The sequence below is a fragment of the Gilliamella sp. W8136 genome, assembly GCF_016101285.1.
Classification (GTDB): Bacteria; Pseudomonadota; Gammaproteobacteria; order Enterobacterales; family Orbaceae; genus Gilliamella; species Gilliamella apicola_N.
In genome coordinates, this window is record NZ_JACFQU010000002.1 from 173,015 (window position 1) to 230,685 (window position 57,671).

Genomic DNA, 57,671 nt, shown 5'->3' on the forward strand with positions numbered 1-57,671 from the left:
TGGCAATAATTAAACGAGGATTCATTAACACATATGGGAAATAAATTTCGTGAATACCACCAAAGAAGTGAATGATTGCCGCGCCACTTGCTGAACCTTTTGCCGCACCTTTACCAAAAAACATATAGGCAAGTAATAATCCCAAGCCTGGTCCAGGATTCGCTTCAATTAAAAAGAAAATGGATTGTGCATGCTCGGCTGCTTGTTGAATACCAAGTGGTGAAAATATACCATGGTTAATGGCATTATTTAAAAACAAGATTTTTGCTGGTTCAACAATAATAGAGGTAAGTGGTAATAAATTATGTTGTACCATAAAGTCAACGCCACTCGCCAGTACACTAGATGCAACAACTACTGAAGGTCCAATGGCAAAGAATGATAGTAAAGCAAGGAGCATACCGATAATACCTGCTGAAAAATTATTTACTAACATTTCAAAGCCACTTTTGATTTTACCGTCTACGGCTTTATCAAATTGTTTAATCATCCAGCCACCTAATGGACCAACAATCATTGCGCCTAAGAACATTGGAATTGATGCACCAACAACCACCCCCATGGTCGTTATGGCACCAACAACGCCCCCGCGTTCGCCATGAACTAATTTACCCCCACTGTATCCAATTAATAATGGTAATAAATACGTAATCATTGGGGCAACAAGTTTGGCAACATTTTCATTAGGATACCAACCTGTTGGAATAAAAATTGCGGTAATAAATCCCCAAGCAATAAAAGCCCCGATATTAGGCATCACCATATTACTTAAGAATCGCCCAAAGTTTTGGACCTTTAATTTAATGTTTGATGTTGTCATAAAATTAATCTTTCCTTGTTGATTGATATAATCATGATGCTGTTATTGTAGAGGCATTTATTAACCAGATTCATCTGAAAAAATTAGTAAATGTGACCTTTATCACACTTCAAAAGGTGGGGTATTTTCTGATTTTGTGATTTAGATCACACTTATAAAGCAGTTAAATGCTTTTAGGGAAGTTTGGTATAAATTTTATACTAATGATTTTAGATGTTTGTTTGATTTTAATGGATGATTACCCATAATAATTAAGCCATTATGGGCTTAACTATCATGGGTTTGGTTTTACTCAACCGTTACCGATTTTGCTAGATTTCTTGGTTGGTCGACGTCTGTGCCTTTGATTAATGCAACATGGTAAGCCAGTAATTGGGTTGGCACCGTGTAGTAGATTGGCGCAGTGATCTGTTCAATATAAGGTAAATTGATGATATGCATGGTGTCGTCGCTGACAAAGCCTGCATCTTGCTCAGCAAATACATAAAGTTGACCGCCGCGGGCACGAACTTCTTCAATGTTGGATTTTAGTTTTTCTAACATTTCATTAGTGGGTGCCATAACGATTACTGGCATATCTGCATCAATTAATGCTAAAGGGCCGTGCTTGAGTTCACCAGCAGCATAGGCTTCGGCATGAATGTATGAGATTTCTTTTAGTTTTAGTGATGCTTCCATGGCGATTGGGTATTGATCGCCTCGTCCTAAGAATAAGGTGTGATGCTTATTAACAAATTGGCTTGCTAGTTTTTTAATTTGCGGTTCACACATTAATACTTGTTCAATACGATTTGGTAAGGTCTGTAAGGCATGTATAATGGCTTGCTCGGTGCTTTCTGCCATGTCATTTAGGCGCCCTAACTTAGCAACTAATAATAGCAATACCGTTAATTGAGTCGTAAATGCTTTTGTGGATGCAACGCCTATTTCTACCCCAGCTTTAGTTAATAGTACCAATTCAGCTTCACGTACAAGGGTTGAGGCTGCCACATTACAAACTGCGAGTGTACTTAGGTAGTTGTTTTCTTTTGCTAGCCTTAGCGCAGCTAAAGTGTCAGCAGTTTCGCCTGATTGCGATAACGTGATAAATAAGCTATTTTTTCGCCGTGCTGGGTTGCGATAGCGGAATTCTGAAGCTATTTCAACATCACAAGGAATACCTGCTAATGCCTCAAACCAATAGCGAGCAACCATACCCGCATTATAGGCGGTGCCACATGCGACAATTTGTATATGTTCAACTTGTTTTAAAATATTTTCGGCATGTTCTCCGAGTTCTGATAAATCCACTTTACCGTGTGCCATACGACCTTCAAGGGTATTTTTTATGGCATTAGGTTGTTCGTAGATCTCTTTTTGCATATAGTGGTTGTAACCAGCTTTGCTACCCGCATCGTATCTGGCATCGGATTCAATACGAGGACGGGTGACTTGCTGATAATTTTTATCTAAAATTGTAATTGTATTATGACTAATGAGGGCAATATCACCTTCTTCTAAAAAGATAAATTGACGTGTAACCGGTAGTAATGCAAGTTGATCTGAGGCAATGAAATTTTCGCCTATACCACAACCAATGACTAATGGGCTGCCTGAACGCGCAGCGACTAATATATCAGGATTACGAGTGTCCATTATCACCGTACCATAAGCTCCACGCAATTGTGGTATGGCTTTTTGTACAGCTTCGAATAATGAGCAATCTTCAGTGGCAATGATGTCATGAATTAGATGAGCAATAACTTCAGTATCGGTTTCAGAACGGAACTGGTAACCTTTAGCAATAAGTTGTTCTCGTAATGTTTCGAAGTTTTCAATAATACCGTTATGCACAACAGTAATAAATCCAGAAACATGTGGATGGGCATTATGTTCAGCTGGTTCACCATGTGTTGCCCAGCGGGTGTGAGCAATACCGATTGAACCTTTCAGTGGGTGCACTTCAACAGCATCTTTCAGAGCTTGAACTTTGCCAACACGACGAATGCGTTGCAGTTCACCTTTTGGAGAAATAATAGCAAGTCCCGCAGAATCATAACCTCGATACTCTAATCGTTTTAAACCTTCTAATAATATTTCTGCTACATCACGCTTGGCGATAGCGCCCACAATACCACACATAGTTTATCCCTCGTTTTTTATTTTGGTTGGACGTTTCCAACCACTAAATTGCTTTTGTCTAACTCGGCTTACGACTAATTCGTTATCATTAACATTGTTGGTGACAGTGGTGCCTGCTGCGATGGTTGCACCTTTACCAACTTTAACAGGGGCAATGAGCTGGGTATCTGAACCCACAAATACATCATCTTCAATAATCGTTTTAAATTTATTGGCACCATCGTAATTACAGGTAATAGTGCCGGCCCCAATATTGACATTGCTACCGATTTCACTATCGCCAAGATAACTTAAGTGTCCTGCTTTGGTTGCTTTACCTAAGTGCGCTTTTTTAAGTTCAACAAAATTGCCAACGTGTACTTGTTCATCAAGCTCTGAACCCGGTCTTAATCGTGCGAAAGGTCCGATGGTACATTGCTGTGCAATGGTTGAATGTTCAATTATGCTGTATGGGCTGATAATTGAATCATCATCAATACGACAATCTTTTAAGATACAGCCCGCGCCAATAATAACGTTATTGCCCAGTTTTACATCACCTTCAATAATGACGTTACAATCAATTACCACATCTTTGCCATGGGTTAGTGTGCCACGTAAATCAAAACGGTTAGGATCAAGCAGTGTGACGCCAGCAAGTAATAAGTTTTGTATTTGTTGATGTTGATAGTGTCGTTCTAATGTGGCTAACTGTAATCGATTATTCACACCTTCAACTTCAAATTGCTTTATTGGATGAGAGGTCAATATCTCGTACCCGTCCTGATAAGCAAAAGCAATAACATCAGTCAAATAATACTCTTTTTGTGCGTTATCATTGGTTAAGCGCGCTAGCCAGTTTTTTAACAGTTTGCCCGTCACCAACATAATGCCAGTATTAACTTCATTAATTTTTTGCTGCTCTGGTGAAGCATCTTTTTGCTCAACAATCGCAACAACCTTGCCATCTTTTCGCTCAATACGCCCATAACCAGTAGGGTCATCAAGTATAACGGTCAGTAACGCAATACCTTGTTTGGGTTTACTCGAAATTAAATTTTGTAGGGTAGGTAGTGATATAAGTGGAGTATCACCATATAAAATTAAGATATCTTCGTCATCTTCAATATAGGGAATAGCTTGTTGTACTGCATGCCCAGTACCAAGCTGTTGAGCTTGATAGACCAACTGTACAGGCTGATCTTTAAGCGCATTTTCAAGCTGTTGTTTACCATGACCGTAAACAATATTGATACGATTGGTGTTAAGTTGTTCAACTGTATCAATTACATGTTGAAGCATCGGTTTAGCGCCGATTTTATGTAAAACTTTAGGAAGGTTGGAATACATCCGAGTGCCTTTTCCTGCCGCCAAAATAATTACACTAAGTTTTGGGGTTGAAATTGCCATATTTATTTCCGCTCAGGTTAAATTAGCATAATACTATAATCAAAGTTTTTTATTAAATCATCCACACTTTATTAATTTTTATCATAAAAAAAGTTAGATGTAGTTTTATTATCTTTCTTAATTGTGAAATTAGGTTCAAAAAAATATTATCAATATAGATTCAAGAGTAATAAGTCGATATTTCAATTTCTATAAAAAATAGAAGCAATATTTAGATGACTAGTAAAAAAGCAATAGAGGTTGTTTCCATTAAGATCTATCCAAAGTTATATAAAAAACGATAAACACGATAAAAAAGTTATTATGATTTATCTAAAATGCTTGGTTAACACTCAAACAGCCGATAACCTCAATCCATGTATCAATTGAAAATTGTTCCGATCTATATTCTACTTTTTAAACAAAAAAGATAATAAATTCCCAAAAAAGAGAATTAAGGTAGTCGTACTTACTGAGTTGTGATGATATAACTACAGATAAAATACTGATTAATTTTCAATGTTTATATATAATAGTTTACGCTTGCAATCCTTATAATCAGTTAACTACTATCAAATGAAATAAAAAGATGCAGGTATAAACCCTTTAATAGGAAATTTAAAAAATGAAAGTTTTATTACTCTATACTACTCACGAAAAGCAAACATTTAAAATTATGCAGCGCATCGAAAATCAACTAACCAGTAAATGTGATTGTGATGTGATTGAGCTTTTACCTAGTACTAATATCGATCTTACCAAGTACCAAGCCGTTTTGTTGGGTTGTTCTATTCGTTATGGATTTTATAGTAAAGTAATGAAAAAATTTATTGATGATAATTATCAGCAATTAAATAAAATGAGATCGGGCTTTTTTGGTGTGAATGTTGTAGCCAGAAAGTCGCATAAAAATACCCCTGAAACGAATTCATATACAAGAAAATTCTTAGCTAAAATTGCATGGCAACCAACCATTAAAGCCGTTTTTGCTGGTGCGCTTTATTATCCAAAATATAATTGGTTTGACCGTAATATGGTTCGTTTCATAATGTGGTTGGGTAAAGGCGATACAGATGTGACTAAACCTATCATTGAATATACTGATTGGGCTAAAGTCGATCAATTTGCAGCACTATTTTATACTCAAACGTGTAGTTAACCTGAAACTTCTTGTCAAAATAGATTAGTATTTTTCTGACTTTATCAAATGATAATGTTCTTTTAAAGAAACTTTGTGATATAGATCAACATTTGGGCTAAAAAGGTGTACAATATCGCGCCTAAAGAATCTATCTCCTAATTGGGATTTTAATTGTGATTGAAAATTTAAGAAATATTGCCATTATTGCGCACGTTGACCATGGTAAAACAACTTTGGTTGATAAATTATTAAAACAGTCAGGTACGCTAGATAATCTGCGTGGTGACGATAACGAACGTATAATGGATTCTAATGCGCTTGAAAAAGAGCGTGGTATTACTATCTTAGCTAAAAATACAGCGATTGACTGGAATGATTATCGCATCAATATCGTTGATACCCCAGGCCATGCTGATTTTGGTGGTGAAGTTGAACGTGTTATGTCAATGGTCGACTCAGTATTACTGTTAGTTGATGCGATGGACGGACCAATGCCTCAAACCCGTTTTGTAACGCAAAAAGCGTTTGCTTATGGTTTAAAACCAATTGTGGTTATTAATAAAGTTGACCGTCCGGGTGCTCGTCCTGATTGGGTTGTTGATCAAGTATTCGATCTGTTTGTAAATTTAGGTGCAACGGACGAACAGCTTGATTTCCCTATTGTTTATGCTTCTGCATTAATGGGGATCGCTGGTTTAGATCATGAAGATATGGCTGAAGATATGACGCCATTATTTGAAGCAATCGTTAAACATGTTGAGCCACCAAAAGTTGATTTAGATGGACCATTCCAAATGCAAATTTCTCAACTTGATTACAATAATTATGTTGGGGTAATTGGTATTGGTCGAATCAAACGTGGTCGCGTAAAACCAAATCAACAAGTAACTATTGTTGATAGTGAAGGTAATAAACGTACTGGTAAAGTTGGGCAAGTACTAGGTCATTTAGGCTTACAACGTTATGAAGCAGAAGTTGCCGAAGCGGGCGATATTATTGCGTTAACTGGTCTTGGTGAGTTAGGTATTTCTGACACGATTTGTGATAACAGTTGCGTTGAAGCGCTACCGCCATTAACCGTTGATGAACCAACTGTTACAATGTTCTTTAATGTTAATAGCTCACCGTTTGCGGGTAAAGAAGGTAAATTTGTAACTTCTCGCCAAATCCTTGAGCGCTTGAAGAAAGAGCTTGTACATAATGTGGCACTTCGAGTTGAAGAAACGCCAGATCCTGACGCATTTAGAGTGTCTGGTCGTGGTGAGTTACACTTATCTGTATTAATTGAAAATATGCGCCGTGAAGGTTATGAACTTGGGGTTTCTCGACCTAAAGTAATCTTCAAAGAGATCGACGGTAAAAGACAAGAACCATTTGAACAAGTAACTCTTGATATTGAAGAGCAACATCAAGGTTCAGTGATGGAAGCACTTGGTTTACGTAAAGGTGATCTAACTAATATGTTACCGGATGGTAAAGGTCGTGTGCGTTTAGATTATGTTATTCCAAGCCGTGGTCTTATCGGTTTTAGAACTGAATTTATGACGATGACATCCGGTACAGGTTTGCTTTATTCTACATTTAGTCATTATGACGATGTACGTCCAGGCGAAATTGGTCAACGAATTAATGGTGTCATGATTTCAAACGGTACTGGTAAAGCACTAGCTTATGCGCTTTATAGCTTGCAAGATCGTGGTAAATTATTCTTAGGTCATGGTGCTGAAGTTTATGAAGGTCAAATTATTGGTATTCATACACGTTCAAATGATTTAACCGTTAACTGTTTAACTGGTAAAAAATTAACTAATATGCGTGCATCAGGTACTGATGAAGCAACGACACTTTCACCACCAGTTAAAATGTCATTGGAACAAGCGTTAGAATTTATTGATGATGATGAATTAGTGGAAGTAACGCCACTATCTATCCGTTTACGTAAGCGTCATTTAACTGAGAATGACCGTAAACGTGCGTTTAGAAATAATAATAAAGACTAACCTGGGTGAATAATCTGTAATAGATTAATTACAGGTTATAACTACTGAATAAAAGACCTCGCTATTTAGCGAGGTTTTTTTTGGCTTTAACTCTGGCAATCGCATCAGCAATAGATTGTTTACGATCTTGTTGACTCGTTTGGTTACTGTGATTAACAGCCATTGTGCGCGGAAATAGTATGGTTGGCGGCACAAGTTGATTGTAATTTAATCGTTGCTGTTTTTTCTCAGTGAGTTGTAATTCTTCATTTTCACTTAGTGCTGTACCTAATGTACTTAATGTAATACAGTCTGTTGGACAAGTATTAATGCAATTACTGCACGAAGTACATAACTGCGGTAATATGGTGTGTAATACTTGTTTACTGCCGACAATGGCATCGGTCGGGCAAACGCGAATACATTTGCCACAGCCAATACAATTTTCTTCATCAATAAAAGCTTTATATTGTTGTTTGGTTTGCATAATAACTTCTTGCATTAACTTAAACCTACAATATTACCATCTTTGTCAATATCTATTTGTCGATAAGCTGGATTAGTACCAAGTCCTGGCATCGTCATAACATTACCAGCATAAACGCGAATAAATCCAGCACCAGCAGAAATCGCTAAATGACTGATATCAACATCAAAATCAGTTGGTACATTTTTTAAATTCGCATCAGCACTGATTGACATAGGTGTTTTGGCAATACAAAGAGGTAGATGATCCAGTTTTAATGCTTCAATCTCTTTGATATTTTCGAGCGCCTTTTCAGAAAGATTCGCTTTTATGGCACCATATTTTTTTACCATTGTTTGAATTTTGTCGATTAAAGGCATGTTATCTGGATAAGGTAGCTTAATTTCACTTGGCATATCACACGCTTTAATAACATGGTGTGCCAGTTTTTCAGCACCTTTACCACCTTGGGTAAATACTTCACTAACTTCACAAGCAAACGCACCATGTTCAATGGCATATTTTTGTAAGAAAGCAAGTTCTTCATCACTATCATGAGGAAAACGGTTGATAGCAACAATCACCTGTAAACCATAACTTTTCGCATTGTTAATATGCCATGCTAAGTTAGCGGCACCAATTTCGAGTAGTTCAACATTCGATTCTGATATCTCTTTTGGAATGGCTTGTCCTGGTTTAATGTTATATTTACCACTGTTTGATTTAAGGCTGCGTACGGTTGCAACTAACACCACACAAGATGCTTTGATACCTGCTTGACGATATTTGATATTGAAGAATTTTTCCATGCCCATATCCGATCCAAATCCAGCTTCAGTAATCACATAATCAGCAAGTTGCAAAGCAATGCGATCAGCAATCACAGAAGAGTTACCATGGGCAATATTAGCAAAAGGTCCAGCATGAATTAATACAGGGGTATGTTCGACAGTTTGCATTAAATTCGGATTGATGGCATTTTTTAATAGTACCGTCATTGCACCCGCAACTTCAAGTTGTTCTGCGGTAATGGGTTCACCTTGAGTATTATAGGCTAAAATAATTCGACCAATACGCGCACGCATGTCATGTAAATCAGACGCTAATGCTAAAATTGCCATCAGTTCTGATGCAGCAGTGATTTCAAAACCGTCACGGCGTTCAATACCATTTACACCACCACCAACGCCAACATTGATATGACGTAGTGCACGATCATTGTGATCAATAACACGTTTCCAAACGATACGATTGACATCAATATTTAAACGCTGTAAACCCGTTTGTGCCGTAAACTCATCACCCAAACGTTCTTCATGATAAAGGCGTGCATCTAATGCAGCTGATGCTAAATCATGAGCCGCTGTGATAGCGTGAATATCACCTGTTAAATGTAAATTTAACGTTTCCATAGGTAAAACTTCGGCCTGACCACCCCCGGCAGCACCACCTTTTACACCAAACACTGGACCTAAACTTGGTTGACGAATACAGGCGATGGCTGTTTTACCAATGTAATTTAATCCTTCACTCAGTCCAATTGTATTAACGGTTTTACCTTCACCAAGAGGGGTTGGGGTAATGGCGGTAACTAATATCAATTTACCTTTTGGTTTGTTTTGATTTGATTTAAGAATAGATAAATCGATTTTTGCGACATGTTTACCATAAGGTAAAACGTATTGTTCAGGAATATTATATTGCTCTGCGATTTCAGTAATTGGACGTAAGGACATAGTTATTCTCATTTAATTATAATTTTGAAGTATCAGTATAAATAATTTAAATTGCCGAATAAAGCGACAATTTTATCTTTGTCGATTTTCGGCACAATTCTTAATTATATTGTTATAATAATGCAATACATTCAATCAAAGGAAAATTGTTAAATGAATTGGTTTTCACAGTATGCTCTCTTCTTGGCAGAAACAGCAACAGTAGTAATTGCTATTTTGTCCATTCTTATTTTTATATTAAGTCAACGTCGCAAATTATCAATTGTTGCGGGGCGTTTATCTGTTAAAGACATTAGTCAGGAATATGAGCAAATTAAAGATGATATATTGATGTCGAGTATGGATGAACTTGAAGCTAAGCAATATACGAAAGATCTTAAAAAACAGAAAAAACTTGAGAAAAAACAGGCAAAATTAGCCGTCAAACAAAAACAGAAACAGGATAAAAGTAGTAACCAAGTTGCTGGTGCTAAACCTAAGCTGTTTGTTTTATCATTTAACGGTAGTATGGATGCACATGAGGTTGAAGAGTTACGTCAAGAGATCACAGCTGTTCTTGCTATTATCAAACCAGAAGATCAAGTCGTCATTAAATTAGAAAGTCCTGGTGGTGTTGTTCACGGTTATGGATTAGCTGCTTCACAATTATTACGTTTTAGAACGCGTAATATTCCTTTTACTGCTGTTGTTGATAAAGTGGCAGCAAGTGGCGGTTATATGATGGCGTGTACCGCCAATAAAATTGTTGCTGCGCCGTTTGCTATTGTGGGCTCAATTGGTGTGGTTGCTCAAATTCCAAACTTTAACCGCTTACTTAAAAAACATGATGTCGATATCGAACTACAAACAGCCGGTGAATACAAACGTACATTGACGATGTTTGGTGAAAACACTGATGAAGGACGTCAGAAATTTAAGCAAGAATTAGAAGAGACTCATCTATTATTCAAAGATTTTGTTAAAGAGTATCGTCCTAATGTTGATATTGAGCAAGTAGCAACAGGCGAACACTGGTTTGCAGCCCAAGCAAAAGATAAAGGCTTAGTGGACGAAATCAGCACCAGTGATGATTTTATTTTATCGCATCTTGATACCCATAAAATTATCTCAGTCAGTTTTCAACGTAAACAAAAGCTGTCTGAAAGAATCTCTAAAAATGTGGTCAAAAATGTTGAAAGATTATTGTTTAGACAAGGAAATGGGCTTTAATAGCCCTTTTCTTTATTCTGTAAAATTAAGAGGTTTATTCATTAAATATAAGTAAATATTTCAGCTCTCATAACGGCTTACTTAAACTTCACTAATAAAAAATATTACCGACCATTATCTTTTTTATCTATTCATTCAAAATTCTGGATAGGAATGGGATTTTTTATTGCCAAAAAAGCTTAAATAACATACTATTACCAAAAAATAAAAAGGTTAAGGATAATAATGGTATGAAAAAGGTTTTTTGTTGTTTGTTTCTTATATTAAGTGTTGTTTCATTTTCTTCATCCGCAATCAAAAAAGAAAAATATAATCCAGTAGATAAAGATATTTTTGTTTTTGATCAATATTCCGCTGATGCTATTAACCTAAAAAAATACAGTGGGTTATATTCTGAACCAAATTCACGTTCACTATTTTATCCTTCTTACAAAAAATATAACGGAATGGAAGGTTATTTGGACAAAGAGGTCAAAGTTGGAAATAAAGTTTACTTTAAGATAGTTTTGAAAAATGGAGAAGTTCTTTATCTTAATGACCTCAATTCTTATGATCAGATAGTGAGTGTAAAAAATTATCAAAAACGATTAGATGAGATTGAGAAGTTAAAAGAAATTAAATTTCCTAATATAGACGATTTATACGTGGCTAAGGTAGAAACAGATCCAAAATTGAAAGATATTTATATCATCACATTTTCAAATGGTCTAAGATTAAACAATGCTAACCTTAATGGGCTTTTATCCCTATCAGAAAAAATAACTAATCCAAATGATTTATATCAATTCCTTGATATTATTAGTACTGATAAGATAAATTTTACCTATAATTCTCAAAATAATCTTATTAAGATCGAGTTAAAAAGCGAACCTTTGAGTATAGAAACCTTTATTTTTAAAGAAAAATTATATACTACAACCGTTACTGCCATATTGAGCAACAAAGATCGATTATTCATTGATAATTTTAAAATATTACAAAACGATAATATATATGAACCATCCAGTGACTTAACTTTCAAAAGTAAAAGTGGAACCACTGTATATGAGTGGACTAAATTTATTCTAAATAATCAATTTGTATCTTATGTCAATTCACTTAATGATAAAAATGATGTGAAAGTAAGATTTTATGGTTCACGAAAAAATGTGGAAAAGAAAATAGATTCAAAAACTATTGCTAAAATCAAGAAACTATCAACATTAAATGCTCTATTAGCTAAGTATTTTAAATCGGGTCTAGAATAACATTTATGCAATAATTGTTTATTCAATCATTTAAAAATAACCCGCTTCTGCGGGTTTTTTATTGTTTATAATGCTCAAATTCAAACCTGAATAATTATTAAACAAATAAAATCTTTATTATTAAATAAAATATTTTGTTCTATTTACCGCCCTATAAATTAGTCATCCTTTTCTTTAAAATTTTGGTAATCGAATATGTATATCAATGAATATTGACTATTTTTAAGTTCAATATCTCTTCGTATTTATTCATCTCATTTTTTCTAAGGATTTTGTTATTTTCTAGCAATAATATTAATCGTTAAAATTGACTTTCTATTCTTTGCATTGAAGTTTAATATATGTTCATATTCATACATTCCCATGAATATCGTTCCATTCCTTTATTTATCTTTTCTATAAATCATTAATCATAGCGCTTGAGGACAATTATTATGTTTCAATGGCTTTTTAACTGGATTTTAGATGGACTCAAACACTCACCAGAAATACTTTTGTTTTTATCATTAAGTTTAGGGTATTTAATCGGTGGTATTCGGATTGGTAAATTTCAACTAGGTGGCGTAGCAGGATCGTTATTAGTTGCTGTTGCTTTAAGTGTTTTTGGCGTTACCGTTGATGCTGGCGTTAAAGCCGTTCTTTTTGCTCTGTTTATTTATGCGGTTGGATTTGAAAGTGGTCCACAATTTTTCCGTTCATTAGGTGTTAAAACACTTCGTGAAATTTTTTTAGCACTTTTTATTGCGGTTGCAGGTCTAATTACTGTAGTTGTGCTTGCCAAAGTATTTCATTTAGATAAAGGGCTTGCAGCAGGTTTAGCGGCAGGTGGTTTAACACAATCGGCCATTATGGGTACAGCGTCTGATGCATTAACTCAATTAGGTGTTAGTCCTGAAGAACTTAGCCGATTACAAGGTAATGTTACCATTGGTTATGCGGTAACTTATATTTTTGGTTCACTCGGTGCGATCATCATCTGTGTTAATATTTTACCAAAAATAATGGGGCGAGATATTGGCGATGATGCTATTAAAGCTCAAGCTGAACAGCTTCATGGTTCGCTATTATTAGGTGCTAACCAAAATTTTGCTTTATCCGATATTAGTGGTCGATTATATCGTGTCACTAATAAGATTAACCAAAGCGTGTCTGATATCGAAAAAACAGTTAATGGTATTAGTATTGAACGTATCAAACGTGGCAATAAAATTTTGGAAGCATCACCTGATACCTTAATAAAAGCTAAAGATATCATTTTGGTGGTCGGTCACCGTGATGCCATGATACAGGCCAACGATCTTCTTGGTTCGGAAGTGGATTCTGCTTCAGGTATGGATGTTGTGATGAATACACAAGATGTTGAAATGCGTAACTCTCGTTATGTCGGTCAAAGTTTATCACAAGTGTTATCATCTGATGAAGTAATGCAATTAAAACATGGCATCTATCTTGTCGCTATCCATCGTGATGGACAAACACTGCCGCTTAATAACGATTTTCATTTCAAATTAGGTGATGTAATCACCATCTATGGTACCGATAGTGATCTTCGTCGTGTGATTGATAAAATCGGTGCACCAATCACAAAAAGCGAAAAAACAGACTGGATATTCCATGGTTTAGGTTTAGTAGTTGGTCTGATAATTGGTTTAATTGTTATCCGTGTTAGTGATATTCCAATTACCTTAGGTGCTGGTGGTGGGGCGTTGCTTTCAGGTTTGTTATTCGGTTGGTTCCGTTCACTTCATCAAACTATTGGTAATATTCCAACCGGTGCGGTGCAATTGTTAAAAGATTTTGGTTTAGCTGGCTTTGTTGCGGTAGTAGGGTTAAGTTCAGGCCTGCAAGCTATCAATACTATTCGCGAACAAGGATTGTCATTATTCTTAATTGGTGTTGTGGTCACAGTGTTACCAATGTTACTCGCAATTTACTTTGGTAAATATATTCTTGGTTACAAAAATGCTGCTGTATTTGCTGGTGCTCTAGCTGGAGCTCGTAGCGCTAATCCTGCTTTTGGTGAAGTTCTTAACAAAGCGGGTAACTCTACACCAACAAACTCTTTTGCTATCACTTATGCTTTGGCTAATGTCTTCCTGACTTTATTAGGACCATTGGTTGTGGCCTTTGTTTAATTACAATCTTACTTTAAGGATACAGAATATGAAGAACCAAACACAATATGCTAAGTACGCTAATTTAAGTCCTTTTGAGTTAAAAGATAACTTAATTAAACTGGCACAAAGCCATGCTGATCGAGCCATGTTAAATGCAGGTCGAGGTAACCCTAACTTTTTAGCCATTTGGCCAAGACAAGCATTTTTCCAATTAGGGATCTTTGCAACGCAAGAATCTGAAATGTCTTATTCTTATCTAAATGAGGGGGTTGGCGGATTTCCAATTAAAGCGGGATTAACAGGGCGCTTTGAACATTTTATTCGCCAAAATTATAATAAAGAAGGCGTTTCGTTTTTAGGTAAAGCGTTTTCTTATATTCGTGATCAACTTGGGCTTGATGAAAATGCTTTTTTACAAGAGATGGTTGAAGGCATTTTAGGTTGTAACTATCCTGTTCCTGATAGGATGCTCCGTTTTAGCGAAGAAGTGGTAAAATCTTATGTTCTACAGCAGATGGGCGCCCAATACCTTGATCGAGATGATCTTGACTTGTTTGCTGTTGAGGGCGGTACCGCCGCTATGGCATATATCTTTAATTCTATGAAAGAAAATAATTTAATCCAAAAAGGGGATAAAATTGCCATTGGTGCTCCGATCTTTACACCTTATCTTGAAATCCCAGAACTAAACGATTATCAATTGGTTGAGGTGTTGATCAACTCTGATCCTGATGCTAATTGGCAGTATCCAGAGTCAGAATTGCGTAAACTTGAAGATCCCTCTATAAAAGCATTCTTTTTGGTCAACCCTTCCAATCCACCATCCGTAAAAATAGATGATAAAGGATTAAAAATCATTGCTGATATTGTTAAAAAACGCCCAGATCTTATTATATTAACCGATGACGTTTATGGTACCTTTGCTGATGATTTCCAATCTTTATTTGCGATTTGTCCTAAAAATACCATTTTAGTCTATTCATTTTCTAAATATTTTGGGGCTACAGGATGGCGTTTGGGTGTTATTGCAACAACAAAAGATAATGTTTTAGATAGAAAAATTAAAGCATTGCCTAGCAAAACCAAGCAAGTCTTAAATAAACGTTATAGCTCAATTGTAACTGAACCCGAAAATCTTAAATTTATTGATCGTTTAGTTGCAGATAGCCGAGCTGTTGCGTTAAATCACACAGCTGGACTTTCAACACCACAACAAGTGCAGATGGTTTTATTTGCATTATGCGAAATGATTGATACCGATCAAAGTTACAAAGCTGCATTAAAATCATTGATCCGTCGTCGTGCTGCGTCTCTTTATCAACATTTAGGCCTTAAACACACTGTGGATAAAAATAGTGTTGATTATTATACTTTAATTGATCTTGAACATATTTGTCGTGAATTATATGACGATAAATTTGCTAAATGGATCTTAAAAAATAAAAATCCGTCTGAAATGTTATTTAGAATAGCTGATGAAGCTGGAGTCGTTTTATTACCTGGTAAAGGTTTTGCTGTGCAACATCCTTCTGCTCGTGCATCTTTAGCGAATTTAAATGAATATCAATATGCAGCGATTGGCTTGTCAATGCGTAAACTTGCACAAGAGTATTATGATGAGTACAAAAGTAAAGCAAAGAAAAAATAGTTAATCATTTAATCTGATTACTTATAAAACCCTAGTTTATCTAGGGTTTTTTTATTCTAATTGATTAGTTAGTATAAATCTTATTTATTTAAATTGACTAAAAACAAATTAATTTAATATTGTTTTTTAATTCTAATTAGTTATTTGACAGCTTATTTTTTAGTCTATAAGATTGTAAATGAAAATCATTATCAATTGTAGCGTGTTCGGATGAAAAAAATAACTGCAAAATTTAGTCTATTTAGTTTGTGCCTTATGAGCTGTTATAGTTCTATTGTTCTTGCTGAAAGTAATATCAAAGATATCAAGGAAGATAGTGAAAAAGATAAATTGGACACAATCACTGTTATTGGTGAAGGGGTGCAACGTAGTGAATTACAAACGAGTTCAAGTTTAAGTGTTATAACCAATAAGGATATCGAAAGACGTCCCGATCTTTACTCTCTAACAACTGTACTTAAACAAACTTCCAATATATTAGAAACCGGATTAGGCAATCAATTACCCACAATTCGAGGTGTTGAGGGCTCATCAGCTCATGGTGCAATATCTTTTTTAGCGGGTGCTCGCCCTAGAGTTAATGTACAAGTTGATAGTGATAATTCTAATTATGATGAATTAGCGTTCGCAACTAAATCGCTATGGGATATCAAGCAAGTCGAAGTTTATCGTGGACCACAAAGTTATGCTCAAGGACGTAATTCTATAGCTGGTGCTATTGTTATGCAAAGTAATGATCCCATCAATAAATTTGAAGCGGCAGCAAAAACGGATTATGGTAATCAAAATAAACGTCAATTTGCTGCCATGCTGTCTGGTCCATTAGTTGATGAGCAATTACTCTTTCGTTTTACGGTTGATGATCAACGTCGTAAATCTTATGAACATTTAGCAAATTATCATCCAGCAGGTGATTCAAGGAAATTTAAAGCCACCACAACTAAGGCTAAATTACTTTGGTTACCTTCAGCTGTGCCAGATTTTTATAGCCGTTTAACCTTTAAACATGTAGATTCACGAAATCCTCAGGGTGAGTTTAAACCAACAACAAATTATGATACCTATCGCTCTGTATTCAAAATTCGGACTTCAAGCACAATTTGGGATGCAGGTTATCAATTTAATGATACATGGGAATTTGAAAATAAAGTTGTTTATTCAAATTATATTCATGACCGTTTTTCTCTGCCTTCTGGAGCACCATCAAGAGTTGAGGGGCACAAATGGCAAGTTCAACCAATTTTAAGATACAACAATGGTACGTATAAAGGTTTATTGGGTCTATTTTATTTTCAGTCACCACAAGATGACAGTATTTTATTAGGAGTCCGCAACCGTTATCATGATGTTACTAAAACTAAAGCGGTTTTAGGGGAGTTTACCTTTAAACCAATTGAAGTTATCGAAGTTAATCTATCAGCTCGTTATGAGCAAGAAAAACATACCCGCAAAGGTGGTAGCTTATTTCTTTTAAATTATGATAATAAAACAAATGTTTTCTTACCGAAATTTGATATTGCTTATCTAATCAGTGATGACCAGCGTATTGGCGCTAAAATTGCTCGTGGTTATAATCCAGGAGGGGCTGGAATTACATTTACATATCCTTTTTCCACATACAGTTATGGTACTGAATATCTTTGGAACTATGAACTTTATCACCGCTGGCTTTCAGACGATAAACGTTTAAAAATTAATACTAATATTTTCTATAACGACTATAAAGATATGCAAATTGAGTATTCTCATCCACTCGGTATCACTATTGCTAATGCCGATAAAGCTATAACTTATGGTGCAGAATTTAATATTGAGTGGCAAGCAACACAAAATTTAAATTTAACCACCAGTTTGGGCTTACTTAAAACCAAAATAAAAAAATACAGTGATAGTAAAAGTTATAACGGTAATAAGTTAACACGAGCTCCTGATTATACCTTTAATTTAGGCGGTTATTATAACCTACCATATGGATTGGAAACTGGATTAAATGCATCGTTTGTGGATAGTTACTTTACTGATGCATCAAATAATAAGGCATCTAAAATTGATAGTTATTATCAAGCAAATGCTTATTTAGCATATAACTTCAAACAAGGTCGAATTATGCTTTATGCTGATAATGTTTTCAATTCTCATGACAAAATAAGCCTTATGTCTTCATCTTCTCGTTATAGTACTTATCAGCAACCACGACAAGTAGGTATTTCTGCGCAAATAAACTATTGATAAATTAGTTAAATATTACATTTATGAAAGATTTAAATTTGTTTTAGTTTCACAAAACAGATTGTTTTAAATTTACCAAATCATGGGTGGTAATGGGTTATTAAAATATTTTTTTACTATTAAATAATTATATTAATAAATATGTTAGGAACACAAAGTTAGTACTTCAAAAGGAAAAATGAATAAATGAATGACAAAGCAACTATTAAATTGCCCAAAAATGTTTGGTTATTATTTGTAAGCCTTTATATTACAGAATATGTGGGTACTGGTTTTTTGACCATCGCCTTAGCATTAATCTTAAGGAAAGATGGCATGGAGTTAAACCAATTAAGTCTGATTCCTTTAATGATGTTACCAATAGGGTTGAAAATTTTATGGGCACCTATTGTTGATAAATATTTAAAAAGACGATTATCTCATTATCGTAATTGGTTAATCATCTCTTTAACCTTTATGTTAATTTGTCTGATGAATATCGCTTTCCTAGATCCTATTAAACAATTTTACATCATTCTACCCATTGTCTTTATTTTTTCGATAATGACAGCTACTCAAGAATTAGCCATATCCGGATTGGCCTGTAATATTTTTTTAGCCGAGCAGCGTTATCTTATTTCAAGTATCAAGACGAGTGGTTCAATGATCGGTAATATTCTAGGTGGCGGTGTGATATTGCTACTTTATGCTTATATTGGTTGGATGTGGTGCTTATTATTGATTACTGTTTTAGTGGGTTTTACATTAATTCAACTTTTCTTTTTTGAAGAGTACCGTTACAGCCAAAATCAGCCTATTGCCGAAAGTAATGATCCTCAATATTGGAAAAATCTGATTACCATTTGGAAAGGTAAAATAAATTGGTTAATTATCTTAATACTTATGCCGTTTAGTTTCCTCCCCGCTTATAATCTATTATCGCCAATACTTGTTGATGATGGTTGGTCGTTGCCAGATATTGCTATTTTATTAAAAGTATTTGGCTCAATTGTGAGCTTAGTGGCAGTTGTGTTAATTTCAAAAATCCTAAAACGTTTAACAAGAAAACAGAGTCTAGTCTATTCGTTGCTTTGTCATGCTTTTTGTTTACTATCATTTATACCGATTTCGTTAGGATATGTGAATGTATTTAGTGTCTATTTAGCCTGTTTTCTTTATTTCTTTAGTTTACCTTTAATGTCGATAGCGATTACTGCCATTATCATGGACAATTCGGATAGCTCACAGGCTCGTTCCACTGCTTGGAATGCCCAATTGGCACCAAGTTACTTTTGTGGATTTGCGGTAATATCATTAAGTTATTATCTTGCACAAAATTTTGGTTATTTTCCTGTTGTCATTGGTTCAATAGCACTTGCATTTTTCAATGGGATTTATGCAAGTAAAGTGATAAAAAATTAAAATAATAATGAATTGTTTAATCATCATTTTTCAAAAAAGCCCCGACTAGCGGGGCAGATGATGTACCATTCCCTGTCTTTGTAACAACTCATATCCCTAAAACAGTTGCGTTTTATTTGCTCATTGGAAGTTAAACTGGCTGTTTTAATTGTTATCGAATCAAAACAGCCAATTAGACCGTTTAACGTCATGCCTAAGACGTTCATCAAAACCGCAGTATGTTCATAAGCCCCTGCTAGCTACTTGAATCTTATTAACCCACTAAATAACTCGTAGTATTGTTTAATGACTCTGTTAACTCGATTGGTTTTGATGCAATAATGATAATATAAGTTATCATTATTGTCAATAATATAAGTTATCGATTGAGAATTTAAGTTATGAAAAAGTTATCGTATTTAACCGAGTTAAGCGAAAATGTAGTATAAGAAAAGCCCATCTAAGGGCTTAATAAGCATCATCAGACATTAATGCCATGCGTTTTAGAGGTAGCACCATAACAAGCTTAATGAATATAAATCAACATATAGATCTGTATGATGAATAGACCAATTAAATGAGTATTGATGATTGCCACCACACACGTCCTAAGATATTAATTTCATCTTGTGAGATAACTTCATCTTCATAATCAGGATTGTAACTTCTGATTTTGATTAGGTTATTGGGCAATCTTTCAAGTATTTTAATTCTTAGTAAACCAGAGTGATTAATAGCATAAATTTTACCATCGCGAATATTGGTATCAGCTTGGTCAATAGCAACCGTTGCTCCATCTTGAAAAACTGGCTCCATACTATCTCCATAAACAGTTAAACAGACCGTGCAGTTTTTATCAATACCATATCTACGCATGGTTGAACGCGACATGCGTAATTGATAACCATTGTAATCTTCAATATCATCAGCAAAACCATCTCCAGCAGATAATCTGACATCTTTATAAAATGGTACTTCAATTTCGTCATCATTAAGTGGTGTTTTACTATCCCATTCATCCATCGTTCCCACTATTTTTGCATTAGACAAGTTTTTACCTATATCAGGTTTGCCAATTCCTTTCGTTAACCAAAGGAGATCAACGTTCAAAGCAGAAGCAATCTCAATAATTTTACGGGATGTGCTGGATTTACCAGAAATAAGTTTTTGAATGGCTGGTTGACTAATTTTTACCATTTCAGCAAGTTGATGCTGAGACATGCCTGATGCTTCTAAAGCCCAATTAATTCTATCAGTAAAGGTATTCATATCGTTATCTCATGGTTTTTATGTTGTAAGTATATAATTTAAGTTATCACGCATCAAATAACAATAGTTATTGATTGGTTCGATAATATTGGTTATAATGTTGAAAACATAAGTTATCAAAAATAAGTCGCCGATTAGAAGATAACTTATAATTTCTTTTTCAACAATAACCAAAAAATAGCCGTGAAATTTAGTGAGCAATTTAAACGAATGTCTAAATGGTTTTTTGGGATATAAAGCAAATTAAATTCTTATAAGAAAAATAACTATAAAACCTATAGATAATAAAATAAAAGCATTAATTATAAGAGGTAACAATGAAAGAGACTAAAGAGATTTTAACAGCATGGAAAAATACTCGTGTACTTAAACGTATCGGAACTGAGTATCCTTCACAATCAGCTGTTGTTACTGGTGCTGCTAGAAGTTTTGATTATCGCCAATACCTGACAGAGGAAGAAGCAGAAATAGTGGATAAAGCTATTTTAAATTTAAAAGAATACAATCTTGTTCAATGGACTGTTTTAATGACTTACTATTTAAAAAATGTCTCATGTAATGCACAAGCTAAAGTTATAGGTAAACGTCCTCATGATATTATTAATATACTCAATCAAGCAGAAAGTTTTATTGGTGGTTACATTTACCCATTTTTCAAATAAGTTAGATCAAATGCAGAGCACCGCGCAAATTAGTAATTTATATTTAAATAAAGCCTAGCTAAAAATCGCTAGGCTTTGTTGTTTCTAGACAAATTTTAATTATCGCTAATATCTGACAAAAAAGAATGAAATAATCAATAATATTATTTTTAAACTAAAGTTTATTAACTTTGAATGGTGGGGTGTTTTAATTATTTATTATTTGAAAAATATTTTATTTGATGAATAAATAAAAACCATAAACAAATTTTTTCATAACAACATTTGAGTCTTTTATTAGTCTTGTTAGTTTAATTGACGATTATATTTGGCTTTCTAAAGATAAATCATATTAACCTATTGACATTGCGCAAATTAGCATATATAATTACCCCATAATGCAATTTAATATGCATGCAAACAAAGCCCAACTAAAACTAGTTGGGCTTTTTTATTTCCAAAAAAATTATTTTTATAAAATTAGTTCTAGAAACCATAAAGTTAGTATTGATTAATATGTCTAAAACAATACTCAAAATTTATCGATTCTTTTATTATAATTAACCCATTTCAATTTTATTGTGATTTTTCATAACAACCGTTTATAAATATTGATACTCATTGACGAATATAAACTTTTAAATCTTATAAGTTGCAAAAATTAAAACCAAGAATGGTAATACAAGATTTATGTTTATTAATAAACTTTTCTATTTTTGAAAAATAACATGGCTAATTAATATTAAAATAATTTACTAATAAAACATAACTGAATCTCCAAATAATATAACTAATAAATTTATTAATGTTCATGATAAATCTAGAATATTAATAAAAAATAAAACGTTCAATAAAGGATAAATTCTAAATACTGCTAGTCAAAAAAATCATTCACTCATCACATCATGAACCTTAATTAATAGCCTATTAATATAGAAATTTAGTTTTCATATTAGTGGAATCTTAATTTATATTCTTTTTAACTATTAAAATTTAAATACGTAAAAGGGTCAAATAATATGCCAATAAAAGATCCAGACAACATAAATTGGACAGTCATTGTCTATTTATTTTTTATCACTTTTTTAGGCTCATTAGCCAGTTATTGTTACCATTTACTCAATGGTAATAAATTCTTTCTATGGACACTTATCGCTCAAATTTTTATATCTATTTTTGCTGGTGCTTTGGTTATCTTTATTGCAAGTTATTTTAATTGGGCATTTGAAGTAGCGGGAGGTATTGCTGGTTTAGCTGGTTGGTCAGGTGCTAATTTAATTAAAGTTCTTGAAGAAAAATTAATAAAACAAATTAATAATAAACAATAAATTATTAATTAAAATGTTTTACTAATACAAATTTATCCGCTAATAAATTTATATAAAAGTTGTCTTTAGAGTTATTAAAAAATGGTGTTTTTTAACATTACTTAAAAAGTCAATTTTAATCATTACTTATCTTTATATGAACCAATCTAAGTCTTTTTTAGTTTCCATTCATTATCAAAATAAACTTCTTATTTAACGAATCACTCAAAAATTATCAAACATAAGGAAAATAAATGAATATTAGTCAAGAAGGTATCGATCTGATAAAAAGCTTTGAAGGTCTAAAATTAGAAGCATATAAATGTCAAGCTGGTATATGGACTATTGGTTATGGTCATACTAAAAATGTTAAAGATAAAGACATAATCAGTAATTCTCAGGCTGATTGTTTTTTAGTACAAGATCTCTATTTTATTGAGCAGTCAATTAATCAATTGGTTAAAGTCGAACTGAATCAAAATCAATATGATGCATTATGCTCTTTTGTCTTTAATGTAGGTGTTTTAGCATTTAATCAATCGACACTGTTGGCAAAATTGAATATGGGTAATTATATTGGCGCTTCAAATGAGTTCGAACGTTGGAATAAAATTACGGTTGATGGCATCAAACAATTTTCTACGGGCTTAACAAATCGCAGGAAAGCAGAAAAGAACCTATTTAATAAATAATAATTAATAGGATAGAAAAAATGAATAAATTTATTGGCATTTTTATCTTTCTTTGGCTAGCGTTATTTTATAAGTATATCGAAGAGGTTCGTATCTCGAAAGAAAGACATGCTCAAGTACAAGAGTTAACGAGTAAGCTTTTTCAACTTGAACAAAAAAATATAATTGATAATCAAATTATTGCCAATAATGAACTAACAAAAAGAAATCTTGAAAACCAATCATTACAAATGCAGGAAAAACTCGATGATTTACTTAAAAATAACAATTGCGCTAATGAGTATGTTCCTGATGATATTGCTAACAGGTTGTACGAAAGAGCGAAAGGTATACGTCAATCAACCGATATCCGAAAATCTGTTAACTGATTGTCTACCATTATTACCGCCTAAACCATTAACATTTGCTGGTAGTATTAAATATAACGAGCATTTATTAAATGTTATTGAAAAATGCAATCAAGATAAACAATCCATTAGAGCTTTAAACAAGTCTATTTATTAAAATAGTTATACTATCTTGACCATTTTTAATAATTAATATTTTTCTGTGATGATATCACTATGTCAAATATGAATAAATGTTAAAACTTATTTCAGCATTCTTCACAAAGTAAATTAATCTAATCTAATCTAATTAATCAGTACAATTTCTTATCCCATAGAAACTGTAATTGAAGCCGAATAATCTCATTTTGGCTAATAATCTATTTAAATCTTCTTTTCTCAACAAAAGAGAGCCTAGTAACGAATTGTGCAATAACAATCTCGTTATCTACCCTATCGATAGAGCTGACTGAAATTTACCAATCAGTCAGCAATTTCGATTATTACCTTGAGTAATAACAGTAGTAAAACATTGCGCAATAAACTTTAGTTCAAAGTTAAACGCAAATATCTTTTTAATTTAAATTTTTTTAAAAATGGAGAAAGTTTATGTCAAATTCACAAGATTTAATTCAAAAAAATTCATCAAGTTGCTTTGCTAATATTGAAAATATGGTTAGTTTAGAAGCTTATAAAATTTATAGGGAATACATTCTCAAAACAGGTCATACAAGTAATCAAGCAAACCCTCGTCCACACAATATAGCTTTAGCAGCGTTTATTGATAAGTTAGTCTCAGAAGGTTTGCATAAAAAATGTACAGGTTTGTTTTATCTAGCATCACCTGAAAATAACTTTGAGCATATTAAGTATAGTATAATTGGTGAAAATGTTATAGATCGATATACAGATTATCCAACAGTTCTATATAACGGAACGAAGATTGAAAGTCGTGCAGATCTTTATGATCACCAAGAAATTGATGGTTTAAAAAATGATTTATGTTTGGTGTTTATGATGTCAGAACCTTCTAAAGGTGGATTTGACTGGGGGGGCGAAGATGAAGTGAATCATATACATGCTTTTTCTTCTGCGGGTAATGCAGATTACTTCGAAGATGCTATATTTAAATGGAATAGTGGCTCTCGTTATTCTGCTGTAGCAAAATCTGAAGATACACAAGCTCCTATCGGAGTTTATGTTATTCATGTTAATGGAACTTCATTACAATACCGTCATGGTGCCGTTAATTTAACTAAGCAGGTTGCGCAGTCATATGCTAAATTCTGTCCATCATTATTAAATTATAAAACAATAAAGAATCCAGGTAATGGTACAATGAAAATGTATGCTACATTTAGTAATGGTAAAATTGGGGAAGATGCTTTAACTTCAACTGAAATTAATAAGATTCAACAAATTTTTACCGAATTTGAACCGTTCCTATAATTAGTTAATTCATTTTAAATTTAAAAGCCCAAAATTATTATGGGCTTTTTTCTTACAGACAAATAGTTAAAAATATTTTAACCTATTTAATTGATTAAAATATAGCAAATAAATTTTTATGTATTATTTGGGCTATATAAAAAATAGAGTCAAAAAATTTATTTTTATGACGTTTTATAAAAATCTCTTGAGGATATCCACAATAGTTTATATCAACTTATCTACCACACATTTAACCAACTAATATTAGTGATTGTTGTTGGATATATTAGACAATTATTACGAATTCTTTAAAAGAGCAATTCTAATCACTAAGTGAGCCAAATTTTAAGAAAATATATTGATATCTATATTTAATAGTTAAATATTGAGTGAATTATAGTGTTACTTATTTTTAAGTAGGTATAGTTTATAATTTAGTTATATTTAATAAAAATGGATGATTATAATAATTTTCCCCCTTTTTCTCAAAGCAAGCATGACCAATCAAAAACTCTAAGAGTTTTCATTTTTAAATTAGAAGTATCTACATTTTTTGAAAAATAATTTATATACATCAAAGCACCGTTAACCTAACAGTTTTAAAAATATAAAAGAGTACGAATATAGTACAGGTAAATGTTGTCTTCATTTTTTGTAAAAAGTAATAACAAATCGGATTTAATTATTTAGCTGTATTTTTTATGGGAAAACAAAGGTAAAAATAATATGACAAATGTAAATGAAACATTAAACGATTTTTCAAATCAAACAAACTGTAATCCACAAAATTTTTATGATGTAAAAGAGGATGGTTATTATATCTGTTATGGTAACGGTGATTATGTTTTAAAAATTGACAAAGACGGTAATTTTCATTTTACCAATAAAGAACCCTCTTTATTTACTGATACTCAAAATAGTGGTTTTTCAATTATTGATAGGTTAGGTAATGTTGTTTTTAGAATTGATGAAAAAGGATTTACGGAATTTAAAATCAATCGTCAATTTGCTGCTAGATTGAAAGTAATTTTAAATCAATTATAACAATATACACTTTCAACACTAATTTCTAATAAAAATAATTTAAAACTTTAAAAGCAAATCATATAGTTGTGTCTACTATTCATTTTAGTTTTCTCAAATCTGAAATTTCAATAAAAGTAAAACAGGTTTATTTGCTTGTTTTTTTTATAACATATTTTGTGTAATTGGATAACTATATTTTGCTTTTTTATATATAACAAAGGACAAATAGCAATTATGGTAAATTTAAACGATTCATTGGATGACTTATTGAATCCTGAAAAGTTAATTCCAGAAAATTTTTATAATTCTAAAGATAGTAATAATTATGCGTTGAAAATAGATAAAGAAAACTATGCTCAATTTGTTAATAAAACAACTTTTTCATTTAATAATATTCAAAATGATGGCTTCACTATTGCTGATGAACAAGGCAATGTTTCTTTTAAAATTGATAAGGATGGTAATACGGAATTTAATATTGATCGATTGTTTGCTGCTAAGTTGAGAACATTAATTTATCCAATTGATTCAGGGCTTGCTGATATTAATCATATTATAGCTTATGGTCAATCATTAGCGGAAGGATCTAACTCCGTACCACTACTTACTAAAACTTCATTTTCTGAATATGCCAAAATGTTTAATCATGGCATTCGAACTCGTTATGCTGTCTATAATAAATATCAATCATTAGTAAATCATATTGAATCACAAAATGAAGTTAATTATGAGTCACCATCTGCTGGTACTGCAGATATGTTTATTCGTGAGATTAAACTAGGTAATTTTAAAAATAAAGTGATTCTTTCTTCAAATTGTGCTCATGGTGGTATGTCAATATTTAATTTGTCTAAAGGCTCAAATGATTATAATAATATTATCAATGATGTCGAGAATGGTAAACGAATTGCAGATGAACAAGGTAAATCATACAGATTAATTGCAATAACCTACACTCAAGGTGAAGCCGATTATAAATGTGGTGTAAATAGCTATAAAGCTGCTCTTAGAAAATTACGGGCAGATTTAATTGAAAAAATTGAAAATATTACTGGCGATGACTATTCTAATCTGCCTTTTATTACCTATCAAATTTCATCTTCGTTTAATGCCTATGGTGGTGCCGCACCTTATCCTGATGTTGCTTTAGCACAATTAGAGTTAGCTCTTGAACAGGATAGTGGATTTTATCTAGCAACACCAATATATCAGTTAAAATATCAAGATATATGGCACATAGATGGACCTAGTTCTAAATTACTAGGCGCATATTACGGGTATGTTCTAAATAAAATAATGTCGGGTGAAGACTGGCGGCCATTACATCCAATTTCCCACACCATAAGCGGCAATGTTTTAAATCTGAAATTTAATAAAACAGGGTTGACTTTTGCATGGCCTGAAAATTTATCAAGGAATAAATATTTAAAAAACAGAGGGTTTTCTATAAAAAACTCATCAGGTGAGGATATTATTCAAAATGTTGAACTACTCAACAACAGTAATAATTGTAATACGCTTAAAATCACTTGCAAAGAAAGCCCAGCTAATCTTTTAATTAATTATGGTTTTTCAAATATTGACGGAAGAAATGCTGGTGAGTTACGAGATAATAATAACGTCGTTTATAGTATAGATGGGAAAGATTACTATTTATATAGTTGGTGTGTCATTTTTCAATATTATTTAGGTTAATAGCTAAATTAATTCATTATGACTTATTACTAGAATTAAGAATGGTAAGTCAAACAAGTCTTTTAATAAACAAAAAATTATGGAGATTTTTTATGTCAGGTTTAGCAATTAAAGTTGCAAATGTCGATTGGAGTAAAAATAATTTAGGTGCTGTTAATTATGGTAGTGATAATAATGGTAATATTAATACAATTAGCACTGTAACTGAAAAAGCCTATGCAATTTATAAGGATTATATCACAAAATCAGAGAGACAAGACAGTCAATGTCTATTATTACTCATTAATGATTTAGTAAAGGAAGGATTAGATCAAAAGTGTAAAGGATTATTTTATCTTTCATCAAAACATCCAAACATTAATCATATCAAGTATAGTGTGATAGGAAATAATAATTTAGATTCTTACAATGATCCAGAGATATCAGTTAATGGGATTAAAGCTAATAATAACGTTTCTTTATACGATCATTATGAGTATGATATGAAGAATGTTGATTCGAATCTATGTCTAGTTTTCCTTATGTCTCAAGCTTCAACTAGAGGGCTTGAATGGGGTGGAGAAGATACTTCAGATTATGTACATTCATTCGCTTCTGCTGGAGATGCTGATTGGCATGACGGAGTTATATTTAGATGGGGTAAGAAAGATAATACTATCAGTAAAGGTCAAGATAATCAAAAAAATGATGGAGTCTATGTTATTCATATTAATAAAGATTTATTGGTATATAAACATAAAACACTCACAATAACTAAAAAACTCTCACAACAATCCACAGCTAAGTTTTGTCCTCGTTTGATGGGTTATAGAACAATACAAGATAATTCTAGAGGAACAATGAAATTGTATGCGACATTCAGTCGTGAAGATTTAACTACTACAGATGTAAATAAGATTCATGATATTTTCACAAAATATGAACGTTTACTATAAAAAGTAAATTAACTTCCAACATTGAAAGTCCATAGTTGATATGGGCTTTTTTATCACTTAATTCTCTTTTAATGATTTACCTATCTAAAATCCTCCCATCTTCCCTCATTTTAATTCCTTTCAAATATACTGAACTCTAGTTTTTATAAAAATAATTATATTGTTTATAAACAAACTACAGTTTTATTGCTATAAATTCATTTCTTTATAATTTAACTCTATAATAAATATTAATTAAAAAGTGATTCATTTTGCCATTTAAATTTATTTTTTATAAATCATCTCTTACATAAAGAATAATTCTATCCACATTTTTTTATAATATTAGTTAAAATTTAAATCGTACAATTATTTATTGATTTCTTTAAATAATAACTGTTTTTCATAGTTTTACCTTGGTTAGTATTCAAAAGATCAAAGGTTAATATCATTTTGATGACCATCAAGTTGATCAATCTTTATAATAATTAATTGGATGTAAATATTAAAATCTTTAACCTCTTATAAAAAGGATACAATTTGTATACTTTGATAATTTTTTAATCTTGAAATTCGCCTTAAAAATATCATAGAGAATTATCTAATTTTTTGCTGTATTATTTTAGGGGATAGTTACAAAATATTTATAAAAAACAGTTTATTACTATAATTCAAATAAAAACTATGTAGTAACATTTTTAGGAGTGAACTTGTTAAGTAAAAGATTTTCGAAAATTGTTATCTCTATTTTAATAGAGAAACTATTTATATAATTTTTCTATGATTTCGAGTATTAATTAGGGTTAGGGCAAATTTTACTTATTTTTTCTTGATAAATAATTTTCGCCATATTGGTTAGTGGCAATTAAAGCTGCATAAACATCTTGAGGTTGAACATTACCTAGCATATTTTTCATGGTATCATTTTCTGAACAAGACTCAGTTGCCACTTGATGCATTTTCTTTTCAATATTAGTTGTAATCATATGTTTAGTTTTTCCTGCCTTATAATAACGCCGACAAAATAATTTATTATCAATAAAATATCTTTCAAAAATCTAGTAATAAAGCATATGTGTAAAACCACGCCTAGCGCCATTACGATGTTCAGCTAATGTTGCTGTATGTGCATCGTTATCAAGCATGATTCTAATATTTCCGCCTAACTTTTTATATAAAATAACTGCTGGCAGAAAATCTTTTATCTTAGGTAAGTTTGCCGTTTTCATAATACAACTTTCTTTATAAAAATATAAAAAGGTATACCTATGCCAACACCACAAAAATTAGAATTCTGAACATCATTATCCTTAAGAATTATATTGACATTATCGGTATTCTCATCAAAAAAGCTTGTGCTTCTAAATTAGGATTAGCAGGTATTTTTTAAAATTAAATTGTTATTGCTATCAAAAAGTCCGCATGCGGTTTTAGCATCACCAACATTAATACCTAAAAAATATTCTTTTTCTTCCTCATATTTTTTTGATTAAGGATTAAATAAATTTAGGACCGAAAGATTAATAATTCACAAAAAAATGATTCAATTTAAAAACGTGATCAAGATCTTACTTTTGATTTTAATACCTAAAAATGTGATCTAGATCACAGACACTTTCGTTCGAAAGTTATTACTATGTAGAAAAAATATTGAGGCAATGTATGATTTTTAATTTACAACGATATTCCACTCATGATGGACCAGGGATTCGAACAGTAGTTTTTTTAAAAGGGTGTTCTTTAGGGTGTTTTTGGTGTCAGAACCCAGAAAGTCAATCCGCTAAGCAAGAAATTCTGTTCGATGAAAGGCTTTGCATGAATGATTGTGATCTTTGTTCTGCATCTTGCCCAAATTTAATTAATAAATCAAATGGACACATTCGGATTAATCGGAAAGAATTTGAACAAGCCGATTATAAAAAAATGCAAAATATTTGTCCAAGTTTAGCATTAACTGTGTGTGGTGAATCGTTGTCAGTACAAGAGGTGATGCAAACCATTAACAAGGATAGTCCTTTTTATCAACGTTCTGGTGGAGGGGTAACATTATCTGGCGGTGAGCCATTTATGCAACCCAAATTAAGTCAAGAAATTCTAGCTGCTTGCAAGCAACAAAGCTATCACACCGCGGTTGAGACGTGTCTGCATGTTCCTTGGAAGAACATAGAAGCTTCATTACCGTATTTAGATCTTTTTTTAGCTGATTTAAAACATACTGACGAGTCTATTTTCTATGCTTGGACCAAAGGTTCAGCCAAACGGATTTTAAAAAACTTCCAACATCTTGCTAACGCTAACAAAAAAATCATTGTCCGAGTGCCATTAATTCAAGGATTCAATGCTGATGAAAAATCGATAAAAAGTATTGTCGATTTTGTCGCTAGCGAAATACCGACTGATGAGATCCATTTTTTACCATATCACACTTTAGGTATCAACAAATACAAAATGCTCGATCTGCCTTATCACGCACCGAAAGAACCTCTAAACGATGAAAATATCATTGATTTTGCAACCAACTATGCCAAACAAAAACAGTTAACCGCTGTTTTACGAGGATAACTAAGGAGAACCTTATGTCTACTCTAGACCTTACTACTGTCACACCAAGGATTAAAGCACATAAAAATGCATTGATTCATATTATTAAACCACCGATTTGCGTAGAACGTGCAGAACATTATACCGAATCTTACCAAGAACATTTGGCAAAACCAGTTGTATTACGTCGCGCTTATGCATTAGCAAATCATTTAAGTAAAAAAACAATTTGGATAAAACACGATGAATTAATCGTTGGTAATCAAGCAAGTTCACCAAGAGCTGCACCAATATTTCCAGAATATACCGTTGGTTGGGTTGAAAAAGAGATAGATGTATTAGGTGATCGCCCTGGTGCAGGATTTGAAGTTACCGAACAAGATAAAGAAGTTTTACACCGCATTTGTCCATGGTGGCACGGCCAAACGGTACTTGACCGCTGTTATGCACTATTCAGTGATGAACACAAATCATTGCTTGATACTGTTATGATCAAAGCCGAAGGGAATATGAATTCTGGTGATGCTCATCTTGCTGTTAACTTCCCATTTATTTTGGAAAAAGGCATTGATGGTATTATTGACAAAATTAAAGAACGTCGTAGTCGCATCAATACCACTGATTTTGATGATTTTCATAAAGATCACTTCTTAAAAGCGTCTGAAATTTCAATGCAGGCCATGAGTGAATACATTGAACGTTATGCTCAATTAGCCCGTGAAATGGCAACTAAAGAAGAACGTTCATGGCGTAAAGATGAATTATTACAGATTGCTAAGAACTGTGATGTTATCGCTCATAGACCACCAGAAACATTCTGGCAAGCTGTACAATTATGTTATTTTGTTATGTTATTGTTACAAATTGAATCAAATGGTCACTCAGTATCGTTCGGTCGCATGGATCAATATCTTTCTTCATGGTATGAAAAAGATGTTGAGCAAGAAAAAACTTTATCTCGCGAAGCGGCAATTGAGTTATTGCACAGCTGTTGGTTAAAACTATTAGAAGTCAATAAAATCCGTTCAGGCTCACACTCTAAAAGCTCAGCCGGTAGTCCGATGTATCAAAACGTGACAATTGGCGGTCAAAAACTGGTAGATGATGTCGCTGTTGATGCAGTTAACTCATTATCTTATGCTATTTTAGAGTCTTGCGGACGATTAAAATCAACTCAACCTAATTTAAGTGTACGCTATCATGCTGGAATGAGTGATGACTTTTTAGATGCTTGCGTACAAGTTATTCGTTGTGGTTTTGGTATGCCAGCGTTTAATAATGACGAAATCGTTATTCCTGAATTTATTAAACTCGGTGTAGAACGTGAGGACGCTTATCAATATTCTGCTATCGGCTGTATTGAAACTGCAGTGCCGGGTAAATGGGGATATCGCTGTACGGGGATGAGCTTTATTAACTTTGCTCGTGTTGCACTTGCAACTTTAGAGGGCGGTAAAGATGCAACCAGTGGTGTTGTTTACCTACCGCAAGAACAAGCACTTAGTAAAAATAACTTCAAAAGTTTTGACGAAGTTAAAGCCCAATGGGATAAACAAATTCGCTACTATACTCGAAAATCAATCGAAATTGAGTATGTAATTGATACTATCTTAGAAGAAAATGCTCATGACATTATTTGCTCAGTATTAGTTGATGATTGTATTGAACGCGGTAAAACGCTTAAACAAGGTGGCGCGAAATATGATTGGGTATCAGGCTTACAAGTCGGACTTGCCAATACTACTAACAGCTTTGAAGCAGTTAAAAAACTAATTTTCGATGAACACATCATCAAACAATCCGATTTAGCTAAAGCATTGGCTGAAAACTTTGAAGGTTCTGCGGGCGAACAATTACGTCAACGCTTACTCAATAATGCGCCGAAATACGGTAATGATAACGATGAAGTGGATTATCTTTTAGCTGAATTATATAACTATTATATTGATGAGTTAAAAAATTATCATAACCCTCGCTATGGTCGTGGTCCAATTGGTGGTACTTATTACGCAGGTACTTCATCTATCTCTGCCAATGTGCCATTTGGCGCACAAACTGCGGCGACACCAGATGGACGTAAAGCATGGACACCATTAGCTGAAGGTGCCAGCCCATCATCTGGTACTGATACTTTAGGGCCAACAGCAGTATTTAACTCATTAGGTAAATTACCAACGGATAAAATTCTTGGTGGCGTGCTTTTAAACCAAAAACTCAACCCATCAACCTTAGACAATCCGCGTGATAAGTTAAAACTCATGATGATGTTAAGAACATTCTTTGAAGTCCATAAAGGATGGCATGTTCAATATAATGTTGTTTCACGTGATACGTTACTTGCAGCTAAAGCACATCCGGATCAATATCGTGACTTAGTTGTTCGTGTTGCTGGTTATTCAGCATTCTTTACAGCACTATCACCTGATACTCAAGATGACATTATCGCAAGAACAGAGCATGTTATCTAGTTAGTGATCATTATAAACCACAGCAATTAAAGCAAAGACCTACTGATGTAGGTCTTTTTTAATGATTCAATTAGATTTATTAATTTGAAATTATTCTGTAACAACAGGTTGAACCCACATTTGCTTATTTCTAAAATCGATCTTAACGATATTTGTACGGAAAAAATTTGATCCTATTATCCCATCAGATTTAAATTTATCAGGAAGTGAATCCATTATAATTGCTTCAACTTTAACACTAGCTGCGTCCGTCATTTCAAGTGGTGTATATCTAACATTATATTTAGGTAAGCTAATTTTACTTGAAGAGGGTGAAAGTGATTCTTCTTTTATGATTGACACTGAAGCTCCTGTGTCTAATATCATTTCGTAGTTTTTTGAGCCATCAAACAAATTTATAACTAAACCATAATTATTTAAATAAAAGGGAACAGAAAACCAATTTTTATTTAAATCATCAGAAACCTTTATAACATCTGATATTGTTATTTTATTTTCAGGATAATTGATAGTTAATACATAATCTTTAAACAGACCAAGTCCAATCAATGATTTTTCTGCATCAATTTCCTCTTTATCATGATCAGTCTTAGTACGATCATTTAACATAAATAAGCCCCAGCTTTTATATTCAAGGACTTGTACATTGTTAAAAATAAGAGAGTCTAATGCTAACTTGTCGACAATAAACGATCTAGCTTCTTCAGTATTACCTGATAAATCAATATATTTTATTTTCTTTGAATTTTCAGTTTTATTAGGAATTTTATTAATTAAAGCCATTGGTAGGTGTAAATCTATTTTAGATCCCGTGTCCAATATCAAAGGAATTTTTTCACCTTGAAACTCCATTATTACTGTAGGTAAATTATAGACGTTATCAAAAGTTAGATCCCAAGTTACTTCTTGACTTTGCGCAAAACGACTCATAAATAGCATGATTAAAAATAGTATTTTTTTATTCACAGAATCTTCCCTAATGTATTCTCATTCCTAATATATCTTTTTGATTTGATATTATTAATAAATATTTGTTATTTAACCTTTGTTACATTTGTCATAATAATAGAATCAAGTTTTTATTCAATAATAAAATGGATATATCGTGACTTAGTTGTTCGTATTCCTGGTTATTCAGCATTCTTTATAGCACTATCACCCGATACTCAAGATGACATTATCCCAATAACAGGGCATGTTATCTAATTAATGATAATTATCAACCTCAGAAATTAAAGCAAAGACCTACTGGTGTAGCTCTTTTTTTATTGATTCAAAGTGTGCGTTTTTAAAAGATTAATACAGAAATTTATAACTAAATCGAGTTTTGCCACTTTTATAATGACAAATAAGATTTAATTCATTACTATTTTTTATTTATGTGTTAACTCATATATTAATATATGGATATGGCAATTTTATAACAGGTGACTATGCTTTATTTAATGAATGAACGGCAACAAGAGATTATTTATAAAGTTAATGAACTCAATCAAGTTAGTGTCAATGATTTAGCTGAGCAATTTAATGTTTCTGTTGTGACCATTCGTCATGATCTCAATTTTTTAGAGCAAAACGGTTATTTAAAACGAGAGCATGGTTATGCTGTTGCGGTCGATAGCGACAATCTTGATGCTCGTATGAAAATAAAATTTCCATTAAAACAAAAGATTGCAGAATACGCAGCTTCGCTAGTCAATAACGATGAACATATCTTTATTGAAGGAGGGAGTACCAACGCCTTATTAGCAAGGCATTTAGCCTACACTCGCCGAATCACTTTAATTACTTCCAGTTATTACATTGCTCAATTACTGAAAAATACCGATTTAAACGTGATTGTAATTGGAGGAGAATATCAAAAGAAAAGTGAAAGCGTTGTGGGTGAATTAGCTTGCCTTGCGATAAAACATTTACATTTTGACAAAGCGTTTATTGGTATTGACGGTTTTTTACCAACTACAGGTTTTTCAGGACGAAACCAAATGCGTACTGAATTAGTCAATACAATATTAACCAAACCTTGTGAAAACATCATTATTACTGATTCCTCAAAATTTGGTCAAAAACAACCCTATCAATTAAAGCCAATCGAATCAATCCACCGAGTGATCACCGATCAATCGATTAATCTTAATGATGAACAATATCTAACAGCAAAAAAAATTATTGTTGATAAAGTTATTTAATTAAGCTTAAAAATTTTAGATAAAAAATGGTTAGTTTTAACTTCAGTTATCCTATTTGCATTGTAATGAAAAAATTAAAATGAGTTGCAATATCATAAAATGCATTACTATTTATAATTTGAATCAATGGATGAATTATAGTTATTGAAATTGAAACTAACTATCTTATCAGAAAGGTTATACGCTAACGACAAGAGGGATTGAATAAATACAAAACTAAAAGTCAGAAATTAATGAGATTATAACCAGAATATTGAAAATCTTTTAACACAATCACGTTTAAAACCTCGCAAACTTAATCAATTAAGGAAAAAATATTTAAAACATAATTAATATTATTGATAATTATTTCGATACTATTTTTAAAAATAAAAGTTCATACAAAATGTAATGATATATTTTGATATTATTACATTTTTATAACAAGTTAACGGACATTTTAATGGATATTTAGATATTGGAATTTTATTTATTAAATAATGTGATGCTCAAGTAAAGTCATCAAATAGCAATTAAAATTGCTCTCCTATTTTTGACTAATATTTTTTCCTGCCATTGTCATCTAGATTATACAGTTGACATCTGCCTATTTTTTGAGCTTCAAAGAGTGTTTTCGTTGTTCATATTTTGATCTTTCTCAATTAAATTAACGTATAAATATTGATCGAAAAATGATGCAAATAAATACATTTACACCATACCGATTATCTGTTATTTTTAATTTAGGCGATAAATTATTAGTTGATTTTAGGATATTTAAATAATGAAAAAGACTTTGCTTTTACTAGCTCATCCAGATTTAAATGGCTCTTTTGTTAATAGAAATCTTATAGAAAAATTAATTTCGTCCAAACCGGAAAATCTGGTGATTCGCGATATTTCCAAATCGTGTATAAATAATCGATTTAATGTAGAAGATGAACAATCTTGCTTATTAGATTCCGAACGTATTATTTTTCAATTTCCATTATATTGGTATTCCTATCCTGCCATTTTAAAAAAATGGATTGATGAAATTTTTACACCTGGTTTTGCTTATGGTAGGAAAGGAACCGAATTAGGAACAAAACTTATTGGAAAGCAATTCAGTACAATTGTTTCTGTAGGTGGAACAGAGAAAATGCATACTCCTGGAGGTATTGTAGGTGTATCTGTTAATGAATTACTGAGGCATTTACAAGCAACAATTAGTTATATTGGTGGAGTATATACTTATCCTTTCATAATACATGGTTCTGCATTTATTAAAGAACAGAATCAAATAGATACTATTTTCAAAGATTACCAAGAGTATATTTTGTCTGAATATGTTCCTAAAGATAAACAATATGAAAAACTTATTAAATTAGCATATGAATACCAAGCAAAAGGTTACTATTGAAATATTTGATAACTTATTGAATAAGATAATTTATCGATAACAAAGTATAGACTTTATCAGTTATCAATGTTTGAATTTTTCTTAAAATTTTTTGCGTAAAGTTATTATAAAATGCAAATTATTAATCATCTTTGTGATGAAGGGGGCTATTTAGAATTTTAAATTTTTTAGGATAAATAATGGGAATTTAACCCGTTAAACGATCTGATAAATTGGATCATAATTAACCAGATTTAGAAAGGTTAATTCATTTTTATAGTTATTTAAAAAGGAGATGATACTTTAATATTAATTGCCAAAAATTCGCATTTAGATAGTTCCTTAGTTTATAAAAAAAGCTGTATTTATTAATATCAATAAAAAACATAATTTCAAGAATATAGAGTACCGTTATAAATAATATAAATTAAATGGAGAAAGTGAATGATGACGAAAAAGGAGCTAGTTACCCCTAACCTAGTTCATAAAACAGAACTTGAAGATGTTCTTATTTATGAAGCTGATGTTGTATTAGCGAATATCATTGAACAAAATGATTTCAACGATTTAATTACAAACAATCCCGAACAAGAAAGTTTATTGAAAGCAGTTTATAAACTGTGTCGATCTGGTGAAAAAAATATATACGTACTTAGAACATTGCCTCTGCAAATACCTAAAAGTATCGTTTATGAATTATTTCCTGATATACATTTGACCGAGTTTTACAAACCAATTGATGATGAAACTTTAGAATTGATTCATGGTTATGTTCCTTTACATTTGGAAGAAATCATTCGAAGTAAATTACTACCAACTGTTCTTCCAATTGATAACAATGATAAAAAAATTATTTCTAATATTCAAAGTGCAGCCATCGTCCATTCATATTTCCTATTTAATAATATAAAAAATCAATATTTTTATAAGAAAAGTCATGAGCATGTTCCTGGCATGATGTTGATTGAAGCTGCAAGACAAGCAGTATACGATTATGTTTACTCAACCTCTGGACATGTTTTCAAAGAAGTTTCCATTTCAATGACAAATCTTGAAGTCAATTTTTTAGGTTATACCGTCTCATCTTATCCTGTAGAGTTATTATTTTCGCACAAAGATTATGTGCGTAGATTTAAACCTAAAACTATTGAAAAGAAAGCGTGGTTCTATCAAAGAGGTAAACTTACAGGAACTTTCTGTTTGATTGGTGGGATTATCCCAATGAGTATTTTCCCTCGTTTAAGAAATGAAAATTACCTCAAAGCATTAAATTTTTATCCTTTTGATGAAAATATGAAGTTGCAAGTATTGAGTGATGAAAATAGTGAGGTTTTACATAAAAAGATAATATGTTTATCTTTAACTGGAATCATCATTGAAAATGATGGAACAAATATGCATAACGTTTCTAATGTGGTTTTGATGGATAAGCATGAGTTTTCTATAAAAAAACATGAAATAAAAGAAGAGGACAATAATTGCCTTTCTTTGCTATTTGATAATTTATCTAAATCCCAATTACTTACATTAAATAATATAATCAATACGTCGTTTTATCATCGTAGGATGTTTGAAGCGCTAAATATTTAATAAGTTAGGGAAAATAAATATGAATAATTTCAATCTACTAACGCCTTTACAGTTTCAAAGTGGAATTTCAATTAAAAATAGATTGTTTTTATCATCAATAGGGTTAGATTTGGCAACATCTTCTGGTGAATGCACAAGTGAATTAGTTGATTTTTATAAAAAAATTATTGATGGGGGTGTCGGTATGATTAAAATCGGCAACTCAACCGTGTCACCATACTCTCGTTTACATGAAAGAGGATTAGCTTTATATGAATTGAAGCATGCACAAGCGCTGAAACCTATTTTAGAATATGCAGATGAAAAAAATGTTTTAGTCGTAGTTCAACTTCAGCATTATGGTGCACAAGGTTCATCAAGCCATACAGCACGCCCCTTATTATCACCTAGTGGTCTATTTTGTAAAAGAATGAGTAAAAAATTTCCAGAAGACAAAGTTGTAGAAATGTCTATAAGCGATATTGAAACTGTGATTGAAGAGTTTGCTCATGCTGCATGGTTAGTTCAGCAGGTTGGTGGAAAAGCTATTCAAATTCAGGCAGGCAATGGATATTTGATTAGTAGCTTTTTGTCGCCTTATACAAATAAGCGTACAGATGACTACGGCGGAAATCCCAAAAAAAGAGCACTCATACTCAGAAGAATCATTGAAGCCATTCAAGTGAAGACTAACTACAATCTAAGTATTTTTGTTCGTTTGGGAATTGATGATTGCTTTGATAATGATGAAGGTCAGAAACCAGAGTATTTACAAGAAGTCGTAGAGGATCTGGAAAGATTAAATATTGATGGAATAGAATGTTCAATGTGTATAGGAGAAACATTTCATAAGTTTTTAAGTGGTTATGATCCGGAAATTAAAAATAGAATTTTTTCTGGGGCAAATAAGATTAAATCTTTCACAACCAAAATACCTGTTGGTTGTACAGGTTTAGTAAGATCAATATCAGATGCAAATGAACTACTCGAAAAGTATAAAATTGACTATATCGGTATGTCAAGGGCGTTGTTTGCAGACCCTAATCTCTTACCTAAATACTTTGAAAATACTGAAATCAATGCATGTAGGTATGATGGATTTTGTTTTAGAGACAAAAGTAACCCCGACTTGGATAGAGTTTATTGCTGTGTTAATCCCGATTTTTTAAGAAATCCTAAAATTAAATATGAGTGACTAAAATGGAATATATTGATTTTGAAGATAAGAACATTGTTGTTGTTGGCGGTACAAATGGTATGGGACTTCATTTAGTCCATAAGCTTCTTGAATTAAAAGCAAATATAATTGTTTTAGGGAGAAATATAAATAAACCTGAACTAAATGATATAAAGGGTAAGTGTCATTTTTTGGCTTGTGATATATCAAATTCTAAAGAAATTGATGATACATTTGATCATATACATGACAAATTTAAAACTTTGCATTTTGCTGTAAACAATGCTGGTGTAACCGCCCCTTACAGTAATATTTCGGAACTTGATATTGATAAGTGGAAAAAAATTATTGATATTAATTTGACAGGTACAGCACATTGTCTGAAGCGAGAAATTCAATTAATTTCTCAAAATAAATCTGGTGCGATAGTAAATATATCATCATGTGCAGGATTGCAAGCATTACGAATGCAAGCAGCATATTCTGTAAGTAAAGCGGCCATCAATATGTTAACTCAAGTTGCAGCTATAGAATGTGCTGTTGATCATGATGGTGCGCACTCAATTCGTATTAATGCTGTAGCGCCTGGCCCTATATTAGGCGGAATGAATAATGAAGAGAATTTACAGAAAAATCCTGAGAAGACACAAAGAAAACTATCGATTACTGCAATGAAAAGATTTGGTACTGCTGAAGAAGTTGCTAATAGTGTTTTATGGTTATTAAGTCAAAAATCATCATATACAACAGGTGTTATATTACCCGTTGATGGAGGATTTAATTCTGGTAAATTTAATTAGAGTTAATCATTATGAAAAAAAATATTTTTATCTCTGGAGTGAGTAAGGGAATAGGTCGGGAACTCGCTCTTTATCATTTAAAACAAGGAGACCATGTATATGGTATTTCGCGTAGTAAATGTGATGAGTTACAAAAATATGAAAATTTTTACCATCATAGTATAGATTTATCACAGTCAAAATCTATAACGGAAAATTTAGAGAAGTTTTCAGATTTACAACAAGTCAAAAAACTTGACCGTTTATATCTAAATGCAGGTTTAATTCCTAAACTCTCTCGTTTAGATCAACAAAAATTTGATGATTTCAACTATGTCATTTCAGTAAATTTATTTTCTTATAAGATTTTATTAGATTTTTTCTTAAATCGTGAAAACTTGTTGTTAGAACAGATTATTGTATCTGCTTCTATCTCAGGAGTTCGCGCGCGAGAAGGAATGTCAGCTTACGCCGTGTCCAAGTCTGCGTTAAATATGATGATGAAAATATATGCACTGGAAAATCCACATCTTTTCTTTGCTGTGATTGGATTATGTATTTTTGATTCTCAAATATCTCGTGTAATGTCTTTGGACAATCCAGATATAAATCAATTTTTAGAATTGAAAAAATTAGCTGAACGAATGTCTCAGAAGAATAACTATTTAGTAAGTCCAGAACAACGGGCAAAAGACCTAATTCATGTTTTAAATAATATCGAAACACTGAAAATTACATCAGGTGATTTTTTTGAAATACGAAATTTACTAGATTGAATTAAATAGATTTTAAATAAGGAATAAAAATGATAATTGTAACTTTAAAGTTTAAAAAACCTATGCCAGAAATTTTTGCAAAACTTGATGAGCACAATGTATTTTTAGATGATTATTTTGCAAAAAATAAATTTTTAGCATCTGGGCTTCTGGAAGATAAATCCGGGGGTATAATTTTAGTAATGAGTGATTCGATTGAAGAAGCACAAAATATTATGAAAACAGATCCTTTTTATATTCATGATTTGGTCGATTTCGACTATACGTTTTTTGCGGCCACTAAACTATCACCTAGTCTACAGCTAAAATAAAACTTTTTAATGAATTAGAGGATTTTTTATTTACTTGAGATTTTGAATATATCTCAAGTAAATAATTTTGATATTATACACATTGATGTATATTTCTAATTTCTCTGCTTTGCTGCCGTAAATCCCTCTGTGTGGTCTTATTCCTAGGATATAATCATTTATTGATTAATAAAGGCTAAAAATCAAACTCAATAAGTGATTTCGCATTCTTTTCCAAATCCTAATACCACTGCATTTATAGACATTTAACGCCTCTTTAAATATGGTAATTAGGCTCTTCCGAGACATGTTTGGCAAACAAGCCGGCGCCATAGGCACAAGATTATAAGAAAAATGGATAGGATATAAGTCAGTAGATTCTATTCCATGGTGAGCTAAAATAAATTCAATATTTTGGTCATTTACATGCAGTATAAATACCTCTTTATTACTTGGCTCAGGATAACCCGAACAACTTTCTTCACTCATTAAAATACCATAGTAAAATAGCCAATAGCCTCGCTCATTATCTACATATCAAGCATGCTAATGGACGTCAAAGTGATTCAAGGCTTCGGGCATGTTCTGCATAGAGTAAATGTACTTATTCCATAAATTATTTAAATCATACTTTTTAGCATCTTTGTATGAGACATATTTATTCACAAATAGCATAACAAGTTCTTAATTGCGTTATTAGTATTTATATTTACAAATAATTAAATTACATTATTTAGTTAAAATTAACTGTATGAATTAATGATAATTTTAAATAAAAAATCATAAATTTTTTGTGATAAAAAAAGAACTTTTAAATCAAATAATATTTCGTATAATCATATAGATAATTAAAATATCTCCTAAAATAAATAGTTGACATTGATGATTTTTTTAAAATAAACCAAATAGGTTTTATGGTTAGCAAACTAAAAAGACGAAGTGATTATCACATTGCTAAAGTAAGTGAATTCAGGCAAAAGGATATTATCAATGGCGGAGAACTTTATTTTAATTGCAATAACAAATAACAAATAACAAATAGCAAATTACAAATACTATTATTTGAGAATGGTGCATTGCAATGAAACCGATAAGATTGATTGGACGATAGACTATTTGTTTAAAACCGATGTGTACCTATGACTTATGAAGCTTGATAATCGGTATGCTTTAGGGAGAGGTGAGGTTTTTAAAGCAAAAAATAAATAATTTTAAGTAAAATGATTAGGAGCCATTGACTGATTGTCAGTAATAGTTTTTTTGTGCTCAACTCAATAAAAAGGGTGGGAAGCTAAATAGGTTAGTATGATAAATATCATTAATCTTTTAAAGAAATGCTAGTTATATCAATATGTTTCTATATAATAGACGATTTAGATTATTGAGGGTGTGTTATTAAGGGATTTTGTACATGACTTATCAGTTTAATAAGCCACGTTGGATGCGTGATTTAGTTAGGTTTTTACCTTTAAAAAGTCAATTTGTTTTGTCGGGTAATATTAGGGATTTACAAGCGTGTGAAGTAGCTCCTCAAGTTATCACACCACAAACATTTGAGTTAACGTTATATCGTGCTCTGCGCAATGTAGGGTATAGTCAAGTACTTATTTGGAATCCTTTATTAGGGTTCTATGGTTTACAAACGCCTGATTTACCCGCTATTGATATTGATAAATTATTACAACAAATAGGGTTAACTTCAGAAAATGGAAAGGCTGTTGCAGGCATTGATTTATTAGGAAATGCTTTAGAAAAGTTTGTTAATCTTAATGACGAACCTATTGCATTGATCATTGATTTTGCCTCACAGTTGACCATTCGAGCTGACAATCTGAGTGCAGCAGAGCATCAACTGTTTACGCGTGCATTAGTCCTTTCTCATCAAGTGAATACCAGACCTGCTGGTGCAAGTCGTACCCCATTTTTTAATACTGTACTTTGGTTGGTAGAAAAAGAGGGCGATTTACCTGACTGGTTATTAATGAATAATCCCCGAATTCGACATATACCAGTTTCTAAGCCAGACAGCGCCTCTCGTCGAGCATTAGCTTCTGCATTAATAAAAGGTATTCCAGGTTCGCAACAAACAAGTCCAGAGTTGCTGGCGAAAGCGGAATCAACCTTTGTTAATAGTACAGAGGGTATGTTACTGCTAGATATGAATGCTATTACCACATTGGCAAGAGTTGAAAAACTGACCATTAATGACATAACTGATGCCGTAAGGCGTTATAAAGTTGGTGTAACGGAAGACCCTTGGCAGAAAATTGATCGTGAAAAAATAGTACAAGCCGATGACTTCGTATATCAACGAGTTAAAGGACAAAATCATGCGGTTGTCCATATGCTAGATATTATAAAGCGTGCGATTACGGGAGTTGGTACTAACCGAAAAGGCAATAGACCCCGCGGAGTAGTTTTTTTAGCAGGTCCAACTGGCGTAGGTAAGACAGAGCTTGCCAAGACAATTACCAGTTTACTGTTTAATGATGAAAGCGCTTATATTCGCTTTGATATGTCTGAGTTTAGTTCAGAATTTTCAGATCAGCGCTTAATTGGTTCACCTCCTGGTTATGTGGGATATGATGTAGGAGGAGAGCTAACTAATGCAATACGTGAAAAACCGTTTAGCGTCGTATTATTTGATGAAATCGAAAAGGCTCATCCTCGTGTAATGGATAAATTTTTGCAGATTTTAGATGATGGTGTTCTTACCTCAGGGCGAGGTGAGCGTGTTTATTTTTCAGAAGCTCTCATTATTTTTACATCCAATCTTGGAATTTATAAACTGACCGAAACAGGAGAGCGTATTGCTAACGTTTCTGCACATGACCAATTTGATGATGTTCAAGCAAAAGTTAAAAATGAAATTGAGCGGCATTTTAAATTTGTCTTAAATCGCCCTGAAATCTTGAATCGAATAGGCGAAAATATCATTGTATTTGACTTTATTCGCCCTGATGTAGCGGAGCAGATATTCCAACAAATGATTGATGGTGTGATTGAAGATTTACAAACACAAGGGGTGATTTTATCTTTTACTCCAGAGGCATTACAAAGTTTGAAGAAGATTGCTTTAGCTGATCTATCAAATGGCGGTCGAGGAATACGTAATCAGATTGAGGCTCATTTATTAAATCCATTGGCTCGTGAGTTGTTTAAGTTAAACCCTCAAGCAGGTCAAGCATTGGAGGTTACTCAGTTACAAGTGGGAAAATTAACCTTGGAGTAAATGGTGTTAAAAGTTGGTATATCGCGCGTTCATTTTCCTGTGACAACACTAGGGCCGGGTAGGCGACTAGGTATTTGGTTTCAAGGCTGTAGTTTACGATGTGAGGGGTGTATTTCAGTTGATACTTGGGCAACAGCAAAAACGTTAATTCCGATTGATCAATTGATGATGGCACTTTCTTCTTACTTACCTTTGGTGGATGGGATTACTATCTCTGGAGGGGAGCCATTCGATCAATTTGATGCATTGTTAGCCATTGTTGTTCAGTTGCGTAAAAAAACAAAGGTCGATATTTTATTGTATACAGGGTATTGCATTGAAGATATCCCTGAACAATTACAGCAAATTAAACCTTACATCGATGTGTTAATCAGTGACCCTTTTCAACGGCAAGCCTCACAAACTTTAAGGTTAAGAGGCAGTGATAATCAACGCTTACACTGTTTTACACCACAAGCAAAAGAAAAATTTGCTTATTATCAACAAGCAGTTACAACCGATGATAACGTGTTGGATGTAATGTTTGATGCAGAAGGGGTCGTTTGGTTCGCTGGCATCCCTAAACGTGATGATTTCGTAAAATTACAAACTATTTTAAAGCAGCAGGGGCACCAGCTAAAGGTGACCACTGATAAAGTAAAGTATTAAGGATTATAGAATGGCAATGATGCGGTTTTGTCCTAATTGTCAAACAGAACGATCTCTTCATGAGATTTTCTGTGAAGGAGTTATTAACGGTGATGTCTGTGGTTGGGATTTATCATCCGTTACTATTAGTGAGACTGGGTGGCGTCCCCAGAATGTTATAACGGTTAATGATGTATTGCCTGAAAATCCTGTGGCGCGCTGTGTTAATGGTCATATCATGGATGCTGGTGATTTAATTTGCATGGATTGTGGTGCAGATTTAGCCGAGATAGATAGCTCTGAAAATACAGAACAAATATCTTCTAACCAAGAAGAACTCGTAAGCGACTCTCATATTACAACCATTGATAATTGGCAGTTACTGCAACTTATTAGCCAAACGGATGGTGTGCGTGAACGCTATTTGGTTAAAAGATTGAAAGATGAAAAACGTGCCGTTTTAACACTTTATCATGCTGGTTATGAACCCAATATTGATGTATATGAGGTTTTACGTAATCTTCCTCGTGAGCATGTGCCGGAAATTATTTGTAAAGGCCGTTGGAACGATCAAGCTTACGTTGTGGCAGAAGAATTAACTGGTGGAGTATTAGCTGACCTTGGTATGGTCATTAATGACATGGATACTATTCGCCATGTTCTAACAGAGCTAGGTCAAGCTCTAAATGCTTTTACTGCAGCAGGTTTACGTCATTGTGATTTAAGACCGAATAATTTATTAGTACGAACCAAAGAGCCTTTGGATTTAGTGATCACAGGGTTTGGATCGGCAAGACTCTCCGAATTTGATTTAGAAGTTACATCACCTTTAACGACTACTTTTTATACCGCGCCAGAAGTCGTGGCAGGCGGTGTGAGTGTCGCTTCCGACTGGTGGAGTTTGGGTATTATTCTACTGGAGCAATTGACACAAGGTAAATGCTTTGAAGGCATCAATACACAAGCATTTATTATTCAGGTATTGGCCAATGGTATAGATATTCCAACCACTTTAGACCCTCGGTTACAATTATTATTAAGAGGACTGTTGACTAAAGACCACCATCAGCGTTGGCAATGGCATGAAGTCCAAGCATGGATTAATGGCGAGTCTGTAGAGACGGCAGAAATTGTGCAACCGACTGCACAAGACATTGATCTTGATAAAAGCATTTCCTTAGGTGGAAAAAACTACTATAGAATTAAATTATTTGCGTTAAATGCGGCAAATCCTGTTAATTGGCAGGAAGCGGTTGAGCTTTTATCTCGAGGAAATTTAGTGACATGGTTAGAGCAAACAGCTTACGACGCAACAAATTTAGCTTCCATAAGAGAGGTTATGCGTAAACAGGATTTAACACCAGATATGCAATTGATGGTGGTGTTAAAGATTTTAAATCCAGATATTCCGCTCATTCTAGTCGGTGATATTGTAACGCCAAATTGGTTACTGCAACACCCTAGTGATGGTTACCAGCTTATTACAGGTGATATTCCAAGCATACTAAAAGAATCTGAGGTGTGGTTATGGCGTTTACATGAGCGTGCGAATATGGTTCGCCAGCGTGCATTAAACTTACAAATAAAACTTGATGAAGAAGTTTTAAAGATCCATTTGTTATCAGCGTCAAGAGCTCAATTAGCAGCAATATGGTCGGAAAAAAGTGCCTTGTTTCCAGATGCGAATAACGCAGGGCTAATGTCATTATTAGAGAGACGAACCATTAGCGAAGAAGATTTAATTGTTTTACTTAGCGCTGAACTTGGGCAGTTTAAATCATTAGATACTGTAGTTAAAGAATCACTCTCACTAGGAAGAAAATTTAATCTTGATATGGATGATAATGCGTTAAGAACGTTGATCGTGCAGCCTCGTTTAACGCTTTATCAACAGCTAAATGAAAGGATAGAGGGATTTGCCAGTACAGACTTGGATGAAGTCGATCAATGGGTAGAGCAATACCGTCTTGAAAAGCGCATGCCATTAACGAGATTGTTGGTTTTATTAAGTATTGGGCTTGAAAAATGGGTTAAACCACATAAACGTCAGTATACCTATCAGGTTATAGATTTCTTTCATAAAAAAGCCACTACCTCTATATTGCAAGGTCCTTTGGTGAGAATGCACCTTGGAATGTACACTGGGCGTGTCGATATTAATTTATTGGGTACGGAAATAACACCCGCTAATAAGTTGTTAGATCATATTGTACAGCGTAATAGCCGACAGCAAGCCATTGATGTGGCTGCTTTTCAAGCCAATAGTCTTATTGAGTATCAGTTGAATAATTTATACCGTCAATCTAATCTCTATAGAAGAGATACAGGTATTGATGGGTTATATATGGGATTTCCATTTTTACTTTATCAAGAACCTAATAATTATCGATTACCTCGTATTGCTCCGCTATTACTCTGGCCCATTAAGCTTAATTATGATATGGGCGTTCGCAATCGTATCACTTTAGCTTTTGATAATGAACGTGAAGAAATTAGGGTTAATCCTGCATTAGAAGGCATGTTAGGAAAGACCTTGTATGAGGGGTGGCAAAGCGTTATAGATGAGTTATTATCCAGATCTGCCCTGACGACACTTGAGGTCATGGATGCATTGACTGCTTTGGGGCGTGTATTGTCTCAACAAGTACAAAATCTACCTATTAACGTTGAAACTGAACGTGGTGAAGTGTGCTTTGCATGTTCAGCTGTCTTATTTGATGTTAATTTCTTAGGTCAATCTATTGGTGAAGAACTTAACCGTTTAAAGAAATTATCACCAGTTAATACCGCATTAGAAACGGCATTACGTTTGAAACCTTATCAAGCATTTGCTGAGATTCCTGAAAAGCCTGTAGAGTTAGATCGTTATTTTTCGGTGGCTAGTGACCCTTCGCAAGAAAATGCTGTTTTGCAAGCACGACAAGAATCAGGACTCCTAATTGAAGGTCCTCCTGGGACAGGAAAAAGTCAGACAATTGTAAATATGGTGGGAGATGCTATTGGTCGAAATAAAACCGTATTGATTGTTTGCCAGAAAAAAGCTGCCTTAGAAGTTGTATATAAACGATTAGCCGCCGAAGGGCTAGATGCACGCAGTATCATGATCAATGATATTAATGCGGATAGAAATACGGTGATAAATAGTATACGAGAACAACTGGATCTATTATTTAAATCTCCTAAAAGAACAGATTGGATCGAAAAACGTAAGCAAGTTGCAGCCAAAATTACAGATTTAGAAAATCGTTTAGATAGTTATCATGAGGCGTTACATCAACAAGATCCTCAAATATGGTTAAGTTATAGAGAGTTGATTGCTGAATTAATTGGTATTAATAAAGATTATCAGTTATTTGCGGCACCTCAATTAAGATCAGCGGTGAGTGATTGCAATCCACAACAGTTAATGGATTTAGAAAATGAGTGTGCGCCGTTAGTGCGTTTTTGGTTGCCTGCCTGTTATGAAAATAGCCCATTAGTCCATTTAAAAGCTTTTTCCCATGATTTAGCGACGCTGGAAGATTTTAAAAAATTCTTTACCTATTTTTTAACCGTTGAGCAGCTAAGAATAGATAAGTTGAGTAGTAGAGCTCGATTTGAGATAGACAATCCAAAACCCTACCAGCAATGGATTGAAACCGAGGGAAATCATTTTCTAACAATTTCAGAAAGTATCCGATCGCGGTTAGTAAAATGGTTGCCTCTGTTTAAGCCGAATACAGATGCTTCTGCTGAGTTAGAAAGCGATTTACTAATTAACCAACTGACTTTACTACAAGAGCGCTTAGCATTGTTAAATGAAAGCAGTTGGTGTGATTTATCGCTTAAACTTTGCTTGTTAGAGTCTGATGTATTAAATGATTTATCAGACAAAGCAAGGCTGATGGTAATGCCTAAACCTTGGTATGGTTTCTTAAGTATTAAACGTTATAAAACAAAGCGAGCGTTATTAGCATTTTTAGCATTACAAGGAGAATTGCCAAATTTAGAGAGTATTCCTAAACTCTATAATGCATTAGTGCTTGAGCAGGAATATCGCCCAATACGTCAAGAAATACAGGCTATATGCGCTAAACTGCAATTGCCTGTGCCTGATAATCGTACAAATCTAAATATAAAAAATATCGTCAGTGAAATAGTAACAGGTTTGCAGGAGGTGAAAAAATGGGCTGAAAGGATTATGGCTGCTCCTCACTGTGAAGAAGTTGAAAAATCAGTTCTACAAAGTAAAGTAGCATTTGAACACTTATTAAATGATTATAATGCCGCTTTTGAAAGATATGAATCACGTAAAACTTCCCTAGAGGCACTGTTGCCGTTAGTGAGTTATTTTGAAGATACACTTTATGGATACTGCAAAACTGCCATCGAAAAAAATGAAGTTTCATCTCTGTTGCTGATAGAAATTAATCGTGTTCTTGATACCCTTGAAGCTTACCAATATTTTAGAAAACGAGTCCCGCAACTATCAGCTAAAGCGATTAAATTGTTTGAACGTTTAAGGTTCTATCAGGAGGACTTAAATTGTTTACCTGTTACAGAGCTTGATAAAAGTTTTAGACAACTATTAAATTATGAGGCTAAACAGACATGGAAAACGCGTATTGAGCAAGATAACCCTGTACTGCTAACCAATGCGGATGAAATACAACAACAAATTGAGTCTTTAGCAACTGCAGATGAAGAGATCCGAGAGTTAAATAACATTCTGTTTAGGCACAATATTCCTGTCGACAAGTTGGCGAGTGCTAGAGAATGGGAGGATATTACACGATTAACAGGGCAACGCGCGAGAAGATTACGAGAGTTTGTTGAGCAAGGTGAGCCTTTAGGTCTTATGAGTTTAAGACCTATTTGGTTAATGAATCCTGATATTGTGAGTCGGCTATTACCTCTAAAGGCAGGTTTGTTTGATGTGGTTATTTTTGATGAGGCTTCACAAATGCCTGTCGAGTATGCAATACCCTCACTTTACCGAGGTAAAGTGGCGATCGTTAGTGGGGATGAAAAACAAATGCCACCTAGCTCTTTCTTTAGTGCACAAGTAGAACTTGAGGAAGATTTAGATCTAAATTTAAATACTGAATTAACCAATGAAGAACAGCAAGAAGTATTGCAAGGCCAATGGAACTCAAAAGAAATTATGGATTGTCCTGATTTATTGCAACTTGCTCGTTCGGTGCTACCTACAACGAGCTTACAAATTCATTATCGTTCGGCATATAGAGAGTTAATTGATTTTTCGAATGCCGCTTTTTATATGAATCAATTAAATATACCAGTTCGTCACCCTTTAAACACAATTAAACAAGCTCAGCCGATAGAGTATATATGGGCAAATGGTGTATATGAACAGCAGACAAATCCAAAAGAAGCCAATACAGTTGTTCAAGTTGTGTCCGAAATTTGGCAGCAGTCATCGAGCAAGCGTCCTTCTATAGGAGTCGTTACATTTAATAAAAAACAGGCTGATTTAATTGAAAAGATATTTTATGAAAAAGCAGCTCAAGATAAAACGTTTGCCACCATCTATAAAGAAGAAAATCAACGGGTAGATAACGGCGAAGATATGTCGATTTTTATTAAAAATGTTGAAAATGTTCAAGGGGATGAACGAGATATTATTGTGTTTTCGACAACTTTTGGATGCAATGAGAAAGGAATATTTAGACGCAATTTCGGTGTATTAGGCCAACAAGGTGGTGAAAGAAGGCTTAATGTGGCCATTACAAGGGCCCGTAAAAAAGTAGTTTTAGTCTCATCAATGCCAATAGGCGATATTTCTGACATGTTATCTGGCAAACAGATCCCAACTACGCCTAGAGATTATTTACAGTGCTATTTAGCCTATGCTAAAGCATTGTCAGAAGGTGATTTTGAGTATAGTAAAGATTTACTTAATCGGGTTGTGGGAAATAGTCAGTTTGTTATTGAAAGGGCAGAGACTAAAAGACAAGATGCTTTTCTTGATGATGTTGAAGCTTTCATCCAATCTATGGGTGTAGGATATAAACGTCAATCGGGTAATGGAGTATTTGCGTTAGATTTTGCGATTGAAGATCCAGCAACGAAACTATACAGCATAGGTATTGAATGTGATGCGCCTATTAATCCATTATTAACTCATGCTAGATCTCGTGAAATTTGGCGACAATCGGTTTTAAGACATGCAATTCCAAATATTTTACGTATTTCATCACATAATTGGTACGAAAATAAAGAACAAGAAAAGAAACGTTTAAAAACGTTGGTTGAAACTGTATTAACACAAGAGGTAAGTCAATGAGTGGGCCAAAAGTTGTCAAAATTGTTACGCTAGAAGAAGTCACGGCTACTTGTGAAGGCCATTTAGCCCGTCTTGATCAATCGATTAAGCAATGGCAAAACTCAATGGATAAATTGGGTGAAACAGATGAAATGTTTTATGAAAAGACAATTGCAAAACGAAAAACCTTTGATCAGATGTTAAAAGTAAAGCGTTTCGTAGAAATACAAAAACTTGTACCGATGGAAATAACCATTCTCGAAGATGATATTGCAAAACGCCGACAATTAATTGTAGCATCAAAAAGCCAAGCAGCAATTGAAGAAAAGCAAGCAAAAGAAAATATCAAAGCTGTGGTTAATTTATTAAATAATAAACAAGTGGTACTTTCAGATGAATTAAATAACGATTTACAGGAAGCGATTAAAGGTAAATATCAGGGTAATATTAATCAACTTTTAACTAAAGCCTTTAATTTACTCAAGCCTAACAACACCACAGAACTTTCACAAAAGCAAAAAGCTTTGCTCAATCGTATGGTGGAAGATGACACCACGCAAACTTTTGCAAGCTGGATAGAGAAACAAAATATTGAATTACAAAAAGACCCTTATATACATAAAATTGAACTCTATCTTGCTGAATTATCATTTGAGCGAAAAGAAGTTTATGATGTATTTATTGAGCGTTTAAATGTTATTGAACAAGAGTTTCAACATAGCCGTCAGAAACTATTGCTTGATAGTTTTGTGTTAGACTTGGCTCAAGCAGTTAAAGAAGCCAAGGAGCGTGGAGCTTTACAAACAAAATTAGAATTATTATTAGCCGAATTACACCAAACAACAATGGAACCTTTAGATTTTGATCTAAATACACTTGATGTGATTGATGTTAACCAATTGAAAGAATTAATTGATAGGTGTGAACAAACGCTAGCACAAATAACCGAAAAAAATGTAGCGACTTACAGACAACAAGCCATTTTGCAAGGATTGGCTAGTCTTGGATATGAAGTACGACACGGTATGGATACTCAGTGGGTGCAAGATGGGCGATTAGTTTTACGCAATCCGTCCACACCAGGCTATGGTATAGAGTTAGCCGGTAAAGCAGAGGCGGCGCGTATGCAGGTACGTGCAGTTAAATTGACTTCTGAAAATGATCATAATCGTGACAAAGATATAGAAACGCTTTGGTGTGGTGATTTTACCAAATTACAGCAATGGCTAGCCAAACAAGGCTCAGACTTAATTATTGAAAAAGCATTGCCTGTAGGTGCGGTTGCTCTAAAATCTGTTATAACAGAGGAGATTGACTCTTCAGAACTAGCGACTGATCAAAAAACATTATTTTCTAAAAAAATATAAGATTATGAAGTAAATTAATGTATTGTTGAACTATCTTCGCTTAAGATTAATTTACTTGTTCGCTAATTGCTATCTGATCTTCGTCAAAATATTAAGCAGTACTTACCCTCTAATATTGTTATTTAAGTAATACTGCTTTTCATGTTGCTATAGCGATATCCAGCCATTGGCTGAATGATGACGAATACGATTATAATAAATTTCAATGTATTCAAATAGTGTTGATTTATCGGCTAATAATGCCATCCAATACTTTATCTAAACAAGCTCTCTGCTAAGAAATGGAGTGATCTCACCGGAGCTATTGGCCTACAAGCCAAGGCAGGTCGTTACGGTGGCACTTATGCCCATAAAGATATTGCTTTTGAGTTCGGATCATGGCTCAGATCTGAATTCAAGCTCTATCTAATTAAAGAATTTCAAAGAGTTAAAGATGAATAAGCCAAAGCAATGTCATTGGAATGGAATTTCCAACGTACTTTGGCAAAGGTCAACTACCGCATACATACAGATGCCATTAAAGAACACTTGATTCCGATACAATTAACAAATGCACAGACAGGGAAAGTGTATGCCAGTGAAGCAGACTTACTGAATATGGCTTTGTTTGGTATGACAGCAGCACAATGGCGACAAGCCAATCCTGATCAAAAAGGAAACACACGTGATGTTGCTACATTAGAGCAATTAGTCGTTTTATCTAATCTGGAAAGTATTAACTCAGTCTTAATTCATCAAGGTATAAGTGGTTTCGAACGCTTGATACAATTCAATGGTCTTGCGATTAATCAAATGCAATCTTTGGTCAATATTTCTGAAACGAAGAATCTTATATTCAGTTAGTAGTATATAAACGATAATACAGTGTATTTTAGGTATGTAATGCCTGAAATACGCTGTACAAACAGTAATGTTTTCCACACATAATGTCATTATTATCAATTATTAAAGCTCGTTTCAGTTGTGATGGTCTCAGCCCCGAACTAGATAAACAAGTTCTGCTAAAATGAGCCAAATCAGAAAATCCCATATCACTGGCTAATTTTGTCAGTGTTGTAGGGGAGTCGAGTATATCAATTACATCCTGTAATCTTTTCCACAATAGATAACCCCTGAAATTAATACCCAACTCAGAACGAAAAAGATGAAGAAAGCGACTTTCAGAAAGGTGTATTTTTTCGGCGATTTCCCTCGATGAAATTTGCTTTATGGGTAATGATGAAATAATAGAGACTGCTTTATTAATGCGGTTATCATGATCACATGAACAATTAGGATCTTTGACTCATATAATAACTTATATACGTGATAAAGCTCAAATGGTTGGCTAATAGTAACAGATTTCATAAAATAACTGGCAATTTTTAATGCTTCTTTGTTAGTAAGAAAATAAACAGGATTAGTTTCAGTAAAATGCGATAATAAGTGATAATAGGGATCTTCTGGGTCAATAAGCAAATTAATACAACAGACATCTGGTGCACTCAGTTTATGGGAAACATTTGATTGAATAATAAAACCAAACACATTTTTTTTCATCTGGTGTTTCTAGCTCAAAAGACACAGTGTGCAATGATATTGTCAATTGAAGAGAAGGGTGACGATGTCAATCCGTCGTGATATTGTATATAAAAAGCAATGTAGATAAATTTTGTCGGTGCACTTTAACTAACAAATTATTGTCTAAAATGATATTTTATCCTTGCTAAATAAACATCCTTGTCATTAAAAACAGTAATATAAACCATATGTAAAGATTATTCATATATACGTAATTCGATTAACTTAAACTAACTAAAGGATAACACATGTCATGTATAAAGTTAATCAAGAACAATACAAACGTATTTTTGGCTATTTTAAACCTATCACCAAAAACTTTATTATAGGATCTCAAAATATTTCGCAATCTTTTTGCCATTTTTCAGTAGATAATTTTAATATTAATAATTTTGATGATTTACCATTAAAATTAAAAAAAAAGATATTCAATACTTTCCAGTAAGAAGAAAAATAGAGTTCTTAGCTGATAGAGTGTGTTCTGCTACGGCATTAGAAAACTTATTGCGTGATGGAGAATATTACTGGAGACTAAAAAATTCCAACGGAGCCGTTATATGGCCTAAAAACAGAGCTGGTTCAATATCTCACTCTAATAATTTTGTACAATAAAACACTCAAATGAGGTTCAATGCATAGGAGTTGATATAGAAAAAATAATGTCCGCTCAAAAAGCAATTGATTTAAGTCAAACGATCCTAAAATGCGCTACTCCCAGTGACATGATAATGGACATAACACATTACATTACTTTAGTATTTTCAGCCCAAGAGAGTTTATATAAGGTGTTCAGCTCAACTGGTATTACACTGTCATATAAAGATATTTTTTGCATAGGTATAAACAAAGAAAAAAACATGTACATTACATGTAGGTAATCCGATCAATAAAGTTTTTGAAGTTCATTTTTATTTTTCAAAATATTATAATCTTGTTATGACTTACGTACTTATCTAACTAACTATTTTTCTATTTCATTCTTTGATGTAATGGTTGATTTTGCAAACCAAACAACTATGATTAATAGTAGAAAAATAATTCCATATAGCCAAAAAATTTCGTTGGTTGCGATTACCAGCCCCTGATTAGTAATATTTTGTGCTAGTTTTGCCGAAGCTTGAGTTTCAGAAAAACCTTGCAACTGAAACTGCTGATATGTGTATTCTAGCGTTTGTATATTTTGATTCATTAGATCAGTTAGTTGATTGTGATGAATTGCTTCACGATGTTCCCATAATGAATTTGTTAAAGAAGTACCAATGGAAGTAGATAATGTTCTAAAAAAATTAAATAAACTTCCTGCTGCCGCTAACTTGTGAGAAGGTATATCAGTTAAAATTATTATATTCAAAGGCATAACAAAGCAAGCTATCGCAAATCCTTGAAAGAATTGGGGCCATGCAGAACTCGAAAAATCCATATTAGGCTCAAACGAGTAAGCTCTCCAAAAAAAGCACAAAGCAAAAACAATGAAACCAAAAGTCACAAGCTTCCTCATATCTAGATAAGGAACAAAACGGCCGACTATTGGAGCAAGAACGATAGGAACTAAACCGATGGGAGACAATGCTAATCCTGCCCACGTTGCAGTGTAACCAAAAACTCGTTGTAATAGCTGTGGTTGCATAACTAATGTCCCTATATGTAGCAAAAATGCCAAACTTATGCAAATCGTCCCTACTGTAAAATTTCTTGATCTAAATAAAGATAGATCAACAATAGGATGATTCGATGTCATTTCCCAAAGAACAAAAAAAGAAAGTGTTACTAACGCTATCACAGATAAAATAATAATTTCAGATGAATTAAACCAATCCAGTTCTTTCCCTCTATCTAAAATAAGCTGTAAACTGCCAACACCAAATATTAATAAAGCAAGCCCGATAGTATCTATTCGAGATTTACTTATTTCTGTTTCTCGTCCTTTTAATAATATTTTAATACTTATCCAAGCTATTAGACCAATTGGCACATTTAGTAAAAAAATCCAGCCCCAAAATAAATTGTCACTTATCCATCCACCCAAAATAGGTCCACAGACGGGAGCAATAATAATAGTCATCGACCATATTGCTAAAGACATATTTTTTTTGGAATTTGGAGAGTTAGCTAATAATAAGCTTTGAGAAAGAGGAATAATTGGTCCAGAAACCGCACCTTGTAGTACTCGTGAAATAATTAACATTTCAAGGCTGTTGGAGACACCACATAACCAAGAGGCTAAAACAAACAAGAAAATTGAAAACAAAAATAACTTAACTTCCCCAAAGTACTTAGCTAGCCATCCAGATAAAGGAATTGAAATGGCATTGGATACGGCAAATGATGTAATTACCCATGTTGCTTGGCTAGTTGATGTTCCTAGGTTTCCAGCAATAGTAGAAAGTGCTACATTGGCAATTGTTAAATCTAAAATTTGTAAGAAGGCCACTGTTGCCAATGCAACAATAAGCCCAATTAATTTTGCACCTGATAGATATAATGGTGACATTTTATGATTCACTGAATATTACTCTCTAAAATTAAGTTATTTTGCATAATTTCTCGTACTAGTTGCTCGAATTCATCTAAGTCGTAAGCAAGTACATCTGTTTGATATTTAATTTCTTGAGGTGAAATATCAGTAAGTAATTTTCCACTTACATCACTGGTATCCACTGTTACATACATAGATAACCCCACCCGTAATGGATATTCCTTAATTTGCTC

General features: G+C 33.1%; 45 protein-coding genes and 2 pseudogenes (2 of these 47 running past the window's edge). 33 read left to right on the forward strand and 14 right to left on the reverse strand.

Going from position 1 to position 57,671, the window contains the following annotated elements:
- The 3 genes from H3T96_RS02010 to glmU all read right to left on the reverse strand — a co-directional run.
- On the reverse strand, positions 1–820 hold the beginning of the coding sequence (locus tag H3T96_RS02010) for a PTS mannitol transporter subunit IICBA (RefSeq protein ID WP_144093090.1). The gene continues 1,055 nt to the left of window position 1, outside the view; the window shows 820 of its 1,875 coding nt (coding positions 1–820); it begins with the start codon at positions 818–820; its stop codon lies beyond the left edge, outside the window.
- A 288-nt stretch (positions 821–1,108) separates the two neighbouring features.
- The gene (glmS, locus tag H3T96_RS02015; protein WP_144093088.1) at positions 1,109–2,941 is read right to left on the reverse strand and encodes a glutamine--fructose-6-phosphate transaminase (isomerizing); all 1,833 of its coding nucleotides are present in this window, start codon (positions 2,939–2,941) and stop codon (positions 1,109–1,111) included.
- A 3-nt stretch (positions 2,942–2,944) separates the two neighbouring features.
- On the reverse strand, positions 2,945–4,324 hold the full coding sequence (gene glmU / locus H3T96_RS02020) for a bifunctional UDP-N-acetylglucosamine diphosphorylase/glucosamine-1-phosphate N-acetyltransferase GlmU (RefSeq protein WP_370545710.1): 1,380 nt from the start codon (positions 4,322–4,324) through the stop codon (positions 2,945–2,947).
- A 610-nt stretch (positions 4,325–4,934) separates the two neighbouring features.
- Between glmU and hemG the strand changes: the two genes are divergently transcribed.
- Both hemG and typA read left to right on the forward strand, forming a co-directional pair.
- Positions 4,935–5,468 carry a menaquinone-dependent protoporphyrinogen IX dehydrogenase gene (gene hemG, locus H3T96_RS02025; RefSeq protein WP_144093084.1) on the forward strand — a complete coding sequence of 178 codons (534 nt, stop codon included), beginning with the start codon at positions 4,935–4,937 and terminating at the stop codon, positions 5,466–5,468.
- A gap of 155 nt (positions 5,469–5,623) precedes the next feature.
- Entirely contained in the window at positions 5,624–7,450 is a 1,827-nt protein-coding gene (gene typA, locus H3T96_RS02030; protein WP_025314826.1) for a translational GTPase TypA, read from the forward strand.
- A 61-nt stretch (positions 7,451–7,511) separates the two neighbouring features.
- Here typA and H3T96_RS02035 read toward each other — a convergent pair whose 3' ends face one another.
- Both H3T96_RS02035 and H3T96_RS02040 read right to left on the reverse strand, forming a co-directional pair.
- Positions 7,512–7,931, reverse strand: coding sequence for an RnfABCDGE type electron transport complex subunit B (locus tag H3T96_RS02035; RefSeq protein WP_025314827.1), 420 nt, complete (start codon positions 7,929–7,931; stop codon positions 7,512–7,514).
- A complete protein-coding gene (locus tag H3T96_RS02040; RefSeq protein WP_198248572.1) occupies positions 7,931–9,631 on the reverse strand; it encodes a formate--tetrahydrofolate ligase in 1,701 nt (566 codons plus the stop codon). The genes H3T96_RS02035 and H3T96_RS02040 overlap by 1 nt, the downstream gene beginning before the upstream one ends.
- Positions 9,632–9,784: 153 nt before the next feature.
- Here H3T96_RS02040 and sohB point away from each other — a divergent pair, with 153 nt between their 5' ends.
- The 6 genes from sohB (at position 9,785) to H3T96_RS02070 (ending at position 19,482) form a co-directional block, all read left to right on the forward strand.
- Complete coding sequence (gene sohB / locus H3T96_RS02045; RefSeq protein WP_144093079.1) at positions 9,785–10,840, forward strand: protease SohB; 1,056 nt, start codon at positions 9,785–9,787, stop codon at positions 10,838–10,840.
- Positions 10,841–11,070: 230 nt separating this feature from the next.
- Positions 11,071–12,087 (forward strand): hypothetical protein, encoded by a 1,017-nt coding sequence (locus H3T96_RS02050; protein WP_086325995.1) that lies wholly within the window; start codon positions 11,071–11,073, stop codon positions 12,085–12,087.
- A gap of 434 nt (positions 12,088–12,521) precedes the next feature.
- Positions 12,522–14,222, forward strand: coding sequence for an aspartate-alanine antiporter (gene aspT / locus H3T96_RS02055; RefSeq protein ID WP_084390232.1), 1,701 nt, complete (start codon positions 12,522–12,524; stop codon positions 14,220–14,222).
- A gap of 28 nt (positions 14,223–14,250) precedes the next feature.
- On the forward strand, positions 14,251–15,852 hold the full coding sequence (locus H3T96_RS02060) for a bifunctional aspartate transaminase/aspartate 4-decarboxylase (protein ID WP_086301680.1): 1,602 nt from the start codon (positions 14,251–14,253) through the stop codon (positions 15,850–15,852).
- A gap of 210 nt (positions 15,853–16,062) precedes the next feature.
- On the forward strand, positions 16,063–18,081 hold the full coding sequence (locus tag H3T96_RS02065; protein ID WP_144093077.1) for a TonB-dependent receptor: 2,019 nt from the start codon (positions 16,063–16,065) through the stop codon (positions 18,079–18,081).
- 186 nt (positions 18,082–18,267) lie between these two features.
- Positions 18,268–19,482 (forward strand): MFS transporter, encoded by a 1,215-nt coding sequence (locus H3T96_RS02070; RefSeq protein ID WP_086325992.1) that lies wholly within the window; start codon positions 18,268–18,270, stop codon positions 19,480–19,482.
- A gap of 552 nt (positions 19,483–20,034) precedes the next feature.
- Here H3T96_RS02070 and H3T96_RS02075 read toward each other — a convergent pair.
- A complete protein-coding gene (locus tag H3T96_RS02075) occupies positions 20,035–20,730 on the reverse strand; it encodes a helix-turn-helix transcriptional regulator (RefSeq protein ID WP_086325991.1) in 696 nt (231 codons plus the stop codon).
- A gap of 317 nt (positions 20,731–21,047) precedes the next feature.
- Here H3T96_RS02075 and H3T96_RS02080 point away from each other — a divergent pair, with 317 nt between their 5' ends.
- The 8 genes from H3T96_RS02080 (at position 21,048) to H3T96_RS02115 (ending at position 28,783) form a co-directional block, all read left to right on the forward strand.
- Positions 21,048–21,392 carry an antiterminator Q family protein gene (locus H3T96_RS02080; RefSeq protein ID WP_086327768.1) on the forward strand — a complete coding sequence of 115 codons (345 nt, stop codon included), beginning with the start codon at positions 21,048–21,050 and terminating at the stop codon, positions 21,390–21,392.
- Positions 21,393–22,390: 998 nt separating this feature from the next.
- A complete protein-coding gene (locus H3T96_RS02085) occupies positions 22,391–22,699 on the forward strand; it encodes a phage holin family protein (RefSeq protein ID WP_198226584.1) in 309 nt (102 codons plus the stop codon).
- A 233-nt stretch (positions 22,700–22,932) separates the two neighbouring features.
- Positions 22,933–23,370 (forward strand): lysozyme, encoded by a 438-nt coding sequence (locus H3T96_RS02090; RefSeq protein WP_086336718.1) that lies wholly within the window; start codon positions 22,933–22,935, stop codon positions 23,368–23,370.
- A 20-nt stretch (positions 23,371–23,390) separates the two neighbouring features.
- A complete protein-coding gene (locus H3T96_RS02095) occupies positions 23,391–23,738 on the forward strand; it encodes a DUF2570 domain-containing protein (protein WP_144093075.1) in 348 nt (115 codons plus the stop codon).
- Between the two features lie 567 nt (positions 23,739–24,305).
- Positions 24,306–25,145, forward strand: a complete 840-nt coding sequence (locus H3T96_RS02100) for a hypothetical protein (RefSeq protein ID WP_144093073.1) — start codon at positions 24,306–24,308, stop codon at positions 25,143–25,145.
- A gap of 708 nt (positions 25,146–25,853) precedes the next feature.
- Positions 25,854–26,171, forward strand: a complete 318-nt coding sequence (locus tag H3T96_RS02105; RefSeq protein WP_086327775.1) for a hypothetical protein — start codon at positions 25,854–25,856, stop codon at positions 26,169–26,171.
- A gap of 216 nt (positions 26,172–26,387) precedes the next feature.
- Positions 26,388–27,848: a sialate O-acetylesterase gene (locus H3T96_RS02110; RefSeq protein WP_144093071.1), complete on the forward strand. Its 1,461-nt coding sequence runs from the start codon at positions 26,388–26,390 to the stop codon at positions 27,846–27,848.
- 92 nt (positions 27,849–27,940) lie between these two features.
- A complete protein-coding gene (locus tag H3T96_RS02115) occupies positions 27,941–28,783 on the forward strand; it encodes a hypothetical protein (RefSeq protein WP_144093069.1) in 843 nt (280 codons plus the stop codon).
- Positions 28,784–29,577: 794 nt separating this feature from the next.
- On the opposite strand, the gene H3T96_RS02120 is transcribed toward H3T96_RS02115, so the two are convergent.
- Positions 29,578–29,748 (reverse strand): hypothetical protein, encoded by a 171-nt coding sequence (locus tag H3T96_RS02120; RefSeq protein ID WP_186279285.1) that lies wholly within the window; start codon positions 29,746–29,748, stop codon positions 29,578–29,580.
- A 72-nt stretch (positions 29,749–29,820) separates the two neighbouring features.
- Positions 29,821–29,991, reverse strand: coding sequence for an ROK family protein (locus H3T96_RS02125; RefSeq protein ID WP_144093067.1), 171 nt, complete (start codon positions 29,989–29,991; stop codon positions 29,821–29,823).
- Between the two features lie 433 nt (positions 29,992–30,424).
- On the opposite strand from H3T96_RS02125, the gene H3T96_RS02130 reads away from it, so the two are divergent.
- Together H3T96_RS02130 and H3T96_RS02135 are read left to right on the forward strand one after the other, a co-directional pair.
- Positions 30,425–31,324, forward strand: a complete 900-nt coding sequence (locus H3T96_RS02130; RefSeq protein ID WP_144093065.1) for a glycyl-radical enzyme activating protein — start codon at positions 30,425–30,427, stop codon at positions 31,322–31,324.
- Between the two features lie 14 nt (positions 31,325–31,338).
- Positions 31,339–33,771 (forward strand): formate C-acetyltransferase/glycerol dehydratase family glycyl radical enzyme, encoded by a 2,433-nt coding sequence (locus tag H3T96_RS02135; protein ID WP_144093063.1) that lies wholly within the window; start codon positions 31,339–31,341, stop codon positions 33,769–33,771.
- Between the two features lie 90 nt (positions 33,772–33,861).
- Here H3T96_RS02135 and H3T96_RS02140 read toward each other — a convergent pair whose 3' ends face one another.
- Positions 33,862–34,737 (reverse strand): hypothetical protein, encoded by an 876-nt coding sequence (locus H3T96_RS02140; protein WP_144093061.1) that lies wholly within the window; start codon positions 34,735–34,737, stop codon positions 33,862–33,864.
- A gap of 135 nt (positions 34,738–34,872) precedes the next feature.
- Between H3T96_RS02140 and H3T96_RS14945 the strand changes: the two are divergent.
- The 8 genes and pseudogenes from H3T96_RS14945 to H3T96_RS02175 form a co-directional block, all read left to right on the forward strand.
- Positions 34,873–34,977 (forward strand): annotated as a pseudogene (locus H3T96_RS14945) (hypothetical protein); the annotation flags it as partial.
- A gap of 239 nt (positions 34,978–35,216) precedes the next feature.
- Positions 35,217–35,960: a DNA-binding transcriptional regulator YciT gene (locus H3T96_RS02145; protein ID WP_144093134.1), complete on the forward strand. Its 744-nt coding sequence runs from the start codon at positions 35,217–35,219 to the stop codon at positions 35,958–35,960.
- A 763-nt stretch (positions 35,961–36,723) separates the two neighbouring features.
- Positions 36,724–37,341 (forward strand): NAD(P)H-dependent oxidoreductase, encoded by a 618-nt coding sequence (locus tag H3T96_RS02150; protein WP_144093058.1) that lies wholly within the window; start codon positions 36,724–36,726, stop codon positions 37,339–37,341.
- A 423-nt stretch (positions 37,342–37,764) separates the two neighbouring features.
- Complete coding sequence (locus tag H3T96_RS02155) at positions 37,765–38,910, forward strand: AfsA-related hotdog domain-containing protein (protein ID WP_144093056.1); 1,146 nt, start codon at positions 37,765–37,767, stop codon at positions 38,908–38,910.
- A gap of 19 nt (positions 38,911–38,929) precedes the next feature.
- Positions 38,930–40,084 carry a hypothetical protein gene (locus tag H3T96_RS02160; protein WP_144093054.1) on the forward strand — a complete coding sequence of 385 codons (1,155 nt, stop codon included), beginning with the start codon at positions 38,930–38,932 and terminating at the stop codon, positions 40,082–40,084.
- A 5-nt stretch (positions 40,085–40,089) separates the two neighbouring features.
- Positions 40,090–40,866: an SDR family NAD(P)-dependent oxidoreductase gene (locus H3T96_RS02165; protein WP_086351343.1), complete on the forward strand. Its 777-nt coding sequence runs from the start codon at positions 40,090–40,092 to the stop codon at positions 40,864–40,866.
- A gap of 11 nt (positions 40,867–40,877) precedes the next feature.
- A complete protein-coding gene (locus H3T96_RS02170) occupies positions 40,878–41,621 on the forward strand; it encodes an SDR family NAD(P)-dependent oxidoreductase (RefSeq protein ID WP_144093051.1) in 744 nt (247 codons plus the stop codon).
- A gap of 29 nt (positions 41,622–41,650) precedes the next feature.
- The gene (locus H3T96_RS02175) at positions 41,651–41,932 is read left to right on the forward strand and encodes a YciI family protein (protein ID WP_086327238.1); all 282 of its coding nucleotides are present in this window, start codon (positions 41,651–41,653) and stop codon (positions 41,930–41,932) included.
- Between the two features lie 165 nt (positions 41,933–42,097).
- On the opposite strand, the gene H3T96_RS02180 is transcribed toward H3T96_RS02175, so the two are convergent.
- The gene (locus H3T96_RS02180; RefSeq protein ID WP_144093049.1) at positions 42,098–42,400 is read right to left on the reverse strand and encodes a hypothetical protein; all 303 of its coding nucleotides are present in this window, start codon (positions 42,398–42,400) and stop codon (positions 42,098–42,100) included.
- Between the two features lie 922 nt (positions 42,401–43,322).
- Here H3T96_RS02180 and H3T96_RS02185 point away from each other — a divergent pair.
- The 5 genes and pseudogenes from H3T96_RS02185 to H3T96_RS02210 form a co-directional block, all read left to right on the forward strand.
- Positions 43,323–45,143 (forward strand): AAA family ATPase, encoded by a 1,821-nt coding sequence (locus H3T96_RS02185; RefSeq protein WP_198248573.1) that lies wholly within the window; start codon positions 43,323–43,325, stop codon positions 45,141–45,143.
- Positions 45,144–45,791, forward strand: coding sequence for a 4Fe-4S single cluster domain-containing protein (locus H3T96_RS02190; RefSeq protein WP_086318528.1), 648 nt, complete (start codon positions 45,144–45,146; stop codon positions 45,789–45,791).
- Between the two features lie 16 nt (positions 45,792–45,807).
- A complete protein-coding gene (locus tag H3T96_RS02195) occupies positions 45,808–52,056 on the forward strand; it encodes an AAA domain-containing protein (RefSeq protein ID WP_144093129.1) in 6,249 nt (2,082 codons plus the stop codon).
- A complete protein-coding gene (locus H3T96_RS02200) occupies positions 52,053–53,402 on the forward strand; it encodes a hypothetical protein (RefSeq protein WP_144093047.1) in 1,350 nt (449 codons plus the stop codon). Before H3T96_RS02195 ends, H3T96_RS02200 begins: the two co-directional genes overlap by 4 nt.
- 267 nt (positions 53,403–53,669) lie before the next feature.
- A pseudogene (locus tag H3T96_RS02210) lies at positions 53,670–54,245 on the forward strand (KilA-N domain-containing protein); the annotation flags it as partial.
- 28 nt (positions 54,246–54,273) lie between these two features.
- Here H3T96_RS02210 and H3T96_RS14950 read toward each other — a convergent pair.
- Both H3T96_RS14950 and H3T96_RS02220 read right to left on the reverse strand, forming a co-directional pair.
- Positions 54,274–54,648, reverse strand: coding sequence for a helix-turn-helix domain-containing protein (locus H3T96_RS14950; protein ID WP_144093127.1), 375 nt, complete (start codon positions 54,646–54,648; stop codon positions 54,274–54,276).
- Positions 54,609–54,941: a hypothetical protein gene (locus tag H3T96_RS02220; protein ID WP_144093045.1), complete on the reverse strand. Its 333-nt coding sequence runs from the start codon at positions 54,939–54,941 to the stop codon at positions 54,609–54,611. Before H3T96_RS02220 ends, H3T96_RS14950 begins: the two co-directional genes overlap by 40 nt.
- Before the next feature lie 274 nt (positions 54,942–55,215).
- On the opposite strand from H3T96_RS02220, the gene H3T96_RS02225 reads away from it, so the two are divergent.
- Positions 55,216–55,407 carry a hypothetical protein gene (locus tag H3T96_RS02225; protein WP_144093043.1) on the forward strand — a complete coding sequence of 64 codons (192 nt, stop codon included), beginning with the start codon at positions 55,216–55,218 and terminating at the stop codon, positions 55,405–55,407.
- A gap of 29 nt (positions 55,408–55,436) precedes the next feature.
- Positions 55,437–55,574: a DUF1508 domain-containing protein gene (locus H3T96_RS14955; RefSeq protein WP_186279284.1), complete on the forward strand. Its 138-nt coding sequence runs from the start codon at positions 55,437–55,439 to the stop codon at positions 55,572–55,574.
- A 349-nt stretch (positions 55,575–55,923) separates the two neighbouring features.
- Here the strand turns inward: H3T96_RS14955 and H3T96_RS02235 are convergent, their stop codons facing one another.
- Together H3T96_RS02235 and H3T96_RS02240 are read right to left on the reverse strand one after the other, a co-directional pair.
- A complete protein-coding gene (locus H3T96_RS02235; RefSeq protein ID WP_039128058.1) occupies positions 55,924–57,453 on the reverse strand; it encodes a DHA2 family efflux MFS transporter permease subunit in 1,530 nt (509 codons plus the stop codon).
- 8 nt (positions 57,454–57,461) lie between these two features.
- A protein-coding gene (locus H3T96_RS02240) for an efflux RND transporter periplasmic adaptor subunit (protein WP_086327240.1) crosses the window boundary here: on the reverse strand, positions 57,462–57,671 show its end. The gene runs 966 nt beyond the window's last position; 210 of the gene's 1,176 nt are visible here — the last part of the coding sequence; the start codon falls outside the window, past its right edge — the gene reads right to left on this strand; it ends in the stop codon at positions 57,462–57,464.

Excerpts from the sequence above, each read along its gene's own strand:
- glmS (WP_144093088.1), bottom strand. The coding sequence starts at position 2,941 with ATGTGTGGTATTGTGGGCGCTATCGCCAAGCGTGATGTAGCAGAAATA.
- hemG (WP_144093084.1), top strand. The coding sequence starts at position 4,935 with ATGAAAGTTTTATTACTCTATACTACTCACGAAAAGCAAACATTTAAA.
- H3T96_RS02035 (WP_025314827.1), bottom strand. The coding sequence starts at position 7,931 with ATGCAAGAAGTTATTATGCAAACCAAACAACAATATAAAGCTTTTATT.
- H3T96_RS02040 (WP_198248572.1), bottom strand. The coding sequence starts at position 9,631 with ATGTCCTTACGTCCAATTACTGAAATCGCAGAGCAATATAATATTCCT.
- sohB (WP_144093079.1), top strand. The coding sequence starts at position 9,785 with ATGAATTGGTTTTCACAGTATGCTCTCTTCTTGGCAGAAACAGCAACA.
- H3T96_RS02050 (WP_086325995.1), top strand. The coding sequence starts at position 11,071 with ATGAAAAAGGTTTTTTGTTGTTTGTTTCTTATATTAAGTGTTGTTTCA.
- aspT (WP_084390232.1), top strand. The coding sequence starts at position 12,522 with ATGTTTCAATGGCTTTTTAACTGGATTTTAGATGGACTCAAACACTCA.
- H3T96_RS02060 (WP_086301680.1), top strand. The coding sequence starts at position 14,251 with ATGAAGAACCAAACACAATATGCTAAGTACGCTAATTTAAGTCCTTTT.
- H3T96_RS02065 (WP_144093077.1), top strand. The coding sequence starts at position 16,063 with ATGAAAAAAATAACTGCAAAATTTAGTCTATTTAGTTTGTGCCTTATG.
- H3T96_RS02070 (WP_086325992.1), top strand. The coding sequence starts at position 18,268 with ATGAATGACAAAGCAACTATTAAATTGCCCAAAAATGTTTGGTTATTA.
- H3T96_RS02075 (WP_086325991.1), bottom strand. The coding sequence starts at position 20,730 with ATGAATACCTTTACTGATAGAATTAATTGGGCTTTAGAAGCATCAGGC.
- H3T96_RS02080 (WP_086327768.1), top strand. The coding sequence starts at position 21,048 with ATGAAAGAGACTAAAGAGATTTTAACAGCATGGAAAAATACTCGTGTA.
- H3T96_RS02085 (WP_198226584.1), top strand. The coding sequence starts at position 22,391 with ATGCCAATAAAAGATCCAGACAACATAAATTGGACAGTCATTGTCTAT.
- H3T96_RS02090 (WP_086336718.1), top strand. The coding sequence starts at position 22,933 with ATGAATATTAGTCAAGAAGGTATCGATCTGATAAAAAGCTTTGAAGGT.
- H3T96_RS02095 (WP_144093075.1), top strand. The coding sequence starts at position 23,391 with ATGAATAAATTTATTGGCATTTTTATCTTTCTTTGGCTAGCGTTATTT.
- H3T96_RS02100 (WP_144093073.1), top strand. The coding sequence starts at position 24,306 with ATGTCAAATTCACAAGATTTAATTCAAAAAAATTCATCAAGTTGCTTT.
- H3T96_RS02105 (WP_086327775.1), top strand. The coding sequence starts at position 25,854 with ATGACAAATGTAAATGAAACATTAAACGATTTTTCAAATCAAACAAAC.
- H3T96_RS02110 (WP_144093071.1), top strand. The coding sequence starts at position 26,388 with ATGGTAAATTTAAACGATTCATTGGATGACTTATTGAATCCTGAAAAG.
- H3T96_RS02115 (WP_144093069.1), top strand. The coding sequence starts at position 27,941 with ATGTCAGGTTTAGCAATTAAAGTTGCAAATGTCGATTGGAGTAAAAAT.
- H3T96_RS02120 (WP_186279285.1), bottom strand. The coding sequence starts at position 29,748 with ATGATTACAACTAATATTGAAAAGAAAATGCATCAAGTGGCAACTGAG.
- H3T96_RS02125 (WP_144093067.1), bottom strand. The coding sequence starts at position 29,991 with ATGAAAACGGCAAACTTACCTAAGATAAAAGATTTTCTGCCAGCAGTT.
- H3T96_RS02130 (WP_144093065.1), top strand. The coding sequence starts at position 30,425 with ATGATTTTTAATTTACAACGATATTCCACTCATGATGGACCAGGGATT.
- H3T96_RS02135 (WP_144093063.1), top strand. The coding sequence starts at position 31,339 with ATGTCTACTCTAGACCTTACTACTGTCACACCAAGGATTAAAGCACAT.
- H3T96_RS02145 (WP_144093134.1), top strand. The coding sequence starts at position 35,217 with ATGAATGAACGGCAACAAGAGATTATTTATAAAGTTAATGAACTCAAT.
- H3T96_RS02150 (WP_144093058.1), top strand. The coding sequence starts at position 36,724 with ATGAAAAAGACTTTGCTTTTACTAGCTCATCCAGATTTAAATGGCTCT.
- H3T96_RS02155 (WP_144093056.1), top strand. The coding sequence starts at position 37,765 with ATGATGACGAAAAAGGAGCTAGTTACCCCTAACCTAGTTCATAAAACA.
- H3T96_RS02160 (WP_144093054.1), top strand. The coding sequence starts at position 38,930 with ATGAATAATTTCAATCTACTAACGCCTTTACAGTTTCAAAGTGGAATT.
- H3T96_RS02165 (WP_086351343.1), top strand. The coding sequence starts at position 40,090 with ATGGAATATATTGATTTTGAAGATAAGAACATTGTTGTTGTTGGCGGT.
- H3T96_RS02170 (WP_144093051.1), top strand. The coding sequence starts at position 40,878 with ATGAAAAAAAATATTTTTATCTCTGGAGTGAGTAAGGGAATAGGTCGG.
- H3T96_RS02175 (WP_086327238.1), top strand. The coding sequence starts at position 41,651 with ATGATAATTGTAACTTTAAAGTTTAAAAAACCTATGCCAGAAATTTTT.
- H3T96_RS02180 (WP_144093049.1), bottom strand. The coding sequence starts at position 42,400 with ATGAGTGAAGAAAGTTGTTCGGGTTATCCTGAGCCAAGTAATAAAGAG.
- H3T96_RS02185 (WP_198248573.1), top strand. The coding sequence starts at position 43,323 with ATGACTTATCAGTTTAATAAGCCACGTTGGATGCGTGATTTAGTTAGG.
- H3T96_RS02190 (WP_086318528.1), top strand. The coding sequence starts at position 45,144 with ATGGTGTTAAAAGTTGGTATATCGCGCGTTCATTTTCCTGTGACAACA.
- H3T96_RS02195 (WP_144093129.1), top strand. The coding sequence starts at position 45,808 with ATGATGCGGTTTTGTCCTAATTGTCAAACAGAACGATCTCTTCATGAG.
- H3T96_RS02200 (WP_144093047.1), top strand. The coding sequence starts at position 52,053 with ATGAGTGGGCCAAAAGTTGTCAAAATTGTTACGCTAGAAGAAGTCACG.
- H3T96_RS02220 (WP_144093045.1), bottom strand. The coding sequence starts at position 54,941 with ATGAAAAAAAATGTGTTTGGTTTTATTATTCAATCAAATGTTTCCCAT.
- H3T96_RS02225 (WP_144093043.1), top strand. The coding sequence starts at position 55,216 with ATGTATAAAGTTAATCAAGAACAATACAAACGTATTTTTGGCTATTTT.
- H3T96_RS02235 (WP_039128058.1), bottom strand. The coding sequence starts at position 57,453 with ATGTCACCATTATATCTATCAGGTGCAAAATTAATTGGGCTTATTGTT.